The following is a 50940-nucleotide window of genomic DNA, read 5'->3' as shown; positions in this document are numbered from 1 at the left end:
TGCTCCGCGAGGAAGGCGTCTCCTTTCAACGCCTGAAGACCTGGAAGACCTCCCGCGACCCCGACTACGCGGCGAAGAAGGCCCGGGTCGAGCACCTCTGCGCGATCGCCGACGGCGAGGTCATACCCGAGGACGGCGAACCCGAAGTCATCTTCTGCATGGACGAGTTCGGACCCCTCAACCTGATGCCGCACCCGGGCCGGCAGTGGGCCGAACGCGGAGGCAAGCACAAGGATCCCGACCGGGAACCCCGTCGGCGGCGCCGGGCTACCTACAACCGCTACGGCGGAGTACGCCACCTGTTCGCTGCCCTGGACCTGGCCAAGGGCAAGCTCTACGGCCACATCAAACCGGTCAAGCGGCGGACGCAGTTCCTGGAGTTCTGCCGCTACCTGCGCAGCCTCTACCCACCGACCGTGCGGATCGCGATTGTCAATGACAACTTCTCGCCGCACCTGACCACGAAGAGATGCCAGCGGGTCGGCACCTGGGCCGCGGCGAACAACGTCGAGATGGCCTACACCCCGACCAACAGCTCCTGGCTCAACCGCATATAGGCCCAGTTCACCGCCCTGCGCTACTTCACCCTGGACGGCACCGACCACGCCGACCACAAGGAGCAGGGCAGCATGATCCGCCGCTACATCATCTGGCGAAACCGCCATGCCGACGACCAGGACCTACGCGCCGTCGTCGACAGGGCTAACGTTGCTTGATCCGGCCGTGGTACTGAACGAGATCCAGACGTCAGGTGCCAGGTCCGGCCGGTTCGGCACCGGTCTGCGCTCCTCGGTCCAGGCGTCGCCGTTGATCTTTGTGGCGACGCGACGCCAGAACTTCACCGCGCCCGGGTTGGCTTCCTGGAATGCGATCTCCCACGGCCCTGGATGCAGGGCCACGATGCTCTGAGCAGCGTGCATCCCGGTCCCCGCCCGCCGTGCCCCGCGCACCACGAAGAAGCTGTTCATCACGCGCGTCGGACCAATCAGACCGCGGACGAACGCGAATCCGATGGGCCGGTCACCTCTCGTCAGGAGATACGGTGCCCGGTCGGGGTCGGAGAAGGCCATGTGAAGCCATTCGTCTCGGAAGGATCCGTCGGGGTTGGGCAGGTCACCCTCCAACTCCGACATGTCATGTCGGAACATCAGCCACAGGCGCTCGGCTGTGGGCTTGTCGGCATGGTCTGCGAGGCGCAGGGAGATGTCTGACACGAGACTCCGTGGTGAGGGTGGTCGACTTCAGCCCGAGACAATCTGCTTCCGGGCATGAAAAAAGCCTTCCCGACGGAATAAGAACTCCGGACCGGGAAGGTGAGTTACTCAAGGTGAATCTAACAGGCAAGTGCGCGGGCCTGTACTTGTATCGCTGCACGACGGAGATGGCCGCCCCATGCCGCCCGGCCAAGCACCGGGCGGCGCGTCACACCACAACAGGGCGAACGTTGCCTGATGCGGAACTAGCCGAACTCTGCCAGCGCAACGGTCGAGCTCGTAAGTCCGGTAATGGTCCGCCCATCGCTGGGCTGTCGTTGGTGGCTGGAAGCGCTCGGCCGCCCACCGCAGAGGCCAGCCGTCCTCGACCACGCAGCGGGCCAGCCGCACGGCCTGCGCGGGCCTGGCCGGACAGCCGCCCGCGAGAGCAAGGGCTTCATGTCGTGCTCCTGCGGCGGGGCGTTTCGGTTTCGGCGGGCGACTGTCCGGCAGGGGCGGTCCTGCACGTCGGCAGTTTGCCCCTGGTGGCTGCGAGGGCCGCTCCGACGAGCAGGACCACCGCGCCCGTGGCCTGCAACCAGCCGAAGGACTCGCCGAGGAGGAGCGTGGAGCACAGGGTGTTGACCACGGGGACGGTGAACATCATCAGGGAGGCGTTGGCCGGTCCCACCGTGGCGACCCCGCGGTAGTACAGGAGGTTCGCGAGGGCTGCGGCGCCCACGGCGAGGTACACGGTGTTCAGCCATACTCCGGCCGGCAACTCGCTCCACAGGACCCGCGTCAGGTCGGGGGCAGCGAGTACCGCCAGCAGCAACGCGCCCGCGCAGGTGGCGTAGGTCGTGGCCCGCAGCGGATCGACACCCGACATGACCCGGGGCCCCAGAAGCGTGTAGCCGGCCCAGCAGACGGCACTGAGCAGGAACAGCACATCGCCCCACAGCCTGGACGAGCCGCCCTGTGCACTGCCGCCGACGCCGATGAAGAAGATGACGGCACCGACCAGACCAAGGACGAGGCCGGTTGCTCGGGCGGCGCCGGCCCGTTCCTTGCCGGTGAGCACCAAGACGGTGCTGGTCAGTACGGGACTCATGACGGGGATGAGGATTCCGGCATCGAGAGAAGGAGCAAGAGACAGGCCCCAGAAGAAGAAGCCGTTGTAGGCGAAGACACCCAGCACGCCGACCGCCGCCGCGCGCCACCCGTTGCGGGACGAGACCTGTGCCCGGCGGTCACCGAACAGCCGGATCGCTACGAGCAGCGCCAGGGCGCCCCCGCCGAAACGCAGGACCGCTCCCACCGCGGGCGGAACATGCTCGACGACCGACTTGGAACTGGAGAAGGCACTGCCCCACAGCACCATGGTCACCAGGAGTTGTAGATATGGGTTGCTCGTTCCCGCTTTTGATCGCATGTCCGCGATACAACCGGAGAGATGCTGGGCTGACTTGAACGCTGGTGCGGCACCATGGGGTCATGGAGGCGAGGAACGGTGCCGGGAGCGGGCCGGCGAACGGATGGACCCGTTACTGGCGCGACGGCTCCCGTCCACTGGAAGCCATGCAGGCGCACTTTTTCGAGCATGTCTACACTCCGCACAGTCACGACACCTACTCCTTCGGCATCACGGACGTGGGAGCCCAATCGTTCCACTGCCGCGGAGCCAACCACACCAGCGGGGCTGGCATGGTCATGGCCTTCAACCCAGACGAGGTGCACGACGGCCGTGCGGCGGCCCAGCTGGGCTACCAGTACCGCATCGTGCACATCGGGCCCCGTGTGGTGTGCGAGATACTCGCCGATGCCTCCGACCGGCACACCGGCGCCATGCCGCTGTTCACGCAGCCCGTTCTGACCGATCCGCTCCTGACCGACACTCTGTCCAGACTGCACGGTGCCTTGGCCGGGCGAGCGGGCCTTCTGGTCCGCGAGGAACTTCTGATTGCGACCGTCCTCGCGATGGCGAAACGCGGAACCACGCGCACTCCGCGGGTGCGGACACTGGCGGGCACTCCACGGCTGCGAGCCGCACGCCGCGCCCGGGCGCTGCTCGACAAGGCGTTTCTTGAGCCGCTCGCGGTGAACGACCTGGCCGCAGTTGCGGGATGCAGCCGGTTCGCACTGTACCGCGCCTTCCGGGAGGAGTACGGCATGCCGCCCAGCGCCTATCAGCGCCTGCTCCGCCTACGCCACGCCCGCGACCTGCTCACCAGCGGTCTGGCACCGGCGGACGCTGCAACGTCCGCCGGTTTCTCGGATCAGGCGCACTTCAACCGTTGGTTCAAGCGTGCCTACGGCATCACACCGGGAGTTTTCAGCTGTGCAGTCCTGTGACAATTGCTGTGTCCCCCGAGGTACCGCAAAGGGTCTCGCGATGACCTCAAGCCCGGCCTGGTGCCCCTTGTTCTCATCCGAGCTCGCGGCATCACACCCAAGATCGCCCGCCGTGGAGCCCCGCATGGTTCCGGCCTGGGCAAGACCCGGTGGGTCGTCGAGCGGACCTTGTGCGCCACGAGGCGCTCTGTTTCTATCCCCGGCTCAGCCGGGAGGAAATCGGAAGGAGGTTCCTGGGCCGGACGACTTACCTGGCCAGAACACTCACGCCGTAGTCACTGGAGAGCCGGATGACAGGGAAACCATCATGTCAGTTCGGCGGGAGGTCGCGCGGAACAGGACTCGTCCACGGCGAGCATCTCACCGCGCGGCTGACCCAACCGGCTGGCTCATGCACCACCGCCGCCTCGCCCGCGACTACGGAACCCACCCGCACCGCTCCGAAGCCGTGATCCGCATCGCGATGATCGACCTGATGAGCCGCAGACTCACGCGTGAAGCCACGCTGAACTGGCGCGACACATAGCTCACCCCGGACGTGCCTCAGCAGTGAGGCGTCAGCCCCCGTCAAAGCCGCGGAAGGTTCCTGATCCATCAGCGGCATCGGCGAAGTCCGCGAAGTCCATATTGGCGATGCTGAGGTTAGCTGACACGTCAGGAAACAAGTGAGCCGGAACCCTGAACGTTCGCCCAGGTTCGTCCCACAGGTCCACGGCCAAAAGAGGGTGATCCGGATCCTCCATCGTGGTCGCGTCCGCAAGGAACAAGTCGGCGATCCTGTCGTCTTCTTCCGCAGCAGCTTCTTCGTCCAGCAGCGCCTGGACGTCCACGGCAGCGAAGCGAACGTCGCTGACATACGTGGCGTGGGGGTACTCGCCAGCAGCGTCGAGTGCGATACGCACCGCATCCCAAGCCCCGTCGTCACCGAAGTCGGTACGCAGGATCAGCGACGTTAGATCATCGGGCTGAGGCAGAGGCATGAACGCCATCCTCTCACCCGGCGCCGACATCGACCCCAGCAGGCTCAGCACACCCCAACCGCGTCGACGTGACCTCCCAGACCTTGACTGACTGGTCGGCGTTACCAAACACCCCTGCCTGGACAAAACGCTCTTTAAGGGGTTGGCGAGGGGCGCGGCTTGCGATGGTGCGATCGAAGGCCTTGCGCAGCAGGACGTACGGCTTGAGCGCGACGTTGCCCTTCGCACGGAGGTAATAGTCGCCGGCTCCGTACTGTTCCGGCTGGATCGATTCCGCGTCGTGCGCCAGGCCGACTCTGCCGACCACGGCGACATCGTCGCCGCGATGCTGGACGGCGAAGTAACCGTGAAGCGACTGCGGCGCGAGAGCGGCCGGGTGTGGCTGATGCCCCACAACTCCGCCTACGAACCGATCCCCGGCGAGGAAGCGACCACTCTCGGCAAAGTCGTCACAGTCCTCCGCTTGCCTCTGAGCCGGCGGCGGAACTGCTTTGAGCACGGCGCGGAGGGCGATCAGGCACGCCTTGGCGTCAGCCCAGCTCCGCCGGAGCAATCGGCTTCGGCACGAACGGTGGGAAGGCCCCGTGCGCGGGTGTAAGCGTTGGAGGGGGACGAGTGGTGGAGAACAACAGGCAGGCAGAAGTCGATGCGCTGTCGCAACAAGTACTAGCTAGAGGGCCTGTCCCCTCGTCCGTAATACGCACTCCGCCCGTCCCCGGCTCGGGGACCGGTGCGGGAGGTCCGCTTCAACGCGGGCATGAGTCGTTGTGCGTTGTTGCGGTAGACGCCGCGACGCTGGTGCTCGGTGAACGCATGGTCGGCCTCGATGGCAGGCACCGTGAAGTCGGTGATGATCTCGGCGGAGGCGGCCGGCCAGTCCGTGCCGAAGAGGATCTGATCGGCACCGACCGTCTCCACCAAAGTGCACGCCGGAGCGAGCGGGCCCGCCGTGTCGTAATGGAAACGGCGGAGGGACTCCCGCACGCGGGCTGCGTCGAGAGGCGGGGTGCAGAAGTCGCCGAAGGCCTCGAGGCGGGTGGCGATCTGAGGGAGGAATCCGCCGGCGTGCGGCAGGACGACGGACAGACGAGGGTACCGGTCGAGGGTTCTTGTGCGGATCATGTTCACGGCGGCACGCGTGGTGTCCAGCAGGAAGTCGCACATGAAGTTCGGGACCCCGGGAACTGTGGGCACTCCCGGCGGTTTCCCCGGAAGGTCGAGCGGGTGGGTGACGAGGACCCCGGAGCGTTCGTCGACTTCGGCGAGGAAGCGGTCGTATGAGGGGTCACCCAGATACACACCGTTGTAGCTCGCCTTCACACTGACTCCGACGGCACCGAGTTCGTCGAAGGCCCGTCGGAGTGCCCACGTGGTGACTTCGGGGTGATCCAGGAGGGCGGGGCAGAGGAAAGCGAAACGCCCCGGGTGGTCGTGCATCAAGTCGGTCATCGCCTCGAAGACGACGGACAGCCCTTCCTTGGCCTGTGCCGCGGAGCGGTACTGGTCCTGCATGGTGGGGTTGAGGACGGCGGTCGCGATCCCTGCCCGGTTCATGAGCGCGAGCGTGGAGTCCGCATCCCAGCGCGCCCACCACAGCAGCTCTTCCCGTCGCACCACCCCTGCGCGCTCCGCCCAGTCCACCCATCGCGGTGCGGTGAAATGATGGTGCACGTCGATCTTCGTCCGCCATGCGTCGTCGCTTCCCTCGGTTCCACTCGAACTGTCTCCACCCCCGGTGAGGGAGCGGGGCTTCTGAGTGGCGCCGGCTGTGGAGGCCACGGCCCCACCGGCTATGAGCAGACCACGTCTGCTCAAGGGCTTACTCGAGTACGACATTCGAACTTCCCTCCGCGGCGTCGTCCTTTGGGTCGACACGGTGCCCCTGCAACAAGTGCGAGGCCTTGTCGGCTACCGCCATCGGGGGACGGATTCCGCCGTACGGAGCAGTCGGCTGCCACCGGACCGGCACGACTTCATGGCAGCAGTAGCAGCACGTCGGTTCGACAACCGCGGTTTCACCCCGGTCGCTGGAGTACTAGCTAGTCACCCACCAGGCTCTAACCTTAGGACTACGTCCCACTGGTTGCGTCCGCCGCCCGCGGCCTGGGCGCCTGCCAGGGCCTGCTTGCCCGCCGGTCGAAAGGTCAAGACGGCGAACCGCGAGGTCATCGGCCCTTTGCTGCCCTGCCGCCAGCTCACCTCGGTGAAGTGGCCGGCGGCAGCGGCATCAACCGCGTGGAGGGAAAGAGCGCGCGGCGCCGTCCGGTAGCGAGGAAGCGTCGGCGGGCCCAGTCCTCCATATCCCGGCTGGCGCGGCTCGATGTCGAGTTCGTGCGCGACTTCCTTCCCGGTCAGTGCGAGCACGTAGGACAGGCCCCGTTCCTGAAGGCCGTGGCGGAAGGGGGTGCTGACGCCGTAGCCCGCGTCGGCGACCACAACCGGTGCGGTCAGTCCCCAACCGGTCACGTTGTCCAGCAGACCGAGTGCGAGCCGCCATTTCTCCTGATGGACGATGCCGTCGGGGATGCCCGCCCGATGGCAGCGACCCGGCTCGTCCGTCCACTCCCGGGGCAGATACAACTGCCAGTCCAGCGGACACGACGCAGTGTCGGTGGCGGCATGGACACTGACAGCGACCTGGCAGTTCGCCCGCTTCCCCAAGGCTCCGCAGTACTGACGGGCCACCCCGGCAGAGGCGCGGCCGCAGTTGGGAAACGACACGTCGTCGATCACCCACACCTGCGGTCTGATCGCCTCGGACAGTCTCCGGGCGATCCGTCGTCGCACCGGCAACGGATCCCACGGCGACTGGTTCACGAACTGCTGCAGGGCCTGCATGTTCCCGTCCGGCAACCGCTGGGCCATCGGCTGGATCGACTTACGCCGCCCGTCCAGCATCAGACCGCGCAGATAACACGCACCCCACCGGCGCTGATCCTGCCGCGGCAACGACCCGAACACATCACCCACGAACTCCGCCAACTCACCCCGGAGCCGCTCGACATCCCCCAGTCTCACACCTCGAAGATGCCCACCACCAGGCAAGATCACTCAAGGTAACGAAGCACTACTGCGCCGCCACGTACGTATGCGCGCGCCCGCCGCTGCTTGCGACGGTCCTGCCGTGCGGCGGCGGCCGGCAGCGGGGGCGTCACGTGAGCAAGCGACGACGGTAGCCCTCGGCCACCGCCGAGGCTCGATCCCGAACGCCGAGTTTGTCGTAGATGTGTTGCAGATGGGTCTTGATGCTCGCTTCGCCGATGAACAACGCTGTAGCGGCCTCTCGATTCGAACTGCCGTTAGCGACCAGTTGCAGCACCTCCTTCTCTCGATCGGTCAGTGTGCCGGCGCGGGGTCTCCGAACCTGTCCCATAAGGTGCTGCGTCACCGACGGCGCGAGCACCGACTCTCCGCGCGCGGCTGCACGGACGGCGCGCATCAGTTCGTCGGGCAGAGCATCCTTCAGGAGATATCCGATCGCACCCGCCTCGATCGCCGGCAGTACGTCGCTCTCGCTGTCGAAGGTGGTCAGGATCAGCACGCGCGCGCTCGGAGCCGACTTGCGCAGGGCCGCGGTCGCGGCGACGCCGTCCATCCCGGGCATCCGAAGGTCCATGAGGACGACATCCGCTGCCAGTAGCTTGGCGCGTTCGATGCCCTCGGCGCCGTCCCCGGCCTCACCGACCACGACAATGTCCTCGATGTCCGCGAAGGTGTCGCGGAGACCGCCCCTCACGATCGGATGGTCGTCGACAACTACCAGTCGAATCATCGGTCGGTTTCCCCCTGAGCTCTCGGGCCCCCGGGGGCAATCGCCGGAACGCGCACACTGACGGATGTTCCTTCACCCGGTGCGCTCTGTACCTCTATGTGACCGCCGACCCCTCTGATGCGCTGGCGCATGCTCGTCAGGCCGAAGCCGGTGCCGACCCCCTTCGCGAACCCGCGCCCGTCATCGCGCACGTCCAGCAGCACCTCGGTGCCCGTGTACGACAGCGTGACACCGACGCGCGATGCGTCCGCGTGCTTCGCCACGTTGGTCAGCGACTCCTGCGCGACCCGGAAGAGCGACACCTCGATCGCCGGGCTCAGTGGCTCCCGGGTGCCGGTGACCTCCATCTGCGCGCTCATCCCCTCGTCCCGCGACCATCGCTCGGTCAACGTGCGCAGCGCGTCGGGGAGGTGCGCTCGCCCGAGCTCCTGGGGAGCGAGCGCCCGCACGGACCGTCTGGCCTCGGTAAGACTGCTGCGCGCGAGCCGAAGTGCACGCGCGACGTGCTCTTCCGACTCGCCCCGCACACGCGCGGAACGCTCCGCGGCCTGGAGTTGCGTGATGATGCCGGCGAGACCCTGGGCCAGCGTGTCGTGGATCTCGCCGGCCAAGCGCTGCCGCTCGTCCTGCGCCCCGGATTCACGGGCCTGGGCGACCAGTTGGGCATGGAGCCCGGCGTTCTCGTGCAGTGCCGCCTCAAGTCGCTCGACGAGTTTCTCCCGCTTGCGTTCCTCTGGTTCGCTGCGCGCCGTCAGCAGGATGCCCACCCCGATCGCCGCGGTCTGCACGGCAACGATCAGGATGAACTCCGCGAGCGTGCCCGGGGTCGGGTCCGCCCACACTCGCATCGCTGAGCCGTTGAGGGCCACGGAGGTGGCCAGGACTCCGAGCACCCCCAACGGCCACGGCCTGAGCAAGTACGCGTGGAAGAAGCCGGCAATGGTGAAGACGAGGAAGATGTCGGAGTACGCCATGAGGGTGACACACAGCGCCAGCAGCCCGGCGAGGAAGAAACCCGCCGACACGGGCCGCAGCGTCCTCTTTCTGATGGGCAGCGTGTGACCGAACAGCACCCACGGCACCGAGACCGCGACCAGCCCGAGGACGGATGCGCCCTCGGGCAAGAAGTGTTCACCGGAGGCCGGAAGCACCCACGAGAAGTAGATTGCCGTCGAGATCGTGAGCAGCAGCCACGGTGTGAACAGCTGCAGCAGGTCCCAGACCCGCAGTTGCTCCTCCTTCCAGGCCAACCGTGAGCGATTCGCGATCTCCGCCTCCTCCGCGACGGCGCATTCGTGCGTAGCGAAGGTCGGGGGCTCACCGGCCCGGGCATTCCGCGTCATTGTCACCTACTCCCAGCGGAAGAGCTTCGCGGCGATCGCGCTCGCGATCACTGCGATACCTGCCATTATGGCAATCTGCAGCCAGAAGGGCTGCCCACCGGCAGTGGCGGTGATCTCGCCCGCTTCTGCGGACCACGCGGCGGTGAGAGCCTGCAGCCCCGGCGGTACGAATTCGCCGACCTCGCGCAGCAAGTCGGGCATGAGGACACGGGGCAGGAAGGCCCCGCCGAAGAACATCAGCGCAACGAACAGCAGGGTGCCGATCTGGTTCGCGGCACTGCTCGTGCGGACCACGGCCGCGGACATCATGCCGAGTCCGAGCAGTGCCGCATAGCCCACGACGAAGGCGACGAGGAACTCCAGGGGCCGCTCGGGCGGCGCGATATCCAGCACCGCCCACGCGAGGAAGATCATGAGCGCCGCGGAGACGAACACGGAGGCGAACGCAACGATCATCTGCGCGAGCAGGACACTCCGCGGATGCGCGGGAGTGGTCGACAGCCTGCGCAGGATGCCGCGCTCACGATACGTCGCGATCACCGCCGGGACGTGCTGCACGGCGATCATGACCATCCCGAACACCAGTGCTGTCGGCGCCCAGACGTCGATGGACCGGAGCCCGCCGGTTTCCGGCGACGCCTCCCTGAGTGCAGGGATGGCACCCAGCCCGAGCAAGAGTGCCGCCGGGAACAGCACACCGAACATGACGGTGGCAGAGTCTCGAAGAAAGAGTTTCGTCTCGACCTCGACCATCTTCAGGAGAGCACGCATCAGTCACCCCTCCTCTCGGAGGGTTCCCGGGCCTCCGGGGTGCGTCCCGTGAAGGCCGCGAAGGCGTCGTCGAGGTTGCGCTGGTCGACGCGGAGATCCTCCGCCACGACCTGCGCCCTGGCGAGAGCCCCCGCCACGCTGCTGAGAAGCTGCCCCCTGCCGGTGACCAGCCAGCGGCCCTCGGTGATCTCGACATCGGTCACGTCGGGAAGCTCGGTCAGAACACCCTTGTCCAGCGGCTGCCTCATGCGGAACCGGACCTGCTGCACCGCACTCGCCTGCGCGATCAGCCCTGCCGGCGTATCCACTGCGGCGACCCGGCCACCATCGATGACGGCGATCCGGTCGCTGAGGCGCTCCGCTTCATCCATGAAGTGCGTGACGAGGAGGATCGTGACGCCCGTGTCACGAACCCGCTCGATGAGACTCCAGGTGTCGCGCCTCGCCTGCGGGTCCAGCCCCGTCGTGAGCTCGTCGAGAATCGCGACCTTCGGGTTGCCGACCAGGGCGAGCGCGATCGAAAGCCGCTGCTTCTGCCCGCCCGAGAGAGCCTTGTAGTGCGCGTTGCGCTTCTGGGTGAGACCTACGCGTTCCATGAGCTCGCGCCAGTCGGCGGGGTCCCGGTAGAAGGAGCTGTAGAGTTCGAGGGCTTCGGCGACCTTGATCGCGTCCGGGAAGCTGCTCTCCTGCAGTTGTACGCCGAGTCGCTCACGCACCTCCGCCCGGCCCTTGGCCGGGTCGATTCCCAGCACAGAGATCGAGCCTGAGTCCGGCTTTCGCAGCCCGGCGATGCACTCGACAGTCGTCGTCTTGCCGGCGCCGTTGGGCCCGATGATGCCGAAGATTTCCCCCTCTTCAACGGCGAAAGAAACGTCATTGACGGCCACGTGGTGCCCGTAACGCTTGTGCAGATTTCGCACTTCCAATGCGGTCATACCGCGAAGCTACGGACGCACCGCACCCCATCACATCGACCGTAGCGTCTGAGCTTGGTTGATTTACGCCTCCACCGTTCGGTGGATCCGCAGCACCTTGCGGAGCGCCCGAAGCCCTCTTGATTGTCGCGCTATCTGTTACCGCAGCACACGGCTGACCTGGGGGCGGAGGTGGACCGACATGCTCGTAGCGCGTGGCGACAGCGCGGTGTCTCTTGAGATGCGCTCAGGGACCTGCGCGCCACCGTCGCGGCTCCGTCCGGTGCCGCGACCGACTGCAACCAGTCGTACACCCGCAAGGACCACGTGTTCGTCGACGGTGCCAACGTCAATGTCGCCGCGAGCGCGAGAGCGCCTGACCTCCTCCCGCCACACGGGGCGGAGGAGCGACTCTCGCGGTGACGGCCCGCTCCAACCGGCAGAAGTCCGACCAGGATCCGGCGGACTGGATGCCGCCGTCCCCGGAGGCGCGGTGCCGGTACGTGGGGGAGTGGGTGGCCACCAAGCTCCGCTGGCAGCTCACCGCGGACGACCGTGAGCTGGAGGCGCTGAAGGTGTACGCCGAGGGGACGTGCGAGGACACCGTCGTCCGCTACACATCGGTTGTCTGATTCGCGTGATCGCACACCACAAATCCGGCTTGTGACGAGAGCGGGGCCGGACAGGGAGTGGTCCTGCTCGGCCCCGCTGCGCGCGCTCGTTGTGGTGTCGGCTGTGGCCCGGTCGATGCCAAGGAGGGGGCGAGCTGCTCGTGCTGCTCGGTGCTCAGTTTGGCGCGACTGCGCGTGTTGCTGATTCGAATGCAGGTCCCGCTCTTCAGTACGTCGAACCGTCCCTCACGTGCGAACGAGATCGGCCAGCCACAGCACCGGTCAACAGTGCGCTGAGACACTCGGCCCGTCTGCACGGGCGGAAGGACCTCGTTCTTACCGCAGAGTTACCGTCCCCGTCACGATGCGGTGATCGGAGCAGAGGCCGTTGGTGCCGGTCCTGACCGGGGTGCAGTCTGTGGAAGTGGTGAGGGTGTCGGCGCTGTAGCTTCCTCCTGAGGCGAGCGCGGTCTCCCGGACCAGGATGAAGTCCAGCTTCGGGCCGCGTCCGCACGGGTTGCCAGTTGTGGCTATGTCCGTGGTTGTCTCGCCGTAGCCCAGGCAATTTGAGGCGTCGGCATCGTCGAGTTCACGGTATGCGCCGAAGTTGTTTTGGTTGCCATTGCTTTTTACCGCGGCCGAGTAGACGGAGTTCATGGACGGGTAGTGGGGCTGGACGTTGAGGTCGCCTGCGGTCAGAACTTTCTCTCCGGCCTTGTGTCGGTCTTCCATATAGTTCCTGATGTCGTCGATCTGATCCCATTTGATCGCGTCCACCGTGGTCAAATGGGTGCCGCAGAAGCGCACGCCGGAGTCGTCGGCGAGCGGTGCGCACAGCATGTTGCGGTGTTCTTTTGTGCCGTCGCTGGTCAGCGGCAGGCGCGTGGCTGCTCCGAGTGGCCGCTTACTGAAGATCGCGTTGCCGAAGGCGTCGCCCGCGCAGACGTCCGGGTTTCCCGCCGGGCGGCTCGCTTCGAAGCGAGCGAAGTTGGAGTCGTCCAGAGGCCAGTTCTTTCCTCTGAGCTGATTGATGAGCTCGTCGTACTGCCCTCTGCACAGTTCGTTGAAAGCAGCGAAGTCCGCGTTACGGTTCACCATGGACGTCGATGCTAGTGACACCATGTTGGTGTCACTGCGTCCGCCGTGGTACGTGTTGCCCGCTACATTCCACTGCCAGACGTTGTAGGTTCCCGCACTCGACGCAGCAGCCTGGCCGGATTCTGCCTGCGCGCTGGAAGCCGATGATGCGAGGGCGAAAAGTGCGCACGCCGCTCCCAGCAACGCGGTTCGGAATTGACGCATAAGAAGTCTCTCCTCTTCGGTCCAGCTCCAAGCCCACTGGGCCAGCTGGGCATATTTCTACGATGCGAGCACGGATTTATACCATCCTCAGCAGTGCTGAGCACAGGGAAATATCTCGGGATGAATTGATTCATGGTGACTAGAGATCTCGGTGAGCCGGTCACTCCGGGGCTGACTCTGTGTGCGCGGTGGTGAAGGCTGTGATGTCTTTGGCGATCCGTTCAGGGTATTCGCCGTTGATCGCGTGGGATGCGTCCTCGTAGACGCGGACGGTTCCTTGGGAGAGTGTGCGTTTCGCCGTCTTGGCGGCGGTTGGTGCATCGTGCATCACGGATCGCCCCGCGATGAGGGTGAGGACGGGCAGGTCGAGCGTGGCGAGGCGGTCCTCGCTGATGCGCCCTGGCTGGGGCAGCTTCAGCGTGTAGTGCCTCATGCCTGTTTCGATCATGCGTGCCACCGGGGCGCCTTCGACCGGTGCTCCTCCGGCGGTGTAGGAGTTGAAACTGTTGCGCCAGGATTTCGGCAGCCAGGACAGAGAGGCCGGCAGGGATCGGGCGATGGTCTCCCAGGGCATGTCGTCGAAGACGTGGACGGGGTCGATCAACGTCAGAGTCTTGATGTGGGCAGGCTCGCGCAGGGCGAGGTTGACGGCGGTCCAGCCGCCGATGGACAGGCCCACGAGGTGGAAGTATTCCTCCGGAAGTGATTCGAGGGTCTGGTGCAGCCATGCCGCCTGGTCGCCGTCGCCGGTGATGGGTCGGTCCTGGATGCTCATGCCCGGTTCGCCGAGCAGGTCGAGGGCGTAAACGTCGCCGGTCGAGAGAAGGCTGGGCAGGTTGTCTGCCCACACCGGGGTCGCGGAGGCCCGCCCGGGCAGCAGCACCAGCGGAACGCCTGTGTCCGCCTTTCCGGCGAATCGGTAGACACGCACCTGGCCGTAGTCGGTGCGGATGTCGAGTGTCGCCGCAGGTTCTGGAAGATCGCGCCAAGCCGCTTCGTAGGTCGAACGGAACCGGTCCTGGCCCTCGGTGCTGCCCCAATGGCCCACCAGGGAGGGAGAGCGCCGGACGAGGGTGAGGACGAACGTGATTACCGCGGGGACGGCGACCGTGACACACCACCGGCGCGGTCGAGGCTTCGTAGCGTCGCGGGCCGCGGCATCCGGGTGGGAGGGCGAGGCTGTCGGCACATCAGGTTCGGCGCTGGGTCTCTTCTCGTCTTCGTCGGCGGGCGTGTCCGGCACGGCAACACCTCTTTACCATCGGTCGATATTTTGACCATAGGGTAGAATCGAAGGCATGGCAATGAGAGACCGCCCAGAGGGGCATCGCCTGACGTTGACGGAACAGGCGCGCAGAGCTCAGCTGATCGCGGTCACGATCGAGCAGGTGGCGGCGAAGGGGTACGCGGGCACCACGCTGGTCGGCATCGCGCAAGCGGCCGGTATCACGAAGGCGGCCATCTTCTACCACTTCGAGTCCAAGGACTCCTTGATCGATGCCGCATACGGTCACGTCATCACCGCCATGACCGGCGAGGTCGCGGCAGAGATCCAGGACGCCGATCCGTCTGATGGGCCGGCCGTGTACGCGCTAGCGATGGTCAAGCACTTCCATGAACACCCGCAGCACGCACGCATGATCGTGGAAGCAGGCAATCGAGGAGGCTTCGATTACGAGCCCGAGACGAGATGGGGTCCACTCGCTCACCTCATCGACGCCGCGGCGCATGCCCGCGGCGGCGTAGTGGTCGATGCCCGGACACTCGCCGTCATCACAGGCGGCGCGATCGACGCCATCGTTGCCGAAGGACTCCATGACCCGGCTTTCCGCATGATGCGCGCCGCCAACCAACTCAGTGCCCTGATCGACGCGGCCCTCACCCCCAGAGCGGAGTCGCACTCCTGACCTGATTGAGCTCACCGACCTCGATGTCAGCGAGGAGTCGAGAACAGCAGGTAAATCGACGGCACCTTGGCCTCGCCTTCCGTGAGGTGCTCGCCCGGGGCGGCCCCATGGACCTCCGAGCGCCCTCCAAGGTGATGACGTCGACACAGATGTCGACGCAACGGTGGACTATGGTTGACTGCAAGGCGGGTCCGTAGGCGACGGTCGAGTCGGCGCACGGTCCGGTGAGTTCGAGGAGGGCCGCCTGCTCGGTCTCGTCCGCGCTCAGGCCCCAGCGGAGCTTGGTGGCGGTCCAGTCGACCAGGTATATGCATGTCGCGGAGGGGGCGGGTGGCATCCACGCGGCCGGATCCTTGTCGGCCTTCGACCTGTTCGTCTTCGCGGTCACCGCGACCAGGGAGCGCTCCGCGCCCAGGTCGTTGGCGTAGGCCTCGCGCCGTTCGGGCGTCCAGTCGTGGGCGCCGCTGTCCCAGGTCTCGGCGAGCGGGAAGATGTGGTCGATGTCGAGCTTCTTGGCGTCGGTGACCTCGGCCTCGTCGTAGTACGACATCCAGCTGCCGCCGCTCAGCGTGCACCGGTCACCCTGTTTCGGAGCGGTGACCGACTCGGCGATCAGGACCTCCTGACGGGCCGGGCAGCCGTTGTCGTCCTCGTCGACCCAGTGCTTGAAGGAGTCACGCTCATATCCGGTGCGCTGCTCCTCGGTGACGGGGATCTTCGTGATGGCGTCCGCGAGGGGCAGGCCTGCCTCGCCCGGAGCTCCGCCGGGCGCGCCGGACGGTGCGGTGGTACCGGTTGCAGGGGGCTTGGGGTCGTCGGTCCACCACCGCGTCCTCGGCGAACACGCACCCGCAAGCTGGTGGAACGACCAGATCGAACTCCTCCAGAACACCCCCTCCACCGACCTCCCCCACACCCGCGACGAAGAGCCCGACACCGAGACCGACGACGTCCCTCCGCGGTCACCGCCGCACGCAACGAGGTCTCCACCACGGACGCGAGCCTGCTGCCCACCGCCCTGCGCATTCTCGGCGCCCTCAGAACCGGCCCCGCCCCCGTCCCGGCCACCGCCGGTGCCGTTGTCGACTGCGCCCCGGCCGCCATCGGCTACGTCGACGACTTCGACCTCCCCCCCCTGACCGACCCCGACTTCACCGACCACATCCGCACCCTCATCGCCACCGACACCACCCCCACCCGCATCCGTAACCGACTCCAACCCCGCCCCAAGGCCTCGAAGCCCCTGACCGCGACCGCCCGCCACCGCACCTGGGCATGGGGCTGAGCCGACGAGCATGGCTTCCTGGCGCTCGCGCTGCGTCTCACGCCGCAGCGAGCACTACGTCGGCGGTGAAAGAGGGCCACGGGAGCCGGGCGTCGTCGTCGGCACTGGCCTCGACTGAGTGAACCGGCCCCGCTGCCCGTGGCGGTGAGGGCCGCCGAGGCGGTTGAGCGATCATGAACCGACCGTTGATCTTCTCTGCCACCCTAGCCGCCGTGCTGGTTCCCGCGGCCGCTGTTCCCGCCGCGTCGGGTCTTTTCGGTCCGCGCTGGAGCTCGATACAGCGCGGCAACCCGCGATGGTCAGGCCCGTGCGGTCCTCGGGCAGGTCGGGCAGGAACGGCCACGACAACGCGAGCTTGAGTGCCAGCCCGATGGTTCAGTTCAGCAGCAGCGAGGACAGCAGCAGGCTTTCAGGGTCCGTTGAACAGTTTTGGCCGCCCTCATCCTTGTCCCGGACCGTGCGGGAGAATGGTTGCCCAGCGGGTCGGGCGGGAGGCCTGGCGGGGCAGAGGGGGTGCGATGCCGAGCGGCGGAACAGAGGTCATCGATGCCTTGGGCGTGGCAGCCGGGGAGCGGCTGCGGGAAGGGGCAGCGCCGGCCGCGGTGTGCGGCGAACTTGCCGCGCAGACGCAGTGGTGGTGGGACGCGGTGCTGGCGGTGGGTCGGGCTCTGGGAATCCCGGAGTCGGAGTTGCTGCGCCGTCTTCACGGTGAACCGGAGCGGGTCCAGGGTGAGTTCCAACCGGGCGAAGGGGACTTGTACGGTGGACTGATGGAGACGCTCGGTGTCTTCGACGTTGCCAAGCAGCTCGACAGACGGGAGCTGCTGATCGCGGAGCACCTGCGGTCCGCGATGGGTGCCATGGGCGGTGTGGCGAGCGGGCGTTCTCTGGGCCTTTCGCGAAGGTTGGGCGTGGGCGAGTTGGCAAGCGTGTTCCGCTCACTTGCGCGCAGCGGTCCCCGTGCCACCTGCAGCCGGCCTGTGGAGTTTTGGGAGGCCCTCGTAAGTGCTGGGGAACTCCTCAAATTGGAGGAGGGGATCGAGGACGGAACCGTGGCGCAGACTCTTGAAGAGTGCCGGGCACATCTGGCGAAGCCACAGCGGATGTATGCCGAAGCAGACGAGAGGGGCAGCGGGAAGATCAGGCAGACCACTGCCACCCACATCAGTTCTGACATTGCTCGTTAGTCCCATGTCGGGCGAATGCCAACAAGATCGAAAAGAGCCGTAGAAGCGACAGGCAGGCACGGTCGGCGGCGGTCAGGCCCATTCCAGCCCGAGAGCAGCGAGTTGCTCGCGCTGCGCGGTGCTCAGCTTGGCGCGCCGGGTTTTGTGCTTGGCCAGGAAGACCCGGCCTCGACGTGGTGTTCCTGGCCGTCGATGAGGACGGTTTCGGTGTGATGGCGGGGGACCTTCAGGTGTCCTGCCAGCCGTCGCGGGGCCCGCCAGCCAGCTCGACGTATTCGTGGTCGGTCAGGGTGGCGCAGCGGTCGGTGCCGTCGTGGCCGGCCCATAGATCCTCGGTCGCGTGTGCTCGGCCATCCGTTCAGGCTGTCAGCCACCCCAGCGCGCCACGCCGGATTTCGGTACGCCCGTGCCCGCGGTGCGGTGAAGTGCCGGACCGGCAAGGAGTGTTCGCGGGCCCGGTCGGTGAATGATCTTCAGTGGCCGCCCAGCAGGCTGCCGCGGCCCCGTCCCGCCCACGTCCGCGGGCGCCTTACTACGGGTCCGGTTCCTGGGAAGGGAACGCTTCATACAGGGCGTCGGCGTGTACCGCGTCCCACTGGCTGATCAGCAGACGCTCGATCCCGCCGTCACGCCTGTGTAATTCGACTTCTTGGCCCCTGTCGAACTCCACCCGCACCTGCGGATTCCCGCAGACCGCTCTGGCCTCGCCGCGCATGATCTCGAAAAAGATGCCACGTATTTTGTAGCGGAGGTCATTTCCTCGGTGACGCAGCACTCGCACTCGGCGGTCGGTCAGGAGGAGGGACGCCCGCCGTGGGACCAGACCCCACAGCGACCGTCCGTAGGTCACCGCACAGCCGGCCATCATCCGCTCACCCTCGGGAACCCACTGCGCCAGGCGTTTACGATCCGCCGACCACTTCGCAGCTTCCATGATCATTCCCCGCATCTCTCGGACGGCAATGCAACGGTCCGCTGACCGTTTACCCGGAAGCAGTCCATCAACCGGCGGTCGGCGGATCCCGCAGATTCGGCTTCCCCGCCCGCCGCGCCGAACGGGCCGCGCGCGATGCCACCTGTTCGCCCAGTGCCGAGACTGCCCGGAGCTGATCGCTCGCGCGAATGAGCTCCGGGGAGGAGCGCTTCGCCGGGGGTGGGGCGCGGCCGGTAGAACGCCGTGGTGATCAAGAAGCGTGCGCGCGGTTTCGATGCGCTCTCCCCCGCCCTTGTTCCGCCACCGTCGCCGTCTGGCGGGCTGTCAGCGATCCGGACACCGCCCACACCTCCGAGACCGCCGACTTCCTGACCGGAACCGCCGAACAACTCGTCGCCGCCGGGGCCGACCGCACCGTGACACTCCGAGTCATCCGCCACGCACACACGATCTGGCACCACACCCGCAACGACGACCCAGAGACCGCGCGTGAACTCGCACCCCGCCTCCTCGGCCTGCTCCAAGACGACCACCCTCGCCGCACCGCCGACGTCATCGTGGTCCACCACCCTCAGCCGCGCCACGACCTGACGCGTACGACGTGATCCCGACCGGGTGAACCGCCCTCGCCGCCCGCGACGGTGGGGGCCACCGGGCGCGTTGAGCCGTCCACGAACCGAAAGATCATTCCCGCCGCCGCCCTGGCCGTCGTCCTGGTCCCGGTGGCCGTCACCCCCGCCGTGTCGGCGGAGCCGGCTGCGGTGCGGGCGTACGTCGATACCCGCGTCCGTGACTGCGCGGGCTCCGGCTCAGGCTGCCGCCCGGGATCGTGGTCCACCACTGGCACCGCCGTGGGGTCGACACCCGCGGGGTGGGCTGGGTGTACCCGTCCCGCGGGGGCGTCCGCTCCGGCACCGCCCGCTGGCTGGTCAAGAAGCCCGGGGCCGCGTGGAAGACCGGCGGCGGTTGGAAGCCCGTGCCCCTGGTGGGCCGCCACATGGAGACGTCCTGGGGATGGGACGGGCACACCGGCCTGAAGTACCCGCGCGATACGCGGATGTGTGTGGATTTCCGAGGGCTGTCGACGAGGGCCTGCGTGACCCTGAAGTTACCCGTTGACTACCGGGACCGGGACCGGGACCAGAGTGCGGGGTGGGGCAGGGCCGGGGCGGAGTATCCGATCCGGGGCGCCGTAGCTCGCGCGGTGCCGACCCTGCCGACAGAGCGAGCCGCTGAACGCGTTGTGCTCTCTCGGCCCTCGGGTACCCTGCCGTCAGCGCTGGGCCCTGCCGCCGCTATCACGCATTCGAAGCTTCAGCCTCCTTCCCCTGGGCTGGAAGCTTCGGCTGCGTCGTTGACTTAAAGAGCGTTTTATCCCGTCCGGGGTGTTTGGTAAGTCGCCCAATGTCAGCGGATTGGGGTCACGCCCGGAGGCGTGTGAGGATCCGTCCGTGGAGTGCGATGTGTGTGGACGTGCGATGTGGCGATGGCCGACACTGCCGACAGTCTGGGAAGAGGAGATCTGGTCCTGTTCCTGGTGCTACGCCTCCACCCATGTGGGTGGCGAGTGGTTCGAGGTCTCGCGGCCGCCGTACTTGCCCGTGGACATGCGTTGGGAGCGGGCCGTCGCGGACGGCCTCACCGCCGACGTCTCCCATGCTTTCGGCATCTTCGACAGGACGCTGTGCGGAATCCAGGTAGCCGGCATGTCGCCGTCGGATTACTTGTGGCTGCCGGAGCGGGAGAATGCCTGTGGCGCCTGTCGGGATATGGCGGGTGTCATCGATGGCCGCTGGCCGCAGGCTATGAGGGGCGAGGACGCGCGGGACAGCGTGGCCCGGCGGCTATGAGTCCTTCCAGTTCGGAGTCGACTCTCGTGTGAGCCTGCGGCTCATCAGGTCGATCATCGCGAGGCGGATCATCGCTTCGGAGCGGTGCGGGTGGGTTTCGTAGTCGCGGGCGAGGCGGCGGTGATTCATGAGCCAGCCGAATGTCCGCTCGACGACCCAGCGCCGGGGGATGACCTTGAAGCCCTTCTGGTCCGGGTCGCGGCGGGTGACTTCGACGTCGATGCCGAGGGTGGCGCCGTGGTCGATGGCCTTGGTTCGATAACCGCTGTCGCCCCATGCCTTGGTGATTCTGGGGTGGGCCTTGGCGATGTGCGAGAGCAGGTGGATACCGCCGGCGTTGTCGGAGACGCTGGCCGCGGTGACCCAGACCGCGAGGAGGAGGCCGAGGGTGTCGACGCCGATATGGCGCTTGCGGCCCGCGATCTTCTTGCCCGCGTCGATGCCCTGGCCGGTGGCCGGGACGTTGGCGGACGTCTTGATGCTCTGGGCGTCCAGGACGCATGCGCTCGGTTCTGCGTCCCGGCCTGCGGCCTCCCGGACCAGGCGGCGGAGCAGGCCGTTGAGCTGGTCGAACACGCCGTCCTTCTGCCAGGCGGCGAAGTATCCGTAGACGGTTTCCCACGGTGCGAAGTCGTGGGGAAGGTAGCGCCAGGGAATTCCGGTCCGGTCCACGTACAACACCGCGTCCATGATCCGGCGCAGGTCGTGCTCGGGAGGCCGCCCGATATCCAGGCCCTTCCCTCGCCGCTCGGCCCGCCAGGCCGACACCGTGGGCTCGAGCAGTTCCCATCGGGCATCGGACAGGTCGCTCGGATACGGCCGCTGTCGAGACATGTTTCGATAGTTCCGCCGAGCGACATCCCGCCACAGGGCGCAAACGGGAGCGAGTGGGGGCGCCTTGGGATCAGACAGGAGCGAACGGGCGGAAACGTGCCCGGCAATGGCGTCAGCCACCTCTCACGTCACGGATAGCGACCCTGGCCTCAGCAGTCCCAGCCCAGCCTGCTACCCAGAAGACCGTCAAACACCCCGGACGGGATAAAACGCTCTTTTAACTGATCGTTTCAAAATGAAGTTTCGTGTGGCTGTTGGCAGTTGGGTGATGTGTCGGCAGGATCTGTTGGGTGCCTGCTGATCTTGTGTCTGATGACCTGTGGGAGCGTGTGGCTCCGCTGCTGCCGGTTCATGCGCGGCGTCGGCACCGTTACCCGGGGTGGTTGCCTGCCGATGACTGTGCTGCGCTGCGTGGGATCGTTTACGTGCTGCGCAAGAGTGTGAGCTGGCGGGACGTACCCGCGGAGCTGGTCGGGTGCAGTGGGGTGACGGCCTGGCGTTGTCTGCGGGACTGGACCGAGGCCGGAGTGTGGCCCCGCCTCCACGAAGTCCTGCTGGCAGAACTTCGTCGAGACGGACTGCTGGAGATGGACGACGCGGCGATCGACGCCTCGCACGTCAGGGCCCTCAAAGGGGGGCTCACACCGGACCTTCGCCGGTTGACCGAGCGCGGCCGGGCAGCAAGCACCACCTCATCGTAGACCGGAACGGAAGCTCGCTGTCTCTCTGACCAGCGGAAATCTCATCCGAGCTCGCGGCATCACACCCAAGATCGCCCGCCGTGGAGCCCCGCATGGTTCCGGCCTGGGCAAGACCCGGTGGGTCGTCGAGCGGACCTTTGCCTGCTCCACCAGTTCAAACGGCTCCGCATCCGCTACGAGATACGCGCCGTCCTCCACCGCGGAATCCTCCAACTCGCCTGCAGCGTCATCTGCTTGAGACGACTCAGAACCTCATTCTGAAACGATCAGTTAGGCGGCGCTGTCGCACGGCACCGCACCGCCTGGTGGATCGAGCCGCCCAGGAGTGTATTCACTCGCCCCTTGATGCAACATGCTTCCGATGGGCAGCAGTGAGCGACCGGAGACAGCCATGAAGACGACACCGAGACCCACCGCCGACCTGGCCGATGCGTACGGTGATCGGCTGCGCGTATGCGACGTGCAGTTCACTTCCTACGTTGCTGTGCGCTCCTTTGCCGGCCGGGTGCAGGCCGATTCTTGCCAGGATGACAACGCTCTGCTTCATGAACTGCTGCGAGTCCCGGGGGATGGGTGCGTTGTGGTCGTAGACGGCGGAGCATCGCTGCGCAGCACGGCTGTTCCAGCGGGCAAGGGCTCCGGCCGGGTTCGCTCTGTTCGGTCCGTTGATCAGGTGACAGTTGGATCGCCCCTACGGTTCGATGATGTGCCGCAGATAGGAGTGCGGGTCTGCGAGATAGCGGCGCCAGTGATCCACAATGCCGAGCTCCCGCCAGGCGACCCTTCGTATGCCGTGCTCGCCGACCTCGACGATGTCCGCACCCGGCAAGGCGGTCAGCAAGGGTGAGTGCGTGGCACAGATGACCTGGCCGCCCTCCTTGGCCAACCGGTCGATGTGCCCGATCAGTTCGAGGCATGAGGAGAAGGAGAGCGCCGCCTCCGGCTCGTCGAGAACATAGAGCCCGGCATGCAGGAACTTCCCGCGGAAGGCCGCGAGGAAGCCCTCGCCATGGCTGACGGAGTCCGGCGACAGCCCCTCCCTGCCCAGGGCGTCCAGTGCGGTCTCGGCCCGCAGGAAGAAGCCATTGCGGGCCGACCAGCTGGTGGCCATACGGCGCCCGCGCGAGGTCACGTCGAATTTCATCCGCTCGCCGAGCGCCGACTTGCTGCGCGGGGAAGCGTAGCGCCAGTCGTGGGAGCCGCCGTAGGAGTCCAGACCGAACCCCTCCGCAAGCGCCTCGACCAGGGTCGACTTCCCCGAGCCGTTTTCACCGACCAGAAAGGTAACCGGTGCGGTGAAGCGCAGCCCTTTGTCGAGCAGCTGCCGGACGCAGGGCACGGACCAGGGCCAGGCGTCGTCGTCGTGCGAGGGGAGGTGGGCATACGCGCGTTCGATAATCACTCGACCAGTGTCGCGCAAGACTCGGACGACGTACGTGCCCCAGGTTGTCGGGACCTAACGCGTTACTGCCGCGCGTCCGGTCGGTTGCGCAGCCGTTCCCATGCGTGCCGAGGCGGCTCCTTGATGTCCCCAAGCTGAACTCTGGCGTCCGAGCCGGCGAAGCTCGCCACCCGTAGCGCTCGGTCACACTTCTCGCCCGAACCTCGCGCGAGTTGGCGGGCAAGCGGTCACGGCGGTGGGTCCAGCGCACCAGTTGCTTCCAGCGTTGTGGTCGGCGAGGGCGTGTTCGACCGTGATGCGGTCGGACGATTGGCCGTGGCGGTCGCGTTCCCACTGCTCGACTCTGCCGGGCAGTGCTCCGGGCCGCGGTTTTCTCGGCGGGGTGAATGCCTGGGCTGGATGATCACGTCTCAAACCGGGGTAACCGTTGTTTACTGAGGTTTTCAGGGTGGGGTCGGTGGGCTGATGGCCAGTCTTGTGGCGGTGAGGCAACCGTCGATGAGACGGGGTCGGGGTTGGATTCTGCGTATCTCGCTGCGGAGCTTGCGGTCGAGGGTCGAGGGTCGAGGGTCGAGGTCGTCGGGTGTGGTGAAGATGTGTTGGCCATTGCTCTGCGCACGAGTGACCAGACGGCCTCGACGGGATTCAGGTCGGGTGCATACGGCGGAAGCCGGACGGTGGCGAGCCAGTCGTGTTCGGCCGAGCCGCTGCCCGGGTGGAAGGCGGACAAGCAGCTCCACAGCGACCGCCAAACGACTGCCGGGCCTTTACCGAGTCCGGCGTCGACCGGGCCTGCCGCGACGCCCCGGTACTGGCCGACGGCGGCTACCAAGGCACAGGGGCTCTCATGCCGCACCGCCGATATCCGGTTCAGGAACGCCTGACGCCTCAACAGGAAGCCGACAACGCCGTCCACCGACGGGCACGAGCCCGCGTCGAGCACACCTTCTCTCGCATGAAGAAACTGGAAGATCCTCCGCGACTGCCGCCTGCGCGAAACCGGTGTCCACCACGCCATGCTCGGCATCGCCCGCCTCCACAACCTTGCACTGGCCTACCCCACCCGGGGCGACCTCTAGCGCCGGCGGTCCCAGAGGATGCCGGGGGGAACTGGTGTCCCCGGGTTCCGCTCGGCGAGGTGGGCGTCCATGGTGGCGTTCAGGCCAGCCATGAACTGCTCGAACTGTTCCAGGAGCTGTGGCGGGTAGGGGGACATCTCGGTGTCGAGGCGGTGGGCGAGCGGGCCGAAGAACTCGTCCGCCCGTTCCTGAATGTGTGCTCCGCTGCGCAGCGTGACGATGCGCCGGTCGGAGTGCTCGCGGGTGCGGGTGATATGCCCTGCCGCTTCGAGGCGATTCAGCAGCGCGGTGGTGGCGCCCGTTGACAGGGAGATGCGCTCGCTCAGCCGCGCCGGTGACAGGGGGGTGCCGCGCTCCTCGGCGGCGGCGATTTCCAGGACCGCGGTCGCGTCCGTGGAGTGCAGGCCGAGCCAGGCGGCGAAGCGCCGGCTGAGTTCGGCGTAGTGGCCGCCGTAGATCCTCAGCGACTCCATCAGCCGCTCACGCTGCTCCGCGACACCGTCGCGCACTGCTTCCTCCACGCCTTCGCCCTTCTCTCCTGTCACTCGGTCCGCACGGCCACTCCGCTTTGACAACCTACCTCCTCCACTTTACCTTCATGATGGAATTACTTCACCATGGAGGTATCTGGAATGTGTGACCCGTCCCCCACCCTTGAGGAGACGACCGAGCCCTACCGGTGGCGGTGGCTGATCCTGGCGGTGATGATCGTCGCGGAGATCATGGACCTTCTGGACGCCTCGATCGTCAACGTCGCCGGACCGGACCTGGAGAGGTCCCTCGGTGCCGGTTCCCTCGGACTGCAGTGGGTGATCGGCGGCTACGCCCTCACTCTGGGCGCCGGGCTCGTGCTCGGTGGCCGCCTTGGCGACCGCTACGGCCGGCGGCGGATGTTCCTGCTCGGGCTCGCGGCCTTCACCGCGACCTCCCTGCTGTGTGCGGTCGCGCCGAGCATCGAGTTGCTGATCGCCTTCCGCCTGCTGCAGGGCACCGCCGGAGCGCTGCTGCTGCCCCAGGGCCTGGGCCTGCTGCGGGAGAACTTCCCCGGCCCCGAGCTCACCAAGGCCTTCGCGATCTTCGGACCTGTCCTCGGCCTGGGCGGCATCATCGGCCCGGTCCTGGGCGGCTTCCTCATCGAGGGCGACTTCTTCGACTTGGGCTGGCGATCGGTGTTTCTGATCAACCTGCCCATCGGCATCGCGGCGCTGATCGTCGCCGCGAAATTCGTGCCCAAGAAGGCGGGCGACCGCACGGTACGGGTCGACATGACCGGAGCCGCCCTTATCGTGGCGTCCTGCGCCGTGCTGGTGCTGCCGCTCAACCAGGGGCAGGAGAACGGCTGGCCGCTGTGGACGTGGCTGTCCATGGCCGCCTCGGTGATCGGTTTCGCCCTCTTCGCCCTCCAGCAGCGCCGCACGGCCGCCGCGGGCCGCGAGCCGCTGGTGACCCCGGCCCTGCTGCGCAAGCCGGCCTTCACCGTCGGCCTCGGCGGCATCGCCCTGTTCTTCGGCGGACTCATCGGCACCCAGCTCGTCCTGACCCTGTTCCTTCAGATCGGCCACCACTTCACCCCCGGTGACGCGGGGCTGGGCAACCTGCCCCTCGCGGTGGGAACCGCGATCGGCGGCGCGGTCAGCGGTGCGTTCCTCGCCGACAAGATCGGCCGCAAGGTGCTCCAGATCGGACCGCTGGTCCAGCTGGCCGGCGCGGCAGTGCTGTGGTTCGAGCTCGACGGCCTCGACGCCGCATCGTTCTCGATCCGGGACATCGTCCCCGGCGTGGCGGTGGCAGGTATCGGCGCCGGCATGGTGATCGCCGCCCTGTTCAGCTTCATCCTTGCCACGGTCGACGACGACGAGATCGGATCCGCCTCCGGCGTCCTGTCGGCCGTGCAGGCCATCGGCGGCTCCATCGGCGTCGCGATCTTCGGCTCGGTGTTCTTCGCCCAAGCCAAGACCGGTGATTTCACCGGCGGATTCCACCGCGCGCTGATCGTCCAGGCATGCCTGCTGACGGCGTTCCTCGCGATCACCTTCTTGCTGCCCAAGAAGGGCCGCTCCGACGACGAGCAGCACGGCATCACCACCGAGACCGCCACCGGCTCCGGCACGAAGCAGCACCTCACCGTGTGAAACACAGCTGGGGAGAGCGCCCACGGAAGCGGTCTCCCCAGCACCGACGTGGGCCGGCCAGGCAACCTAACCGACTGCAGGCCGGGGGAAGAGCCCGGGGTGAAGGCCGCTCTTGGATTACGGGACAGCCTTTACGAGCTCGTGCACGGTTAGCGGTGGGGCGTCGAGCGCGGATCGGCGATCATGGCTGCGTGGTGGGGAACGTGACGCGCACAGCGATCATCAGCGACCGGAGGATCACGGGCTTGTCGGCAGCTGTGATCGCTGAACTCGTTGCTGAGGTGGGACCGTTGTGGCATGAGCGGCACCAGGCCAGGCTTGCGTCCCGGTCGCGGAAGCGTGCGGTGGGCGCTGGTGCGAAGCACCGCATGGTCTTCGTCGACCGGCTCCTGGCCACGCTCGTGCACCTTCGCCACGGGGTTACTCATGATGTGCTGGCCTGCTGGTTGGCGTGGACCGCTCGACCGTCACCCGGGCGATCGGCGAGGTGCGGCCCCTGCTCGCGGAGCGGGGATGCATGGTCAGCCCCGACGTGCGCCTGCGAACCCTGGCCGAGGTCGTTGACCATCTCGGCCAGGCCGGGAAGACCGGCATCATCGACGGCACCGAGATCCGTGTCCGCCGCCCGGCCGTCGGCCGCAAAGACCGGGACAGGTTCATCTCCGGCAAGAACAAGCAGAACGCCGTGAAGGCCATGGTGTTCACCGACGAGGACGGGCGGCTGCTGTTCTGCAGCCCGACCAAGCCCGGAAGCTGCGCGGACATCACCCACGCCCGAGAGTTAGGGCTGGTCAAGCTCCTGGCCGACGGTCCACCAGTCGAGGTCCTTGCCGTTGCCGGCTATCAAGGACTCGGAGCACAGACCGGCGGACGCGTCGTGACGCCACCGCACCGCAAGTTCAAGAAGAATGCCCCGGACTGGTACGAGGAGATGCACGAGCGCCAGCGCAAGGCCCACTCCGCACGCCGCATCCGGGTCGAGCACGGCATCCGGCCACCTGAAGTACTGGCGGGCGCTGACCCGTCACCTCGGCCGCCGCGAGCACATGGACGACACCGTCCAAGCCATCGCCAGCCTACTGTCCCAGCAACAGACTACAGACCCGATCCCGGTTTGGCCGACGTGAGCACCGAGGCTCCACCGACCCCTGCGACGTCCCACCGCTAACCGTGCACGGACTCGTAAGGGTTGTCCCGTACGTGATTTTGCCGTGGGATGATCTTGGCCGTGGCTGGTGTGATCACGGCGTCGGAGCCGTCCTGGATAGCCCCGTTCGCCGGACTGAGCCCGCGCGCCTTCGCCAAGTTGATGAGGTAGCTGCGCCGCGAGGGCGGCGACGCGCCGGGCCGTGGCCGGCCGTGGAAGCTCTCCCTGGAGGACCGGGTGCTACTGGTGGCCGCTTACTGGCACACCAACTTGACTCTGCGCCGACTCGCGCCGTTCTCCGGAGTGTCGAAGTCCACCGCCGATCGCGTCATCGACCATCTCGGCCCCAGGCTCGCGCTTGCCCCGCGTAGGCGATTCGCCAAGGACGCGGTGCTGATCGTGGACGGGACACTGGTACCCACCCGCGACCACCAGGTCGCCGCGCAGTCGAAGAACTATCGCTACTCGACGAACCACCAGGTGGTCATCGACGCCGACACCCGCCTGGTTGTGGTGGTCGGCCGGCCCCTGCCCGGCAACCGCAACGACTGCCGGGCATGGGAGGAATCCGGGGCCAAGGCCGCCGTCGGCCGGACAACCACGATCGCCGACGGCGGCTACCCCGGAACAGGCCTCGTCATCCCGCACCGCCGGCCCCTAGGCGGCGAACTGACCGACTGGCAGGCCGACCACAATCACGACCACAAACGGGTTCGCGCCCGCGTCGAGCACGCCTTCGCCCGGATGAAGACCTGGAAGATTCTGTGCGACTGCCGCCTGAGAGGCGACGGTGTGCGCCACGCGATGCACGGCGTTGCCCGCCTACACAACCTCGCCCTCACGGGATGACGCCCGCCGCATGCGGGACCTGAGAGGTCCCCGGGAGACGGCTCCCCACCTCCCCGTCTCGGAGGAGAGTCAGCCGAGGCAGAACTCGTTGCCCTCGATGTCCTGCATCGTGATGCACGACTCGTTGACGCCATCGGCGCGCTGCGTCAGCACGTGCTTCGCGCCGAGCGCCATCAGCCGTGCGCATTCGGCCTCGAGTGTGGCCAGGCGCTCGTCACCCACGAGCCCGGCGCCGGCCCGCACACAGAGATGCACCCGGTTCTTGACGACTTTCCCTTCGGGAACTCGCTGGAAGAGCAGGCGCGGGGCCACACCCGAGGGATCAGTACACGCGAAGTAGATCTCGTCCTCAGGCGGCAGCGAGTGGTGGTACTCCTCCCACGTGGCAAAGCCCTCCGGGACTGTCGGTACGACGTACCCCAGCACCTCGCACCAGAAGGCGGCGAGGCGCGCAGGTTTCGCGCAGTCGAAGGTCACTTGGAACTGCTTGATCGTTGACATCGGCGCACGATAACAGGGGCCTGCTCATCTCCCCGGGCGGGTGGATCCACACGTTGCCGGGAGGAGAGCCCTGCCATCCGCTGCTGTGTCGTGCGGTCACAGGGGTGAACCGGAGGTCAGCGCTTCCCCAAAGGGAACCTCGATCCCGGCCGGCCACTCTCGTGCTGCCAAAGATCAGTTACGGGACAACCCTTAGCCCCCGCTTTCACGAGTTGGGGCGCGGACGCTTGATCCAATATGCAGAGAGCACCTCTGACCTGCAACGATTGGACTTTCTAGGGTCCTGTTGGCTGCACGGAAAGAGGCGCTCTCCAGGTGAAGAAGCGTATCGGGTCGTACCCGCGTGGTCCTTGTGAAGGAGGGGGTTCCGCCGCCGGATCGAGCTGTTCGCGAGTGGCTACGCGGAACTGGTGTCTGGCTCAGACGGTTGGAACAGTGCCGCCGTCGATGACGTACTCCGCGCCCACAATGGATGAGGCTCGGTCCGAAACGAGGAAGCCGACCAGGTCCGCGACCTCTTCCGTCGTTGCGAACCTTCCGATTGGAACCCCTCCGAGGGAATCCATCAGGCTCTGCTCCGCTTCTTCGCGGGTCAGTCCGTTGCCCTTGACCAGCTGGTCGAGGAAGCCCTCGTACGCTCCGGTCTGAATCCCCCCGGGGCTGACGGCGTTTACTCGCACTCCTCGTGGGGCCAGTTCGTTCGCGAGACCCTTGCTGTACGTACGCAGGGCACCCTTGGCTGACGCGTACGGCAACGTCGCGTCGTGCAAAGGCATCTGACGCTGTATCGACGTGACGTGGACAACTACTCCTGATCCCGCCTCCACCATTGCCGGCAGCAGTGCTCGATCCAGTCGGACAGCTCCCAAGAAGTTCAGGTTGAGCTCCGCCAGCCAGTGCTCCTCAGTCGCTGCAGCGAATCCGCCAGGCGGGGTTGACGATCCTCCGACAACGTGCACCAGGATGTCCAGCGCACCTCCCTCAGAGATCTTGGACACTGCAACCTCTACACCGCCCACCGTGGAAGTGTCCGCCTCGATGAACCGGTCGGGGCGCTCGTAGCCGCCGGGCATAGTGCGTGCCGTGGTCCACACGTCGGCACCCATCTCTCGCAGTCTCTCTACGACGGCCTTGCCCGAGCCCTTCGAACCGCCCGTGACCAGCGCCCGGCGACCGTTGAGACGATCGCGATCTGAACTAGACATTGTTCTCTCCACTGAAGATTGAGGTGGTGCGGGTTCGGTCAGGCCGGGTGGTTGGCGATGATGAGTTCGGCGATGAGGTCGTCCCGCAGCGCGAACCGGTAGTCGAGCTCGGCGACGCCTCCCGGGAAGCTGCCTTCGAGCCGCACGGTTACCACCCAGTGGGTGTCATCGACGCGGTGAGCGCCGATCTGCTCGGTCGTGTACTCGAACTCGGACCCGGCGTCCCGCAGGAACGCGTAGGCCTCCTCCCGGCCGCGGAAGGTCTCGTCCTGGTCGACGATCACCACATCCTCGGCGAGAAACGACGAGGCGGTGTCGGCGTCGCGGACGATGTGGGCGGCGAAGAACTGGCGCACGGCGGTCGGGAGCAGATCGCACGGAAGATCGGTGTGCTGTTTCATGAGCCCACCGTGTGACCTCGCGGCGCGGGAGGGTCAAGCCGTGGACTCTCCCCCAGGGGGAACGTTCAGAATGAGGGGATGCTGACCATTGGCGAGTTCTCGCGGCTGACCCACTTGAGCGTCCGGACCCTGCGCCGGTATCACGAGGCGGCCCTGCTGGAACCTGCCGTGGTGGACGAGACCACCGGTTACCGCTACTACGGCGTCGACCAAATCCCGACCGCGCAGGTCATCCATCGGCTCCGCGAGCTCGACGTCCCCCTGAGCGATGTGCAGCAGATCCTGCGGACCCCCGACCCCGGTGTCCGGGCGGCGCTGGTCGCAGACCACCTCCAACGCCTCGAGGATGCGCTCGACCGCACCCGGGCCGCAGTCGTATCGCTGCGCCGCCTCCTCCGGCCCGACCCCGCGCCCATCGACGTCGAGCTGCGTGCGGAGCCCGCACGGACGGTCGCGGCGGTGGAGGCCGTAGTCGGGCATCGCGACATTGAGACCTGGTACGCAGGCGCGATGGCCGAATTGGAGGCGGCCGTCGGCGCCGCCGTGACCGGACCGCCGGGCGGCTGCTACGACAACGCCCTTTTCGAGCAGGAGCGCGGTCACGCGCTCGTCTACCTGCCGTCCGCTGCGCCACCTCGCACCGGACGCGTGCACCCCGTGAGTCTGCCGACCGCGGAACTTGCGGTCACCACCCATGTCGGCGAGCACGACGGCATCGAGGTCACGTACGGCGAACTCGGGACTTGGGTGGTGGAGAACGCGATGTCGGTGGCCGGGCCGGTGCGGGAGGTCTACGTTGTCGGCCCCCGTGACACGAGCGATCCCGCCGCGTGGCGCACCGAGATCGGCTGGCCGGTCTTCCGTGTCACCTGAGGCGGTCAGTGCGGTGCGGAGTCTTGGAACGACGGGGCGCACACGTTGAGCCTCGCGCTCTCACGAGTTGGAGCACCGAGGCTTGATCAAATAAGCAGAGAGCGTTCCTGACCTGCAACGATTGGACAATTCTAGGGTCCTGCTGGCTGCACGGAAAGAGGTACTCCCGGTGGAGAAGCGTATCGGGTCGTACCCGCGTGTCCGCATCGAGAGCGGCGGTCGGACGGTGGTCTCGCAGGCCGGGGGCGTGCTGAAAATGGCTCGGCTCGGACCGGCTGACGGCGGTGCGGGATGTGCTGATGGACGACGGCTACCCCGGTCTCGTTGTGCTCCTGGAACTGCTGGTGTTCTCCGAGCTGCCCAGCAACATCGGTCGAGTGGCAGAGCGGGCGGGCGAGGCGGCGGGCGCCGCGAACCGCCTCGCGCACGTCGTCACCAACACCCTGCGCGAGGTGTCTCGCACGCCAGGCTCCCGCCACTGACAGACTCGCAAGTCCGCTTCGGGCCCGCAGCCCAAGTCTCGGCAGGGCTCGGTGGGGTGCCCGCCCTGGTTACCGTGGCAGCTTCGCGGTGCGTTCAGGGTGGGCTGCGTTGATGTACCGCATCGCGACGTGAGAGGAGATGCCGCACAAGCGCATCAGTACTGCAACGGTCTTTGGTGTGACGGGCGGGCAGCTTCTGGTGGTGTGTGTCCGCGTCGTTTGTAGTGGCTGAGGCGGGTCGCCCGTGGTTCCGTGCACTGGAAGACCGGGTACCGCTTGTAGCAGCTTACTGGCGCACAAACCTGACTTTGCGCCAGCTGCCCCTGGCCGCTGCGGACCCAGGCGCCTCCGGGCGCCGGACCTGATGCCGGCCATCGGGACGCCGTCTCGGCGGGTGAGCTGGGGCTGTTTGCCGTCCTTGCGGCGCAGACCGACTGCGGCCCGTGAACCGACGCTTCTTCGACCTGCACGCCGTCGCTAGTCGATGGTGGCCACACGCTCCGGATGGCGGCACGGTGCACTGCAGGTTGCTGGTGGCACAGGGTGTACCGGCGGGCGACGGTTCGAGCGTCCCGCCCCGTGCGTGATGTGCCGGCTCGTGTCGCTGGTCCGGGCGAGTTTGGGGATGCTGTCGACTTGAGCACCGGCGATCCCGTGGCGGGCGCCAGCAGCCGGAGTAGGACCGCACCGGCTGCGCCCCGCCGTGCTGCACTCCTGGCCGGCCCGCGCTCTGCGCTGGGCGCCGGAGAAGCAGCCACGGACCACTCCGCGGACTGTTTCAGGCCTGGTGGATGTTCCGCGGGGTCCGGTCGATGACCTGTGCGGCTTGTGTCGGCTGTTCCTCGGACCAGGTGCCGAGGTGTTCCCGGACGGCCTCCCCGACACAGTCCCGTACGTCGGTGTTGCCGAACAGCTCGTGCGTGGCGCCGAGGTATTCGGGGCGGTCGAGTTTCACCGACGCGACTGCCGTGAGGTCCTCGCCCATCCGGTCGGCGCAGCAATCGTTGTCCGCCGCGGGCAGCCCCTGTTCTCGCGCGTACGCGGTGACCGCGGCGGCCCCTCCGTCTCTGAAGCCATCCACGTGCATGCCGCCCTGGCGAAGTTGCGCGCTTGTTGGCGGGCTGTGTATCCGCTCCTGGTGGGAGCCGTTCCAAAGCCGGGCCGCCCGCCATACGCGACTCCTCGCGCTCCCACGCGGAGGCTCTAGGTCCTGGGGCCTAGGTGGCGGTCCTCCCGGTGACCGACGCCGCCCGGGCCGCGTCGCGAAAGGATCGTCACATGAATCGAATCGCCCTTCTCACCACCTTGGTTACCGCTCTGGCCCTTGCAGCCATCGTGTGGTCCAAGCCGCTGCAGAAGACGCCGTTCTGGTCCTTCGTCCTTCTGTGCGTCCTCTTCCACCCCGCGGGCTCGGCACTGTTCTCGGCGCTGGATTCGACCGCGGGCACGGCCGGCACCGTGGCCGAGTGGACCTTCATGTGCAGTGCGAACGTTCTGTTCGCCGCGCTCGTCGCGTCGGCCTACCGGGCAATCAAGTGCTTCCGGGGAACCCGCGCCAACGGGCACCCCTACCACCAAGAGGTCGACGCATGAGGGTCCGTCCCTTCGGTCCGCGACGTCCTCGGGCCGAGGGGAGCATGCCCTCGGTCGCCGTCGCACCGAACGCACTCGGTGAGGGCGGGGCGCTGAACGGTTCGCCGGGGAGCCACTCCGCCACGGACCTCGGCGTGGCGGAGGCCCGGAAGCGGGGCCGGCACCGTGGCCGTCGGGAGACCGTCGTACTGCTGAAGGCAGTCCCCGGACGGCGACCGCACGGCAACGCCGCCGCCCCTCCGCTGCCTTGGGACGCACGTCGTCATCCGACGTGCGTCCCGGTGGCCCGGACCCCATACGCGCGGGGAGGGAAGACACCCGACGGACCGAACTGAACATGGCCAGCACGTTCATGGAGGGGCCAAGCAGAGCGAGGTGGAGCGGACCTCACCGGACCGTTACTCGACGACCTGTCCTCACACCCACATCAGCCCGTTCGTCGCGGGGCCCCTGCACCACTCATTCACACTTAGAAAGAAAGGAACTCTGTGCTTCACAGATCCTCTGTACGCATACGCCGAAGAGGAGCGGTCGCAAGTCGCTTCCGGCTTCTCGCGGTCCTCCTCTCGCTCGTCCTGTCCGTCCTGGCCCTGGGGGCACCCGCCCAAGCTGCCCCGGAGCGCTCGGAAGCAACGGGTCCGTGCGTCGTCCCCGATACGCTCGAGACGGGGTTCCCGCAGGCGCTGCAACGGCTCGGGAAGACCGGCTACACGGCGATCAGTATCGGGTGCGCGGCCGACGCTCCGCAGCACATCGCCCGGTTCGCGGCCGCGGCCGACGATGTGCAGATGACCTTCGAAATGGCGGGGCTCGACCAGCGCCTGCTGGAAGAGGAGGCCAAAAAGATTCAGCAAGCGCAGACGGGCGGGCGGTCGCTGAGCGATGTCCTTTTCGCGCGAGCCGAGATGTACAAGCTTGGTGTGTATGAGACCTCTCCGGCGGGTGTCGAGTTCGACGGCACGTTTGAGGCCACGGCCACCGGCTTTGTGATGACCCTGCCGGCCTCAGAGGTCCACCCCGAGTCGAACTGGTGGCAGAAGGGCATCGCCGCCTTTGCGAGCATGGCCGCCGCAGGCGTCGCCAACGTAGTGTGTCTGGCCGCCTTCGCCGTCGGAGCCCCGCCCGCCCTGCCTGTGTGCGGAGCTGTCGGCGGTTTCGTCGGGGGCATGGTCAACGAACTGATCAACGCCGCGTTCGACGGCAGATCATTCGGTGACAGTTCGGTGTGGGCTGAGGCCCTCACCGTCGCCATCCTCGCAGCAATCGGCGGCGCAATCCTGGGTAACGCGATGAAGTGGGCCGAGTTCGAGGCCAATCCCCTCTTCCAGAGACTTGTCGAGGCGATGCGGGGATTCGCACAGAAGCTTCAGGTCGCGTTCCGGACGGCCATCACCTATAGCTCCGACGTCCTTTCCCTGGTGGGGCCGAAGATATACCCGAGCCTCGTCGCCATGGCCAAGAAACTCGGCGTCAGAGCCGCCCCCACAACGCTGAAGGTCATGCCACTAGGAGACTCGATCACCGCCGGGATCGGCAGCCCGACCGCTTCCAGCTACCGCGCCGCGCTGTGGGACGGTCTGACCGCCGACAAGCACACAGTGGACTTCGTCGGAGACCGGCAGTCCGGCCAACTGCCCGACACTGACCACGAAGGCGTCTCAGGCGATCTGATTTCCCAGATCGCTCAGCGGGCACGAGTGTCGGTCCCGGTGCACCGGCCCAATGTGGTGACCCTCCACGCCGGCACCAACGACATGGACAAGAACGTGGACCCGGCCGGCGCGCCGGCCCGGATGGCCGCGCTGGTCGATCAGATCCGCACCGACTCCCCGGGAGTGACGGTCCTGGTCGCCACCCTCGTACCTGCTCGCAATTCGGCCACCCAGAGCCGGATCAACGTGTTCAACAGGGAGATCGTGAAACTCGCCCGGGAGCGGCAGAAGGCGGGCCAGAAGGTCAGGGCAGTCAGCATGGGAACGGTCACCGCAGCTGACGTCCCCGACGGTCTGCATCCCAGTGCAACCGGCTACCGGAAGATGGCCGACGCTTTCCACAGCGCCGTCGACCAGTCTTCCCTGATCGGCTGGTTGACAAAGTCCCAGCCCGGCGATCTGCCGGACTGTTCCGGGGCGACGAACCGCTGGGCGCCCCGGCCAGCATTCGCCAAGGGTGTCGGCGCCAGCCTTCTGGACGTCGAATTTGCGGACATCGACGGGGACGGGCGTGACGACTACCTGGTAGTGGACCGCGACACGGGCGCGGTGAAGGCCTGGCTCAACCGCGGCGGCGACACCACAACCACCTCCGGCTGGATCGAACGCGGCCAGATCGCAGCCGGCGTCCGCCTCACAGCCTACGACCGGATCGAGTTCGCCGACATCGATGGAGACAATCGGGACGACTACCTGGTGGTGAACGCCCAGTCAAACGCGGTGAAGGCCTGGCTCAACCGGGGCGGCGACACGACAACCACCTCCGGCTGGATCGAACGCGGCCAGATCGCATCCGGTGTTGACGGTGAGGGATGGCCGTACTTTGCCGATGTCGACGGGGACAACCGCGACGACTATCTGAAACTCGACAGCAAGGGCGCGGTGAAGGCCTGGCTCAACCGGGGCGGCGACACCGCGACCACCTCCGGCTGGATCGAACGCGGCCAGATCGCCAAGGGCGGCCTGGCGGGGGCCACGGACGCGGTTATGCTCGCTCAGTTCAACTGTGACCGCATGGTCGACTATCTGGTGGTACGAGCCGACAGGTCCGTCGATGCCTGGCTGAACGCCGGAGGCGACTCCGGCGACCGACCCGGCTGGATCTCGCGCGGAAAGATCGCATCCGGTGGTAGCGGTGGTGTGGAAGTCCGCTGGGCAGACCTGGACGGCGACGGCCGCGACGACTACCTCTTGGTCGACAACCGCGGCAAGGTGGACGCCTATCTGAACCGCGGCGGCGACCCCGCCTGAGACGTGCCGTCGGGCCCGGCACCACGGCGGTGGACCACCGCGGTGGTGCGGGCCCGACACCCTTCCTCGTCCTGGCCGAAGCCCGGACAAGCCTTATGACCCGGAGAATCCCACTGACCCCGGGTACTGCGAGGGCTGGCACCGCCTTCTGGTCCCCGTCCATCAGTCGAGGACCTTCGAGGGGACGAGCGGCCTGACCCTGACTCATTGTGGAAGCTGCGGCCGGCGAGCGTGTCCCGCCCACCGTCCGAGGTCTTCGCCCTGGCGCACGGCGGCGCCGGGCTCGGTCGGCAGCAAGTGGCCGGCCGCCAGGTGAAGCCGGACGAGGTCGAAGCAGCGCTGCCACTCCACCGGCCAGGCAGGGCACCACGACGGGTCGATGTCCTCCAACTGCTCACGCCGCGCCTCCGATAACGCCCCGGCCGTTGACTCCACCGCCAGGCCCTCGGCACGCCGCTGCTCGATCTCGGCCGCCTTGCGGGCGGCGGCCCGCTGGTTCTTCAGCCAGATGCCCGCCCGGTACCCCTGGTACGTGGCATCGAGCGGGGCCAGGAGGTGCCCGCTCGTCTCGGCCTGCCCGCGCGCCGCCGCGAGACCTTCTTCCCACGCGACCGAGGCCTACCTGGCCCTCACCGCGCATGCCCTGGACTACCCGCCCGAGGCCGCCGTCGCGCTGGTACGCGACGCGGCCTGCGGAGCCCTCGGCGTCGCCCGGATCGCCCGGCAACTGTGCGACTGGACTGCCACCTGACCCTTGCGGGACGCGCACTCCGGGCAAGGACGGGGCGCGGAAGGGCAGGCGCCTGCGGCAAGCGCCTGCCGGAAGTGGTGATGAGCGGATGCGGTGCTTTCGCGTCCGAGTTGGTGCTCCTCATCCAGCTTGTTCGTCATGCCTCCGGTGCTGACCACCGCCAGCGGCCGCTGATGCCGTTCGAGCGCGTGTTGGTCGTTGTTTCTCGCAGATCATGACGTTTCGCTGTCCGGGCAGGGCTGGCGCGTCCCCGGACGGCTCTGTCGTCAAGCTCGGGCCGACCTCACCGACGGACACCTGTCGGATCAGCCGCCTCTCCGTCTGCCCGGGACGCGGCGCCTGAGCCGGGCCCGAACCCCTTGGCGATCAGCCACCCGGCCAGCGCCAGCTCCCACGCGAACACCGGGAGTGCGGCGACCGCCCCCGCCACGGAGAGCTGCGGGTAGGCCCCGAACATCACGGCGACGGCCGAGGCGCAGATCAGCGGCCCGCCAACCAGGCCGAGCACGGCGATGAAGCGCGGCACGAGCCGTGTGCGGTAGGCAAGGTAGGCAAGCAGGACGCTGTTCAGGCCGAGGGCGATGTTGGGTCCGAGCAGGAACGTCCAGTCGTGCACGGCCACCAGCGCGACGTCGGCGCCTGCCGCCGCCTCCGTGTCCCGCCGCAGGGTGACGAGCGCCAGGACGGCGACGATCCCGAGGGTGATGACGGCCGCCTCCAGCAGCCGCCCGAAGGCGTACCCGAGCGCGAGACCCTCGCCGTGGCGCCGCAGGACGGGGAACAGTGCCGCCCCGGTACCGGCCACCGCCACCACCAGCACCACCTCGCAGAGCACCCCGAGCAGCGCCCGCATGTCGGCGCCTTGCGCGAGCCGGCCGTCCGCCGCTCCAAGCAGGGGGCGGTACAGAACGGCCCCGGCTATCGCGGCGGCCTCGGTCAGCAGGAACAGCGACCCGGTGGCCACCGCGGTTCTTCGATCCGGACTCATCTTCTCGGTACCTCTCACTCGGTGGTGGTGTACGCCGTACACCTGGCGGAGCATAGGTGTACGGCGTACACTCGTCAAGGAGAGGGCGTCGTCGAGGAGGGAAAGGGCCGACCGGAATGACCCGACAGGAAGCAACACCCACGCACCGGACCCCCCTGAACAAGGACCGCGTCCTGCGGGCCGCCGTCGCGCTCGCCGACGCCACCGGCATCGACGCGCTCAGCATGCGCAGGCTCGCGCAAGAGCTGGACGTCGTACCGATGGCCCTCTACAAGCACGTGGCCAACAAGGAGGAGCTGCTCGACGGCATGGTCGACACAGTGGTCGGCGAGATCGACCCGCTGACTGCGGGCCCCGACTGGCAGAGCGCGGTCCGCGGGCGGATCCTCTCGGCCCGACGGGTCCTGCTGCGCCACCCCTGGGCGGCCCGGGTCATCGAGTCGCGGACCGGCCCTACCCCGGCCGTGCTGGCGTATCTGGACTCCATGGCCGGGAGCTTCCGGGACGGCGGCCTCTCCGCCGACCTTACGCACCACGTCATGCACGCGATGGGCAGCCGCCTGCTCGGCTTCAGCCAGGAACTGTTCGACACCTCGGGCCCTTCCGGCCCGCCGGGCCCCGAGCTGGCGGCGCGCTACCCGCACATCGCGGAGCTGGCCGCGACGGCCGCACACGACGGGAGCTCCCCGGTCGGGGGCGGCTGCGATGACCAGTTCGAGTTCGAGTTCGCCCTCGACCTCCTCCTGGACGGCTTCGAAAGCCTCCGCTGCCAAGGCTGGACGTCCGCACGGAAGGCGTAGCGGGTGCGGAGGTGGAACGAGGTCATCGCGCCCATCGCTGAGCATGCCACCGCGCAGAGAATCATGATCTACACGCACGACAGCGCCTTGCGGCCCGAACTTGAGAAGCGCATCGGGGCGGCAGGGGTCGGTGCCGTTCTCAAGGGCCATCCCAACTGGGTCGACACCGTCGGCTGGGAGGAGCCCGCTCCACCGGCTTCCGGTAACTACGCCTCGTGGCAGGACAAGCTGAACCGGTATGGCTCCCCGGCCGTATCCGTTCCGCCGGCCACCACTTGGACGAAGGAATTCTCGTCCTGGCTGAGCGGAAAGTGCCTCTGAGGCACTGACCGGTGCGGGGAGGACGGAGATCAAGCGCTGAGTCCCACCGACCGGCGTTCGGACAGAGGTGCGGGTGCCTCCGGAGTCCCGCCCGTGCTCGGGGAAGGTGCCGCCGGCCTTGAACGCCAGACCGACAGCACCTGTACACGAGATCGGTAGGCACTCGAAGCGCCACTGAAATCGAACAGTGCACGGTTGGGGGCGGCACAGGACCCCAAGTCGGACGCCGTCGAGCCACCGAGCGTGCGGCCGCCTGCGATCCGAAAGGGCACCACGCTGATGCTCTTCCCGGGCCCGACACACCAAGGTTGAGATGGCGGCGTGCAGGAGCGACCGCCGACTGTCGCCCGGTCGGGCTCTGCGTTGCGCCCCCTTGTGGGTCAGGGGCCGAAGGCTCTGAGGGTCACGTCGACGAGTGAGTCGGCGTATGCGGGGGTCAGCGGACCGCTGCGGTGCAACCACCGTTGGAAGAGGGGGGCGTAGAGCACTTCGAGGACGAGGTCGAGGTCGGCCTCGGGGTCGAGCTGTCCGGCCCTCTGGGCGCTGCGCAGGCGTGTCTTCTTCGCCTCGTCCAGCGGCTGGGCCAGTTTCTCGCGGTATTCGGCTGCCAGTGCGGGGTCGTTGGCGATCTCGGTGTTGAGGGCGCGGATCAGCTTGTCGAAGGGCGGGTCGCTGAACTCGTGTGCCGTGGCGCGCATGACGAGCTTGAGGTCGGTGGCGAGGTCACCCGTGTCCGGAAGCGTGACCGACTGCCCGTCGGCGTCCTCGCTCAGGGCGAGAAGGGCGGCGAAGACGATCGCGCTCTTCGAGGGCCACCGCCGGTAGATCGTTTGCTTGCCGACGCCGGCGCGGGCGGCGATGGCTTCGACCGTGACCTTCTCGTATGCCTCCTCCATGACCAGGGCACGGGCGGCCGAGAGGATGGCCTGACGGGATCGTTCCTTGCGCCGGGAGTGATCCGGCCCCTTCTCGTACGTCATACGGCGACCCTATCCCCAAAAGAAACGAGACGGTCCGTATTGCAGTGTGGAGGTCGACGGTCTACAGTGAAAACGAGACGGCTCGTTTAGTTTACTGAGAGTGAGAAGCTGTGAGTGATTGTCGTGTCTGGCTCATCACCGGTGCCTCCCGCGGCCTGGGCAGGGCGTTCGCCGAGGCTGCCTTGGCAGGCGGCGACCGTGTCGTCGCTGTGGCTCGCAGCGTCGGGCCCTTGGAGGAACTGGCCGGGAAGTATCCCGATCATCTGGTCCCGCTCCCGCTGGACGTTGCTGACCGCCAGGGTGTGTTCGCCGGGGTGGAGCGAGCCGCAGCTGCGTTCGGCAGGCTGGACGTTGTCGTCAACAACGCGGGCGGAATGCTCTACGGCATGGTGGAAGAAGCCACGGAGGAGCAGATCCGCGCCCACATGGATGTGAATTTCTTTGGCGCGGTGTGGGTGGCCCAGGCAGTCGTGCCCCATCTGCGCGCCCACGGCGGGGGACGGCTCCTCCAGGTCACCTCGATGGGCAGCGGTGGTGGTATGGCCACCGTCGGCTTCTACTGCGCGGGCAAGGCGGCACTGGACTCGGTGAGCGAGGCGCTCGCGATGGAGGTCGAAGGGTTCGGTATCAAGGTCACCATCGTGCAGATGGGCGGTTACGACACCGGACTGTTCACTGCCGGCACCACGAACACCGAGCCTCTGGCGCAGTATCAGCCCCTGCGTACCGAGATGGAGGCGATGTGGGGCGACGCCGTCGCCCCCGAGCCGGAGACCGCCGCCCCCGCCATCATGGAGCTGGCCCGGCTCCCCGACCCGCCCCGGCGCCTGATCGTCGGCAGCCAGTCCTTCGACCACGTACTGGAGATGGACCAGGCCCAGGCCGACCTGTACCGGTCCTGGGAGCACCTCAGCCGTATCGCACCAGGCTGATCGGCTCGGTGCCCGGACGTGCGGACGCGCTTCGCTGCCCGAAACGAAGCCGGATGGACAGGGAGGCCGACGCCTGATTCGCGACAGGGATGGTCCGGCCCATGGGCGAGGGAGAGTTGAGCATGCCGACGGGCGCGGCGCGAGGGGCGCCGTTTCATTGCTCCAGCGCGGTCAGATCTATCGCGTCGGCCATAGCCCGGTATCCGGCGGAGTTTGGATGGATGTGGTCGCCCATGTGCAGGTCCTGCCGTATGCGGCCGGTGCCGTCGGTGTCCAAGGCGCGGGCGAAGTCGACAACGGCGTCGTACTCGCCGCTGGTCCTGATCCAGCGGTTGACCTGGGTACGGACCGTATCGCCTGCGGAGGTCCAGGCCGCCGCGCCGCGGTAGGGGGTGAGCGTGGCGCCCACAGCCCTCACTCCGCGGGCGTGGGCGGCGCGGATCACTGCGCGATGCCCGTCGATCAGCTGCCGTGCGGTAACCGGTGGGCCGGCGCTGTGGGTGCCACCCTGCGCAGCGTTGCTCTGCTGGATGTCGTTGATGCCCATGAGCACGATCACCGTGCCGACACGGGGCTGTTCGAGGACGTCCCGCGCGAACCGTGCGACGCCGGCGTCGCCGCCGAGGGGCGAATCGGTGAGCAGCTTGTTGGAGCCGATGCCGGCGTTGAGGACGGGGTGGGGTCGCCCGGCGGCGAGGAGGCGTTCGGCAAGGATGTCGGGGTAGCGGTCGTCGCGGTCGATGGTCGCACCGAATCCGTCGGTGAGGGAGTCGCCGAAGGCGACGACCGAGTGGGGCGGGGGGCGCTTTCCCGAGGTCTCGACGCCTTCCAGGTAGTACCAGGACCCGTAGGCGGGCTCGACTTTGTCGGTGTAGTGGACGGCGGCTGGGTCGCGGTGGTGCTCACCGGCGGCACGGTAGGTGGTGGTCATGGACAGCTGGTGGTAGGTGGCTGGTCCGGTGGCGCCCCGGAAGTACAGGCTGATCGTGAGGCGGTCGAACGGTTCGGTGGGCAGGGAGACGGGGTCGCTGACGGCGCGCCCCTTCGCGGGGATGGTGGTGGAGTGGGAGCCGGCGAATCGCAGGGGGCGCATGGTGCCCGGGTGCACGGCCGCGGCGCCGGCGGTGTGGCCGATGCTGGCACCGGTGAGCTCCAGCGGTGTGTCGCTGTAGGCGTTGGACAGCCGGATCCTGACCTGGGCGCCGCCGCTGTGGACGCGGACGACCTGCCGCACCGAATGGTTGGTGAAGCCTTGCTCGGCCCACGTCTCGAACCACGGTGCCGCGGAGGGCCGCATGACCGGGGTGGTCCACGCGCCATGCCAGAGGCCGGAGCCGGAGGCCGAGGGTGGGACCAGGGGCGCGGGGGCGGCTGTGACGGGCGCGGCGTGTGTGGGCGGACAGGGCCGGGGCTCGAATGAACTCATCGCTGGACGCTCTTCCTTCGGGGTGTTGTGGTGGGTCGGCGAGCCCGGCGGCGATCGGCTCGGTCGCCGCCGGCCCGTGCGGGCACGCGCAGTTCCTGGGCGTACATCGGAAGCCGGCGAGGGCATCCCAGCCTGGCGTTCCGCTGCAACTGGCATCCTTGACCGGCGTGCTCGTCCGATCATGCGGGCGCCGTGTTCTACGACGTCGACGGCACCCTGCCCCCGCTACGAGTTCGTCGATCTTCCTGGAGGCGTCCTCGGCCATCAGGGCGAGTTGGCCAGGCGAAGCGCCTACGCCGCTGACGACCTGGACAGCCGGCGGCTCACCGAGCTGGATGAGGCAGGCTGGGGGAGGGGCTCCAGAGGACCGGGTTCCGGGTGACTCGATGGACTTCCATGGTCTCGGGTCACCACGACCGTCACGGTGGACGACGACGCGCGAGGCGCGCCACCCGCTTCGAGTTGCTCGACCACGGCCAATCGTGACCGCCGGCGCCTACTCGGACGTGGAAGTGCGCCACTGGTCGGCCATCGAGACGCCGGGCAAGGGCTTGCCGATCAGCGCGAGGGGAATGAAGAAGTTGACCTGTCCGATCGCCATGGCGAGGGTGGCCAGTGCGGTGGCGTCGTACTCCTTGGCCGCCCGCGTGTACAGGTCGTCGGAGACTCGCTCCCCGTGCCCGGCGGGCGTGAGGACGGCTTCCGCCAGCTCCAGTGCCACCCGCTCGGCCGGCGTGAAGTAGGGGGCGTCCTTCCAGGACGCGACGGCGGCGATCTTCTCCTCCGGGACTCCCGCGCGGCGTGCGTTGGCGGTGTGCATAACCGTCATGTAGGTGTTCTCGACAAGCTGCCCGGCGCGCAGGTGGACCAGGGTAACGGTGCGCCGCGGGACCGTTCCATTGCCGCTGATCTTGAACAGGGCAGCGCTGACGTCGCCGAGCTCGGGGACCAGCTGCTGCGGGTCGGAGAACCGGGAGGTGAAACCGAGGTCGGTGGCCGTCTCGTTCATGGAGAGTGTCCCTTTCCTTGAGCAGGCTGCTTGCCGGCCCGCTTGATGTTCGTTCACTGCACTGACGTCGCCCACGGGACGAAGGTGACCGGCCGACACGGATTCATTCGGCCGGTCGTGCAGCGGTGCCGCGGACGCGTCCATGACGTCGGCCCTGCCCCGAGGACACAGAGTCCTCGGGGCAGGGCCGACAGCGGAAGACCGCTCCTCGGGTGGTAGAGGGCCGGCAGCGAAAGGGTCAGTCCTGGGCGGGTCCAAGGTCGAGTCGGGCCAGACGTCGAGGGTCGGACAGGATGTCGATCGCGGTGATCCTTCCTCCGGTGACGGTGAAGCTCATGACGGACAGCGGCTGCCCGTCGAGGGTGTTGACCAGGCCAGCGGAGCCGTTGACCAGCGCCGGATGAGTGGTGGCGGCGGTGGCCATCCGCTGGAAGGTGTCGAGCTGCCCGGCCACGGCGGCGGCGCCGCGGATCGCCCGCAGGCCTCCGGTCAGTGCACCGCCGTCCACGCGCAGCACCACGTCCGGGTCGAGGAGGGCCAGCAGGGCATCGAAGTCGCCGCCTCGGGCGGCAGTCAGGAAGGCGTCCACCACTCGGCGCCTGCCGGACATGTCCGGGTCCGGGGGAGGCGCCGCGCCGCGGACCCTCAGCCGGGCCCGGCTGGCGAGCTTCTTGGCCGTCGCGGGGGTGCGGTCGACGATCGGCGCGATCTCCTCGAACGACAGCCCGAACAGGTCGTGCAGCACGAACGCCAGCCGCTCCGCCGGGCTGAGCGACTCCAGCACCACCAACAAGGCCAGCCCGACCGAGTCCGCCAGCATCGCCTGCTGCTCGGGGTCGGTCTCGCCCTCCCTGCTGATCACCGGATCGGGCAACCGGTGCTCCAACGGCTCCTCGCCGCGCCGCTTGCGGGCACGGAGCATGTCCAGGCAGACCCGGCCGACCACGGTGGTCAGCCAACCGCCCAAATTGTCGATCCGGCGGTCATCGGAGCCCGCCAACCGCAGCCACGTCTCCTGGATCGCGTCGTCCGCCTCGGCCAGGGAACCGAGCATGCGATACGCGACCGCACGCAGATGAGGCCGGTGTTCCTCGAACCGCATGGCCAGAAACTCAGGTGGATTCACCATCACAGACCTTTCTCGGACGGGTATCGCCTACCTGACGTCCCGCACCCCCGAAAAGTGACCGCCGTCTTCCGCCGGATTCGTTGGCGGCACAGCCCGGCAGACGAGACGGCCCCCACCCTTCTCCACCACATGCCCGGGCCCGTCACCGCTGCCCCAGGAAATCGAATCGCCCCGACAATGACGCACCCGCCAAAGGCCGAAAGCCGGTCCGCCCGGGCCGAGCCGCGCGCGTCGCCCCACGAGTGCCGTACGACGGCTCGTCGTCGCCGGCTGCCGCCACTCGTCGCCCTGGCCGGCTGCAAAGCGGCGACAAGTGTCTTCCCATCATGACTTTTGAGCCCAGTGGAGCTGAAGGGTGTCCCGCCCCCGCCGGGCACTGACGTTGTCAGACCTGCCCCGTAATCTAGGAAGGAGACGGTGAGGACATCAACTCGCCGACGGACACGAGAAAGTGAGCACTCCCCTTGCGACTGCATCACGTACTCCCCGGCATCGCCGCAGGCATCCTCGTCCCGGCCCTGCTGCTCGCCACCCCGTCCTTCGCCGCCGCCGCCGCGGCGCCGACGGCCGTGACGGCGGCGTCCTCGTCGGCTGACGAACCGGACGACGCTGATGACCTGAGGGTGGCGATAGCCCGGATCCTCGCCGACCCGGACAGCGGTCGGCGGGTGACACAAGAGGCCAATGCGCTCTTGGACGCGAACGACCCCGACGCCATGCGCGCCTGGCTGGAGACCGGCTACCGGCTCGCCCAGGCCGAGGACGACCGCGTCGCCATCACACGCATCCTCGCCGACCCCGACAGCGGCAAGCGCGTGACCGCCGAGATCAACGCGCTCCTGGACGCGAACGACTCCGACGCGATACGCGCCTGGCTGGAGACCGGCTACCGGCTCGCCCAGGCCGAGGACGACCGCGTCGCCATCACACGCATCCTCGCCGACCCGTCTATCAGCCCGGCCCTGCGCGCGGCAGCCGGAGCCGCTCTCGACGACAACACGCCGGAAGCGCTGCGCCACTTCCTGGAGGTCGGCAGGTACGAGGCCGGCTGACGAAAGCCCCCCTGCTCGCAGCGCCCCTCCGTCCAGACAGCGGCTGCCGGACGGGGACCGCGAGGACCCGCTGACGGACGTGCACCCCGACTCCTGACACCCGGCATAAGACCGATCGAGAGGGAGTCTCGCGTGGTTCTGAGGCCGCAGCTGCACCGCCCCGTCGGTGTCGAGGCGGGCGAGCGACGCTCGCTGCTCGGGATGGTCTCGGCACCCCGCGGGGCACCGCGCACCTGGTGCACTTCCTGTGCTCCCCGCAGGGGCAGTGGGTTCAACAAGCAACTGCTCCGAGGCGGTCGATGATGCGGTCGGCGGCGGACTTGGAGACGCCGAACAGCGGGGCGAGCGGACGCGAGCCGCTCCATCGAAGCTCCAAGCCGCCCACACCATGCTTGACTCGATCGTCCACGCAGGCGAACCGGTCACCGTCCGGGCCAGCAGCAACGGATAGGGACCGAGCCCCACGGCGGACGGCGCTACAACCTCACCATCACCATCCGGCCAACCCTGACGCCTTCGGCATCGTCTCGATCTGTCGCCCACAACCAATAACGGGACAGCCTTTTAGTACTCCAGTGTGGTTTCGTGATCACGTGCGGGTCGACTGCGCCCGGACCTGCCCGAAGTTCGTTGAGTCGAGCCGCAGTTGCAGGCGGGCTCTGTGGGCACACATACCGATGGTCGGGCCAGGAACCGAACTACTGCAGCACACGTCTCCCGCACCATGACCTCAAGCGAGCACCAAGAGCACACGATTTCCACCAGGCTGGTCTCGCCGTCCTCGGTGAGTGTGGATCCGTCGAAGAGCAACGACTACAACAGCTTCGCCGAGGCGTACACGGCCGCGAACGAAACCAACCTGGTCAATGCCTACTACGAGCGGCCCACGATGCTGGCCCTCGCTGGAGACCTGGCCGGCCGGCGGATCCTTGACGCCGGCTGTGGCTCGGGGGCCTTGTTTGCCGCGCTGCGCGACCGTGGCGCCATGGTGAGTGGCTTCGACTCGAGTGCCAGGATGCTGGGGCTGGCTCGGCAGCGGCTCGGCGATGGTGCGGACCTGCAGGTGGCGGACCTGGGCAGCCCGCTTCCCTACCCTGATGACACGTTCGACGATGTAATGGCGTCCCTGGTGCTGCACTACCTGGAGGACTGGGGGCCGGCGCTGGCCGGGCTGCGACGCGTACTCAAGCCCGGCGGTCGGCTGATCGCGTCTGTCGACCATCCCTTTGCCGTCAACCTCATTCACCGCGAGGCCGGTCGCGAGGCCGAGTGCGACTACTTCGACACCACCAACTGGACCGTAGAGTGGACCGTGAGCGGCCAGACCACCCTGGTAAGTCGCTGGACCAGGCCGCTGCACGCGATGATCGAGGCTTTCACCGGGGCCGGTTTCCGGATTACGGTCATCAGCGAGCCGGAGCCTGATCCCGCCGCCCGCGAGCTGTTTCCCGAGGCCATCGCGGCCGAGCCGCGCTTCCTGTGCTTCCTGTTCTTCGTACTGCAAGCGGATTAGGCACTGTTTCTCGGATCTCCTGACGCGGGTGGGGTGTTGGGGCCAGGCTGGCTGTATGGGCCGTGGTGATCTGACGAATGCGGAGTGGGATCGGCTGGAGTCGTTCTTGCCTCCTGGTGGTGCGCGTGGTGGGCGGTGGAGCGACCACCGCCGGGTGATCAACGGGGTGCTCTACCGGGTGCGGACCGGCGTGCAGTGGCGGGATCTGCCGGAGCGGTTCGGGCGGTGGGAGACGGTCTACAAACGACATCGCCGCTGGTCAGCGGATGGGACCTGGCAGATGCTGCTGTCTCGCATCCAGACAGCCGAGGACGCCGCCGGCGGGATCGACTGGGACGTGGCGGTGGACTCGACAGCGGTTCGAGCCCACCAGCACGCTGCCGGCGCGAGGAAGGGGTCCCCGGCCGCCGTTCCTCAAAAGGGGGCCGGACAGGGGACGAACCAGGTCGATCCGGTACTGCGGAAACTGGCCGCCCGTCTGGAGGAGGTGGTCAGATCGGCGAGTGTCTGGGACGTTCCCGCGGCGGATTCACCACCAAGATCCACCTCGTCGCCGAGGGACGATGCCGGCCCCTCGCGTTCGTCCTGACACCCGGACACTACGGTGACGGACCCCAGCTCGAGCGGGTCCTGGAGCAGGTATCGGTGCCCCGAACCGGAGTCGGCCGGCCTCGCACCCGGCCCGACCGTGTCCTGGCGGACAAGGCCTACACGTCCCGCAGAAACCGCCGTTACCTGCGACGGACCAACAAAGACACCGCAAGAACCGGGGTTCCCGAGGCGGTCGACCCACCGGCTTCGACAGCGAGCGCTACAAGAAACGCAACACCGTCGAACGCACCCATCAACCGGCTCAAAGGCTTCCGGGCCGTCGCCACCCGCTACGAGAAACGCGCTTACATCTACCTCGGTACCGTCACGCTCGCAGCCCTCGTCATCTGGCTCAGAACATGATCCGAGAAACAGTGCCTAATCGGGCACCCCTGGCTGCGCTTCAGTTGGTGAGCTTGGCCAAGTATGGCGCTCAGCACGTGTCCGGGTGTCGTCGCCAACATCTCGGTGACGTCAAAAACGGCGAGCCATTCGGTCACCATCCAGGCAGGATGCTCTCTGTGAATCATGTTTTGTGCGGGCTGGCTGCCAATGCCGCCCTGCCGTCCGAGCTGGTCGACCAGCTGATCGAGGTCGCGGACGCTGATATCGCTGCGGACCTCGCTCGTCGCGAGGATCTCAGCCATGCGCAGGCGGTTGCCCTGGCATCGCGCGTTGAAGAGTGCGCCGCATGGCTTGCGTCCGAGGGCCGGCTGACCACCGCCGACATCGATCCCGCAGCACAACCGCACGCCGCCCTCGCCTTGCTCTGCGAGCATGTTGACAGCCCGGACTGGGCGCGACTCTTCGCGACGGATCCAGTCTTCGAGCACCGGGAGAAGCTGGCTGCCTGTTCCGGTCTCCCATCCGATGTAGTGAAGACGCTTGCCGCTGACGCGGACGTACGGGTCGTCGCGGAGCTCGCATTGTGGACTACATCTGAAGTTGCCGGCAGGCTCGCGGGGCATCCCCATGCCGAGGTCCGCCGCGCAGCGGCGGCCAACGAGGCGACGCCCCCACCCATCCTGGCGGCGCTGCTCACCAGCGAGGGCCTGCCCCCGGCGCAGCAGTGCCTGGTCTGTGACCGCGAAGAGACGCCGTTCGTACACGATCCGCAATGCCGGCGAAACGAATGCGATCTGCTGCCGGGTGACTCCTGCGACGGCGCCCACCAGTCCACCGTGCAGGAGACGCAGCGGATGGCACTGCAGAACCCGGCCACGCCCACCGACGCCGTCATCCGCTTCGTCAATCATCCCTCACCGCTGCTTCGCTGGGCGCTCGCCGCTCGCCCCGACCTGCCGTCGGAGGTATACGGACAGCTCGCCATGGACTCCCACTCTGGTGTCCGAGCCGACCTGGCCGAGAATCCCGCGATCGAGGACTCCGTGATCCGAACGCTGGCCGGCGACCGTGGCCACGACGTGCAGCGCAGGCTCGCCCACAATCCGCGCGTCCCACTCGACGTACTCATCCGCCTGGCGGGCACCACCAAGATCGGCGCAACCCTGCTGCCACGAATCGCCGCCGCCGCTTCCGCCGAGGTTGAGGAACTCGCCCAGTCGCCGGAGCCGGCTGCGCGGATGCTCGTGGCTCAACGACGAGATCTGCCGACCAGAGTCCGCGACGCGCTGGCCACCGACCCCGACGCGAAGGTGGTCAAGTCCCTTGCGTCGCACCCAGGCCTTTCCGAAGCGCAGTTGCGCGCCATGGTCGACAAACACGGAGTTCGTGTCATCGCCAAGGTGGCGGCCAACCCGGACGCGACTGCGGCGCTGCTGGAGGACCTGACCCGGCACGAACCCCCGGTACAGAAAGCGTTCCGCGAGATCGCCCGGCACCGCAACGCGACGGGCCTGGCGCTGCACAACTGCTTGGCAGACAGGCAGGCACGGCCCCTAGCCGCCGGCCATCCGGCCCTTCCACCGCAAGTCATCATGGAGCTGCTCACGGATCCCGACTGGCAGGTAGTGGAAGCCGCAGCGGCCAACCCGTCGCTACCGCTCGCCACGATGTCGGCTCTGGTGCACCAGCTGTAGTCGTTCTGCTCGCCAAGCTGACGTTCACATCAGATCGGGCGCACCGGAGGAGTGGGGTGAGCCAGTCGTTTTCGGCCTCGTACCGTTTCAGCCCAGCAGCGAGGTGGGTGTTCAGATTGTCCCAGACCACCACGATCGGCCCGCCGAGCTGGATGTGAGCGCGGACCAGCAGATCGCGGTAGTCCTGCCAGGAGAAGCTCTTGCGTGCGCCCTTGAGCGGGATCTGCCTCTCACCCGGATGACGGGGGTGTGTCCGCGCCGGCCCCAGGTGCGGGCGCGGGGCGGCGTCATGGAGAATCCGGCTTCGTCCTCGAAGACGATCCAGCCCCCATGGGCCGCCGCGAGGCTTTTACCCGCGGCCACACCTCCTTCTTCCACAGCTCGACGGCGTGCTCGTCGCGTTCGAGGGCTCTGCGGGCAGGTGCCTGCCACGACCAGCCGTGCCGTTTCAACAGCCGCCACACCGTTGCCACCGACAGACTCACTCGCAGTCGTCGGCGGATCACCGTCTGGACCCGGGCCAGGGTCCAACGCTCATCGTGGTCTTCTCACCCGCCGCGAACCGCTCGCCGGCCTTCAGCCGGATCCCCTCACGAAACGCCCGACGCTCAGCAGTCAGGCCCCCGCCCTCCGGATAACGCATACCACCGGCATATCGCAGGGATCATGAACCGTCACTACCCGACGACACCCCGAAAACCTCAGGTTCGCCGGCCTCGGGTATGACCTCGCCGTCGGCGATCGCGTAGAGGTGCTCGACCCGGGCCTTCTTCGCCGCGTAGTCGGGGTCGCGGGAGGTCTTCCAGGTCTTCAGGCGTTGAAAGGAGACGCCTTCCTCGCGGAGCA

Annotated in this window: 42 protein-coding genes and 21 pseudogenes; 31 read left to right on the top strand and 32 right to left on the bottom strand. The window is 67.5% G+C overall.

What is annotated here, in order from left to right:
• Nucleotides 1-716 (top strand): annotated as a pseudogene (locus OO67_RS34970) (transposase); the annotation flags it as partial.
• Here the strand turns inward: OO67_RS34970 and OO67_RS34965 are convergent.
• The 3 genes and pseudogenes from OO67_RS34965 to OO67_RS34960 all read right to left on the bottom strand — a co-directional run bounded on the left by OO67_RS34965 (nt 681) and on the right by OO67_RS34960 (nt 2625).
• Nucleotides 681-1214 (bottom strand): GNAT family N-acetyltransferase, encoded by a 534-nt coding sequence (locus OO67_RS34965; RefSeq protein WP_033305866.1) that lies wholly within the window; start codon nt 1212-1214, stop codon nt 681-683. The pseudogene OO67_RS34970 and the gene OO67_RS34965 overlap by 36 nt on opposite strands.
• Nucleotides 1215-1499: 285 nt before the next feature.
• Nucleotides 1500-1604: pseudogene (locus OO67_RS38465) on the bottom strand (IS481 family transposase); the annotation flags it as partial.
• Nucleotides 1605-1650: 46 nt separating this feature from the next.
• Nucleotides 1651-2625, bottom strand: a complete 975-nt coding sequence (locus tag OO67_RS34960) for a DMT family transporter (RefSeq protein ID WP_033305865.1) — start codon at nt 2623-2625, stop codon at nt 1651-1653.
• Nucleotides 2626-2687: 62 nt separating this feature from the next.
• Between OO67_RS34960 and OO67_RS34955 the strand changes: the two genes are divergently transcribed.
• The 3 genes and pseudogenes from OO67_RS34955 to OO67_RS37630 all read left to right on the top strand — a co-directional run.
• Nucleotides 2688-3545 carry a helix-turn-helix transcriptional regulator gene (locus tag OO67_RS34955; protein WP_033305864.1) on the top strand — a complete coding sequence of 286 codons (858 nt, stop codon included), beginning with the start codon at nt 2688-2690 and terminating at the stop codon, nt 3543-3545.
• A gap of 75 nt (nt 3546-3620) precedes the next feature.
• Nucleotides 3621-3713 (top strand): annotated as a pseudogene (locus tag OO67_RS38460) (IS5/IS1182 family transposase); the annotation flags it as partial.
• Between the two features lie 214 nt (nt 3714-3927).
• A pseudogene (locus OO67_RS37630) lies at nt 3928-4071 on the top strand (IS5 family transposase); the annotation flags it as partial.
• A 31-nt stretch (nt 4072-4102) separates the two neighbouring features.
• On the opposite strand, the gene OO67_RS34945 reads toward OO67_RS37630, so the two are convergent.
• Both OO67_RS34945 and OO67_RS40370 read right to left on the bottom strand, forming a co-directional pair.
• Nucleotides 4103-4525 carry a DUF6924 domain-containing protein gene (locus OO67_RS34945; RefSeq protein ID WP_157841784.1) on the bottom strand — a complete coding sequence of 141 codons (423 nt, stop codon included), beginning with the start codon at nt 4523-4525 and terminating at the stop codon, nt 4103-4105.
• Between the two features lie 13 nt (nt 4526-4538).
• On the bottom strand, nt 4539-4832 hold the full coding sequence (locus OO67_RS40370) for a Ku family protein (RefSeq protein ID WP_244300483.1): 294 nt from the start codon (nt 4830-4832) through the stop codon (nt 4539-4541).
• Here OO67_RS40370 and OO67_RS40365 point away from each other — a divergent pair.
• A pseudogene (locus OO67_RS40365) lies at nt 4824-4988 on the top strand (LexA family protein); the annotation flags it as partial. The gene OO67_RS40370 and the pseudogene OO67_RS40365 sit on opposite strands and share 9 nt — an antisense overlap.
• 203 nt (nt 4989-5191) lie before the next feature.
• Here the strand turns inward: OO67_RS40365 and OO67_RS34935 are convergent.
• The 6 genes and pseudogenes from OO67_RS34935 to OO67_RS34910 all read right to left on the bottom strand — a co-directional run bounded on the left by OO67_RS34935 (nt 5192) and on the right by OO67_RS34910 (nt 11346).
• Nucleotides 5192-6361, bottom strand: a complete 1170-nt coding sequence (locus tag OO67_RS34935; RefSeq protein ID WP_051710269.1) for an amidohydrolase family protein — start codon at nt 6359-6361, stop codon at nt 5192-5194.
• Between the two features lie 222 nt (nt 6362-6583).
• A pseudogene (locus tag OO67_RS34930) lies at nt 6584-7543 on the bottom strand (IS701 family transposase); the annotation flags it as partial.
• Between the two features lie 133 nt (nt 7544-7676).
• Nucleotides 7677-8297, bottom strand: coding sequence for a response regulator (locus tag OO67_RS34925; RefSeq protein ID WP_033305861.1), 621 nt, complete (start codon nt 8295-8297; stop codon nt 7677-7679).
• Complete coding sequence (locus OO67_RS34920; RefSeq protein ID WP_051710266.1) at nt 8294-9640, bottom strand: ATP-binding protein; 1347 nt, start codon at nt 9638-9640, stop codon at nt 8294-8296. Before OO67_RS34920 ends, OO67_RS34925 begins: the two co-directional genes overlap by 4 nt.
• Before the next feature lie 6 nt (nt 9641-9646).
• Entirely contained in the window at nt 9647-10411 is a 765-nt protein-coding gene (locus tag OO67_RS34915) for an ABC transporter permease (RefSeq protein WP_033305860.1), read from the bottom strand.
• Nucleotides 10411-11346, bottom strand: coding sequence for an ABC transporter ATP-binding protein (locus OO67_RS34910; RefSeq protein ID WP_033305859.1), 936 nt, complete (start codon nt 11344-11346; stop codon nt 10411-10413). The genes OO67_RS34915 and OO67_RS34910 overlap by 1 nt, the downstream gene beginning before the upstream one ends.
• Nucleotides 11347-11738: 392 nt before the next feature.
• On the opposite strand from OO67_RS34910, the pseudogene OO67_RS34905 reads away from it, so the two are divergent.
• Nucleotides 11739-11957: pseudogene (locus OO67_RS34905) on the top strand (HNH endonuclease); the annotation flags it as partial.
• 315 nt (nt 11958-12272) lie between these two features.
• Here OO67_RS34905 and OO67_RS34900 read toward each other — a convergent pair.
• Together OO67_RS34900 and OO67_RS34895 are read right to left on the bottom strand one after the other, a co-directional pair.
• A complete protein-coding gene (locus OO67_RS34900) occupies nt 12273-13238 on the bottom strand; it encodes an endonuclease/exonuclease/phosphatase family protein (protein ID WP_106972872.1) in 966 nt (321 codons plus the stop codon).
• 160 nt (nt 13239-13398) lie between these two features.
• On the bottom strand, nt 13399-14481 hold the full coding sequence (locus OO67_RS34895; RefSeq protein ID WP_208861131.1) for an alpha/beta fold hydrolase: 1083 nt from the start codon (nt 14479-14481) through the stop codon (nt 13399-13401).
• 55 nt (nt 14482-14536) lie between these two features.
• Between OO67_RS34895 and OO67_RS34890 the strand changes: the two genes are divergently transcribed.
• Complete coding sequence (locus tag OO67_RS34890; RefSeq protein ID WP_063746192.1) at nt 14537-15145, top strand: TetR/AcrR family transcriptional regulator; 609 nt, start codon at nt 14537-14539, stop codon at nt 15143-15145.
• On the opposite strand, the gene OO67_RS38455 is transcribed toward OO67_RS34890, so the two are convergent.
• Nucleotides 15117-16037, bottom strand: a complete 921-nt coding sequence (locus OO67_RS38455) for an HNH endonuclease family protein (RefSeq protein ID WP_382057597.1) — start codon at nt 16035-16037, stop codon at nt 15117-15119. The two genes, OO67_RS34890 and OO67_RS38455, sit on opposite strands and share 29 nt — an antisense overlap.
• Here OO67_RS38455 and OO67_RS39215 point away from each other — a divergent pair.
• Together OO67_RS39215 and OO67_RS38450 are read left to right on the top strand one after the other, a co-directional pair.
• Nucleotides 16005-16430, top strand: coding sequence for a hypothetical protein (locus OO67_RS39215; protein ID WP_167748694.1), 426 nt, complete (start codon nt 16005-16007; stop codon nt 16428-16430). The two genes, OO67_RS38455 and OO67_RS39215, sit on opposite strands and share 33 nt — an antisense overlap.
• Nucleotides 16431-16948: 518 nt before the next feature.
• Nucleotides 16949-17617 carry a hypothetical protein gene (locus OO67_RS38450; protein ID WP_033305855.1) on the top strand — a complete coding sequence of 223 codons (669 nt, stop codon included), beginning with the start codon at nt 16949-16951 and terminating at the stop codon, nt 17615-17617.
• Nucleotides 17618-18149: 532 nt separating this feature from the next.
• On the opposite strand, the gene OO67_RS34875 is transcribed toward OO67_RS38450, so the two are convergent.
• Nucleotides 18150-18551, bottom strand: coding sequence for a hypothetical protein (locus OO67_RS34875; protein WP_157841783.1), 402 nt, complete (start codon nt 18549-18551; stop codon nt 18150-18152).
• A gap of 188 nt (nt 18552-18739) precedes the next feature.
• Between OO67_RS34875 and OO67_RS34870 the strand changes: the two genes are divergently transcribed.
• The gene (locus OO67_RS34870) at nt 18740-19156 is read left to right on the top strand and encodes a hypothetical protein (RefSeq protein WP_033305853.1); all 417 of its coding nucleotides are present in this window, start codon (nt 18740-18742) and stop codon (nt 19154-19156) included.
• A gap of 846 nt (nt 19157-20002) precedes the next feature.
• The gene (locus OO67_RS34865; RefSeq protein WP_033305852.1) at nt 20003-20401 is read left to right on the top strand and encodes a hypothetical protein; all 399 of its coding nucleotides are present in this window, start codon (nt 20003-20005) and stop codon (nt 20399-20401) included.
• Here OO67_RS34865 and OO67_RS34860 read toward each other — a convergent pair.
• A complete protein-coding gene (locus OO67_RS34860; RefSeq protein ID WP_033305851.1) occupies nt 20396-21235 on the bottom strand; it encodes an IS5 family transposase in 840 nt (279 codons plus the stop codon). The two genes, OO67_RS34865 and OO67_RS34860, sit on opposite strands and share 6 nt — an antisense overlap.
• A 290-nt stretch (nt 21236-21525) precedes the next feature.
• Here OO67_RS34860 and OO67_RS37600 point away from each other — a divergent pair.
• Together OO67_RS37600 and OO67_RS40730 are read left to right on the top strand one after the other, a co-directional pair.
• Nucleotides 21526-22197 (top strand): annotated as a pseudogene (locus tag OO67_RS37600) (transposase); the annotation flags it as partial.
• Between the two features lie 91 nt (nt 22198-22288).
• Nucleotides 22289-22486, top strand: a pseudogene (locus OO67_RS40730) (hypothetical protein); the annotation flags it as partial.
• 141 nt (nt 22487-22627) lie between these two features.
• Here the strand turns inward: OO67_RS40730 and OO67_RS34855 are convergent.
• From OO67_RS34855 to OO67_RS40355, 3 genes and pseudogenes are all read right to left on the bottom strand, one after another.
• Entirely contained in the window at nt 22628-23338 is a 711-nt protein-coding gene (locus OO67_RS34855) for an AAA family ATPase (protein WP_033305850.1), read from the bottom strand.
• Between the two features lie 199 nt (nt 23339-23537).
• A pseudogene (locus OO67_RS40970) lies at nt 23538-23764 on the bottom strand (transposase); the annotation flags it as partial.
• Between the two features lie 17 nt (nt 23765-23781).
• Nucleotides 23782-24104: pseudogene (locus OO67_RS40355) on the bottom strand (transposase); the annotation flags it as partial.
• Between OO67_RS40355 and OO67_RS37580 the strand changes: the two are divergent.
• Nucleotides 24090-24417, top strand: a pseudogene (locus tag OO67_RS37580) (transposase family protein); the annotation flags it as partial. The pseudogenes OO67_RS40355 and OO67_RS37580 sit on opposite strands and share 15 nt — an antisense overlap.
• Here the strand turns inward: OO67_RS37580 and OO67_RS34850 are convergent.
• Nucleotides 24414-24890, bottom strand: a complete 477-nt coding sequence (locus OO67_RS34850; RefSeq protein WP_051710274.1) for a MarR family winged helix-turn-helix transcriptional regulator — start codon at nt 24888-24890, stop codon at nt 24414-24416. The pseudogene OO67_RS37580 and the gene OO67_RS34850 sit on opposite strands and share 4 nt — an antisense overlap.
• A 159-nt stretch (nt 24891-25049) precedes the next feature.
• Here OO67_RS34850 and OO67_RS34845 point away from each other — a divergent pair, with 159 nt between their 5' ends.
• The 4 genes and pseudogenes from OO67_RS34845 (at nt 25050) to OO67_RS34835 (ending at nt 28545) form a co-directional block, all read left to right on the top strand.
• Complete coding sequence (locus OO67_RS34845) at nt 25050-26549, top strand: MFS transporter (protein ID WP_033305849.1); 1500 nt, start codon at nt 25050-25052, stop codon at nt 26547-26549.
• Nucleotides 26550-26917: 368 nt separating this feature from the next.
• A pseudogene (locus OO67_RS40725) lies at nt 26918-26986 on the top strand (hypothetical protein); the annotation flags it as partial.
• A gap of 14 nt (nt 26987-27000) precedes the next feature.
• Complete coding sequence (locus OO67_RS34840; protein ID WP_244300479.1) at nt 27001-27717, top strand: transposase family protein; 717 nt, start codon at nt 27001-27003, stop codon at nt 27715-27717.
• A gap of 60 nt (nt 27718-27777) precedes the next feature.
• Nucleotides 27778-28545, top strand: a pseudogene (locus OO67_RS34835) (transposase).
• A gap of 69 nt (nt 28546-28614) precedes the next feature.
• Here OO67_RS34835 and OO67_RS34830 read toward each other — a convergent pair.
• The 3 genes from OO67_RS34830 to OO67_RS34820 form a co-directional block, all read right to left on the bottom strand.
• Nucleotides 28615-29046: a VOC family protein gene (locus tag OO67_RS34830; protein ID WP_033305848.1), complete on the bottom strand. Its 432-nt coding sequence runs from the start codon at nt 29044-29046 to the stop codon at nt 28615-28617.
• 419 nt (nt 29047-29465) lie between these two features.
• The gene (locus OO67_RS34825; protein ID WP_078598528.1) at nt 29466-30251 is read right to left on the bottom strand and encodes an SDR family oxidoreductase; all 786 of its coding nucleotides are present in this window, start codon (nt 30249-30251) and stop codon (nt 29466-29468) included.
• Between the two features lie 38 nt (nt 30252-30289).
• A complete protein-coding gene (locus OO67_RS34820) occupies nt 30290-30652 on the bottom strand; it encodes a nuclear transport factor 2 family protein (protein WP_033305846.1) in 363 nt (120 codons plus the stop codon).
• A 78-nt stretch (nt 30653-30730) separates the two neighbouring features.
• Between OO67_RS34820 and OO67_RS34815 the strand changes: the two genes are divergently transcribed.
• From OO67_RS34815 to OO67_RS38435, 3 genes and pseudogenes are all read left to right on the top strand, one after another.
• Nucleotides 30731-31525 carry a MerR family transcriptional regulator gene (locus tag OO67_RS34815; RefSeq protein ID WP_033305845.1) on the top strand — a complete coding sequence of 265 codons (795 nt, stop codon included), beginning with the start codon at nt 30731-30733 and terminating at the stop codon, nt 31523-31525.
• 284 nt (nt 31526-31809) lie between these two features.
• Nucleotides 31810-32007: a hypothetical protein gene (locus tag OO67_RS39210; RefSeq protein WP_033305844.1), complete on the top strand. Its 198-nt coding sequence runs from the start codon at nt 31810-31812 to the stop codon at nt 32005-32007.
• Nucleotides 32008-32243: 236 nt separating this feature from the next.
• A pseudogene (locus OO67_RS38435) lies at nt 32244-32363 on the top strand (IS5/IS1182 family transposase); the annotation flags it as partial.
• Between the two features lie 422 nt (nt 32364-32785).
• On the opposite strand, the pseudogene OO67_RS34805 reads toward OO67_RS38435, so the two are convergent.
• Nucleotides 32786-33151 (bottom strand): annotated as a pseudogene (locus tag OO67_RS34805) (DNA gyrase subunit B); the annotation flags it as partial.
• A gap of 134 nt (nt 33152-33285) precedes the next feature.
• Here OO67_RS34805 and OO67_RS34800 point away from each other — a divergent pair.
• A complete protein-coding gene (locus tag OO67_RS34800) occupies nt 33286-33600 on the top strand; it encodes a hypothetical protein (RefSeq protein ID WP_157841782.1) in 315 nt (104 codons plus the stop codon).
• A gap of 488 nt (nt 33601-34088) precedes the next feature.
• Entirely contained in the window at nt 34089-36563 is a 2475-nt protein-coding gene (locus OO67_RS35900) for a GDSL-type esterase/lipase family protein (protein ID WP_051710258.1), read from the top strand.
• 204 nt (nt 36564-36767) lie between these two features.
• Here the strand turns inward: OO67_RS35900 and OO67_RS37570 are convergent.
• Nucleotides 36768-37118, bottom strand: a pseudogene (locus OO67_RS37570) (helicase associated domain-containing protein); the annotation flags it as partial.
• A gap of 49 nt (nt 37119-37167) precedes the next feature.
• Here OO67_RS37570 and OO67_RS34780 point away from each other — a divergent pair.
• Nucleotides 37168-37314: pseudogene (locus OO67_RS34780) on the top strand (fic family toxin-antitoxin system, toxin component); the annotation flags it as partial.
• A 283-nt stretch (nt 37315-37597) separates the two neighbouring features.
• Here OO67_RS34780 and OO67_RS34775 read toward each other — a convergent pair.
• On the bottom strand, nt 37598-38302 hold the full coding sequence (locus tag OO67_RS34775) for a DUF4386 domain-containing protein (RefSeq protein WP_033305870.1): 705 nt from the start codon (nt 38300-38302) through the stop codon (nt 37598-37600).
• 116 nt (nt 38303-38418) lie between these two features.
• Here OO67_RS34775 and OO67_RS34770 point away from each other — a divergent pair, with 116 nt between their 5' ends.
• A complete protein-coding gene (locus OO67_RS34770; protein ID WP_033305840.1) occupies nt 38419-39102 on the top strand; it encodes a TetR/AcrR family transcriptional regulator C-terminal domain-containing protein in 684 nt (227 codons plus the stop codon).
• A 63-nt stretch (nt 39103-39165) separates the two neighbouring features.
• Nucleotides 39166-39423, top strand: a complete 258-nt coding sequence (locus OO67_RS34765; protein WP_157841781.1) for a hypothetical protein — start codon at nt 39166-39168, stop codon at nt 39421-39423.
• Between the two features lie 380 nt (nt 39424-39803).
• Here OO67_RS34765 and OO67_RS34760 read toward each other — a convergent pair whose 3' ends face one another.
• Nucleotides 39804-40403, bottom strand: coding sequence for a TetR/AcrR family transcriptional regulator (locus OO67_RS34760; RefSeq protein ID WP_033305838.1), 600 nt, complete (start codon nt 40401-40403; stop codon nt 39804-39806).
• A gap of 110 nt (nt 40404-40513) precedes the next feature.
• On the opposite strand from OO67_RS34760, the gene OO67_RS34755 reads away from it, so the two are divergent.
• The gene (locus OO67_RS34755) at nt 40514-41335 is read left to right on the top strand and encodes an SDR family NAD(P)-dependent oxidoreductase (protein ID WP_033305837.1); all 822 of its coding nucleotides are present in this window, start codon (nt 40514-40516) and stop codon (nt 41333-41335) included.
• 154 nt (nt 41336-41489) lie between these two features.
• Here OO67_RS34755 and OO67_RS34750 read toward each other — a convergent pair whose 3' ends face one another.
• From OO67_RS34750 to OO67_RS34740, 3 genes are all read right to left on the bottom strand, one after another.
• Nucleotides 41490-42761, bottom strand: a complete 1272-nt coding sequence (locus OO67_RS34750; RefSeq protein WP_051710255.1) for an SGNH/GDSL hydrolase family protein — start codon at nt 42759-42761, stop codon at nt 41490-41492.
• 496 nt (nt 42762-43257) lie between these two features.
• Nucleotides 43258-43770: a carboxymuconolactone decarboxylase family protein gene (locus tag OO67_RS34745; protein WP_033305836.1), complete on the bottom strand. Its 513-nt coding sequence runs from the start codon at nt 43768-43770 to the stop codon at nt 43258-43260.
• Between the two features lie 238 nt (nt 43771-44008).
• Complete coding sequence (locus OO67_RS34740) at nt 44009-44902, bottom strand: sigma-70 family RNA polymerase sigma factor (protein ID WP_244300477.1); 894 nt, start codon at nt 44900-44902, stop codon at nt 44009-44011.
• 461 nt (nt 44903-45363) lie between these two features.
• Between OO67_RS34740 and OO67_RS34735 the strand changes: the two genes are divergently transcribed.
• The 4 genes and pseudogenes from OO67_RS34735 to OO67_RS34725 all read left to right on the top strand — a co-directional run bounded on the left by OO67_RS34735 (nt 45364) and on the right by OO67_RS34725 (nt 50094).
• On the top strand, nt 45364-45951 hold the full coding sequence (locus OO67_RS34735; RefSeq protein ID WP_033305835.1) for an ALF repeat-containing protein: 588 nt from the start codon (nt 45364-45366) through the stop codon (nt 45949-45951).
• 724 nt (nt 45952-46675) lie between these two features.
• Complete coding sequence (locus OO67_RS34730; protein ID WP_033305834.1) at nt 46676-47464, top strand: class I SAM-dependent methyltransferase; 789 nt, start codon at nt 46676-46678, stop codon at nt 47462-47464.
• Nucleotides 47465-47519: 55 nt separating this feature from the next.
• Nucleotides 47520-48418 (top strand): annotated as a pseudogene (locus tag OO67_RS38430) (IS5 family transposase).
• Nucleotides 48419-48576: 158 nt separating this feature from the next.
• A complete protein-coding gene (locus tag OO67_RS34725) occupies nt 48577-50094 on the top strand; it encodes a hypothetical protein (RefSeq protein ID WP_033305867.1) in 1518 nt (505 codons plus the stop codon).
• 55 nt (nt 50095-50149) lie between these two features.
• Here the strand turns inward: OO67_RS34725 and OO67_RS40965 are convergent.
• Together OO67_RS40965 and OO67_RS39205 are read right to left on the bottom strand one after the other, a co-directional pair.
• Nucleotides 50150-50737 (bottom strand): annotated as a pseudogene (locus OO67_RS40965) (winged helix-turn-helix domain-containing protein); the annotation flags it as partial.
• A gap of 54 nt (nt 50738-50791) precedes the next feature.
• A pseudogene (locus OO67_RS39205) lies at nt 50792-50940 on the bottom strand (IS630 family transposase); the annotation flags it as partial.

This window comes from Streptomyces atroolivaceus (assembly GCF_000717025.1).
In the GTDB taxonomy this organism is placed as follows: Bacteria; Actinomycetota; Actinomycetes; order Streptomycetales; family Streptomycetaceae; genus Streptomyces; species Streptomyces atroolivaceus.
Note: the sequence above shows the minus strand (reverse complement) of the source record. Positions and strands in the feature narration are given on the sequence as shown.

Bases quoted from the DNA above. Each gene is read 5' to 3' on its own strand.
- OO67_RS34960 (WP_033305865.1), bottom strand. From the start codon at position 2,625: ATGCGATCAAAAGCGGGAACGAGCAACCCATATCTACAACTCCTGGTG.
- OO67_RS34955 (WP_033305864.1), top strand. From the start codon at position 2,688: ATGGAGGCGAGGAACGGTGCCGGGAGCGGGCCGGCGAACGGATGGACC.
- OO67_RS34945 (WP_157841784.1), bottom strand. From the start codon at position 4,525: ATGCCTCTGCCTCAGCCCGATGATCTAACGTCGCTGATCCTGCGTACC.
- OO67_RS34935 (WP_051710269.1), bottom strand. From the start codon at position 6,361: ATGTCGTACTCGAGTAAGCCCTTGAGCAGACGTGGTCTGCTCATAGCC.
- OO67_RS34925 (WP_033305861.1), bottom strand. From the start codon at position 8,297: ATGATTCGACTGGTAGTTGTCGACGACCATCCGATCGTGAGGGGCGGT.
- OO67_RS34920 (WP_051710266.1), bottom strand. From the start codon at position 9,640: ATGACGCGGAATGCCCGGGCCGGTGAGCCCCCGACCTTCGCTACGCAC.
- OO67_RS34915 (WP_033305860.1), bottom strand. From the start codon at position 10,411: ATGCGTGCTCTCCTGAAGATGGTCGAGGTCGAGACGAAACTCTTTCTT.
- OO67_RS34910 (WP_033305859.1), bottom strand. From the start codon at position 11,346: ATGACCGCATTGGAAGTGCGAAATCTGCACAAGCGTTACGGGCACCAC.
- OO67_RS34900 (WP_106972872.1), bottom strand. From the start codon at position 13,238: ATGCGTCAATTCCGAACCGCGTTGCTGGGAGCGGCGTGCGCACTTTTC.
- OO67_RS34890 (WP_063746192.1), top strand. From the start codon at position 14,537: ATGGCAATGAGAGACCGCCCAGAGGGGCATCGCCTGACGTTGACGGAA.
- OO67_RS38450 (WP_033305855.1), top strand. From the start codon at position 16,949: ATGCCGAGCGGCGGAACAGAGGTCATCGATGCCTTGGGCGTGGCAGCC.
- OO67_RS34875 (WP_157841783.1), bottom strand. From the start codon at position 18,551: ATGGAAGCTGCGAAGTGGTCGGCGGATCGTAAACGCCTGGCGCAGTGG.
- OO67_RS34870 (WP_033305853.1), top strand. From the start codon at position 18,740: ATGAGCTCCGGGGAGGAGCGCTTCGCCGGGGGTGGGGCGCGGCCGGTA.
- OO67_RS34860 (WP_033305851.1), bottom strand. From the start codon at position 21,235: ATGTCTCGACAGCGGCCGTATCCGAGCGACCTGTCCGATGCCCGATGG.
- OO67_RS34850 (WP_051710274.1), bottom strand. From the start codon at position 24,890: ATGGAGTCGCTGAGGATCTACGGCGGCCACTACGCCGAACTCAGCCGG.
- OO67_RS34845 (WP_033305849.1), top strand. From the start codon at position 25,050: ATGTGTGACCCGTCCCCCACCCTTGAGGAGACGACCGAGCCCTACCGG.
- OO67_RS34830 (WP_033305848.1), bottom strand. From the start codon at position 29,046: ATGTCAACGATCAAGCAGTTCCAAGTGACCTTCGACTGCGCGAAACCT.
- OO67_RS34825 (WP_078598528.1), bottom strand. From the start codon at position 30,251: ATGTCTAGTTCAGATCGCGATCGTCTCAACGGTCGCCGGGCGCTGGTC.
- OO67_RS34820 (WP_033305846.1), bottom strand. From the start codon at position 30,652: ATGAAACAGCACACCGATCTTCCGTGCGATCTGCTCCCGACCGCCGTG.
- OO67_RS34815 (WP_033305845.1), top strand. From the start codon at position 30,731: ATGCTGACCATTGGCGAGTTCTCGCGGCTGACCCACTTGAGCGTCCGG.
- OO67_RS34800 (WP_157841782.1), top strand. From the start codon at position 33,286: ATGAATCGAATCGCCCTTCTCACCACCTTGGTTACCGCTCTGGCCCTT.
- OO67_RS34775 (WP_033305870.1), bottom strand. From the start codon at position 38,302: ATGAGTCCGGATCGAAGAACCGCGGTGGCCACCGGGTCGCTGTTCCTG.
- OO67_RS34770 (WP_033305840.1), top strand. From the start codon at position 38,419: ATGACCCGACAGGAAGCAACACCCACGCACCGGACCCCCCTGAACAAG.
- OO67_RS34765 (WP_157841781.1), top strand. From the start codon at position 39,166: ATGATCTACACGCACGACAGCGCCTTGCGGCCCGAACTTGAGAAGCGC.
- OO67_RS34760 (WP_033305838.1), bottom strand. From the start codon at position 40,403: ATGACGTACGAGAAGGGGCCGGATCACTCCCGGCGCAAGGAACGATCC.
- OO67_RS34750 (WP_051710255.1), bottom strand. From the start codon at position 42,761: ATGAGTTCATTCGAGCCCCGGCCCTGTCCGCCCACACACGCCGCGCCC.
- OO67_RS34745 (WP_033305836.1), bottom strand. From the start codon at position 43,770: ATGAACGAGACGGCCACCGACCTCGGTTTCACCTCCCGGTTCTCCGAC.
- OO67_RS34730 (WP_033305834.1), top strand. From the start codon at position 46,676: ATGACCTCAAGCGAGCACCAAGAGCACACGATTTCCACCAGGCTGGTC.